This is a genomic window from Modestobacter sp. VKM Ac-2982, from assembly GCF_026967935.1.
Taxonomy (GTDB): domain Bacteria; phylum Actinomycetota; class Actinomycetes; order Mycobacteriales; family Geodermatophilaceae; genus Modestobacter.
Genome location: NZ_JAPVBL010000001.1, coordinates 672,902 through 725,981 on the forward strand (window position 1 = coordinate 672,902; position 53,080 = coordinate 725,981).

Below are 53,080 nucleotides of genomic sequence, written 5' to 3' on the forward strand. Positions count from 1 at the left end.
GTGGTGGCCTCGGCGGAGGCGGAGCTGGTCGGGCTGCTGGTCGTCGACGCGGCGTCGGGCTGCTCGTCGTCGCTGCCGCACGCCGACAGGAGGACGACGGCGACGGTGGCGAGACCGGCGCGGAAGGGGGTGGCGAGTGCGCGCATGACCTCGACGGTATCCGCTGCCGGCGACGAGCACCGAGGCCCGCCGGGGCCGGTTACGGTGCTCCGCGTGACCGCCCCCGTCGACCCGCGGACCAGCTGGGCGCTGCCCCCGCCCGGGGAGATGGCCCCGGTCGCGGACCCCGAGCCGCTGGTCACCCGGGTGCTGGCCCCGAACCCCTCGCCGATGACGCTGGACGGCACGAACACCCACCTGGTGGGCGAACCGGGCTCGGGTCAGGCCGTCGTCGTCGACCCCGGCCCGGACGACGCCGCCCACCTGGCCGCCGTCGAGGCCGCGCTGGCCGCCCGCGGCGCCCGGGTGGTGGCCGTGCTGGTCACCCACCACCACGCTGACCACGCCGAGGCGGCGCTGCCCTGGGGCCGGCACTTCGGTGCACCGGTCGCCGCCGCCACCGGTGAGGTCGCCGGACCGGGTGGCCGGCTGCTCCGGGCAGGGGAGCGGCTGGAGCTGGCGGGGACGACGCTGGACGTCGTCCCCACGCCCGGGCACACCGCCGACCACCTGGCCTTCCGGCTGGCCTCCGGGGCGGTTCTGGTCGGCGACCACGTGCTCGGCCGGGGCACCTCCGTGGTCACCCATCCCGAGGGCGACGTGCTGGCCTACCTCGAGTCGCTGCGCCGAGTGCACGACCTGGGGCCCTCGGCGCTGTACTGCGGCCACGGGCCCGAGCTGACCACCGACCCCGGGGCGGTGCTGCGGTTCTACCTGGCCCACCGGGCGTACCGGGAGCAGCAGCTGCTCGACGCCCTCGCGGCCGGCGCCCGGACGGTCGAGGAGCTGGTCGCCGTGGTCTACGCGGGCGTGCCGCAGGCGGTCTGGCCGGCCGCCGCCCAGTCGACCCGGGCCACGCTGGCCAAGCTGGCCGCCGAGGGCCGGGTGGAGCCCGCCGGGGACCGGGTGCGGCTGGCCTGACCGGCCACCGTCCTACTGTTCCGGGGGTGGAGCCGGCCGGGGAGTGGGACGTCGTGGTCGTCGGCGCCGGTTCCGCCGGCTGCGCGCTGGCCGCCCGCCTGGTCGACGCCGGCCGGCGGGTGCTGGTCCTGGAGGCCGGCGCCGACCACCCGCGGCCGGAGGACTTCCCCGCGACGATCCGGGACGCCGCGACGATGGGGGCCGCGACCCCCGGCCACCCGGCGAACTGGGAGCTCACCGGAGAGCTCACCGACGACCTGCGCTGGCCGGTGCCCCGGGGGAAGGTGCTGGGCGGCTCCAGCGCGCTGAACGGCACGTACTTCATCCGGGCCACCCGCGCCGACCTCGAGGGCTGGGCCGCCGCCGGCAACGACCTGTGGTCGGCCGACGCGCTGCGCCCGGCCTTCGCCCGGTGCGAGAGCGACGCCGACTACGGCGACCGCCCCGGGCACGGCTCGACCGGCCCGCTGCCGGTCACCCGGGTGCACGAGCCGCATCCCGTCACCGATGCCTTCGCCGGCGCCTGCGACGCGCTGGGCTTCCCGGCCGAGCCGGACAAGAACGCCGACGGCCCGCCCGGGCACGGCCCGGTGCCGTTCACCGTCGCCGACGGCGTGCGGGTCAACACCGCGATGGCCTACCTCTCCCCGCGCCGGGGGCGGCCCGGGCTGACCGTGCGGGGCGGGGTGCGGGTGACCCGGGTGCTGGTGGAGCACGGCCGGGCGGTGGGCGTGCAGACCGACCGCGGCCCGGTGCGCGCCGCGGAGGTCGTGTTGTCGGCCGGCGCCGTCGGTTCCCCGCACCTGCTCCTGCTGTCCGGGATCGGCCCCGCCGACCACCTGCGGGCCACCGGCGTCGCCGTCGTCGCCGACGTCCCGGGAGTGGGGCAGGGGTTCAGCGACCACCCCGACGTCTACGTGACCTACCGGCCGTCCCGGCGCACCCCGATGCCCCGCGGGCTGCTCCCGCTGGCCACCGCCCTCAACACCGCCGACCACCTCGAGGTCATGCCCTGGCTCAAGCCGTTCCGGCAGGTGATGCTGTCGCGGTCCTCGGGGTCGGCGCTTTCCGGCGTGGCCGAGGTGCTGCGCCGGCCCGCGGCGACGCTGCGGGCGTTGCGGGGGGCCTCCGTGCCGCGGCTGCTGGACTCCGCGCGCCGGCGGGACGACCTCTACCTCGCCGTGGCCCTGCAGCAGGAGGAGAGCCGCGGGCGCATCAGCCTGACCACCGCCGAACCGCTGGTGCAGCCACGGATCCAGTACCGCTACCTGACGCAGGACGCCGACCGGCGCCGGCTGCGGGCCGGCGTCCGGCTGGCCGCCGAGCTGCTGCGGACCCCGGCCTTCGTCCCGCTGGTCGCCGAGCGCACCGGCCTGCCCGACGACGTCCTGGCCGACGACCGGGAACTGGACAGGTGGACCCGGGCGCACCTGGCGACCGCCGTGCACCTGGCCGGCAGCGCCCGGATGGGGCCGGCCACCGACCCCGGGGCGGTGGTCGACCAGCACCTGCGCGTGCGGGGGGTGGCGGGCCTGCGGGTGGTGGACACCTCGGTGATGCCGGTGGTGCCGTCCCGCGGGCCGGCGGCGACGGCCGTGGCGATCGGGGAGCGGGCCGCCGAGCTGATGACCGGCGGCGGCTGACGGACCACCCCGCCGGACGGTGGGTTCAGCCGCCGGCGTCGCGGGCCGCGTCGGCCACGGCGAGGGACCGGTCCAGGTAGACGGCGTTGCCGGACAGCAGCCGGTGCAGCTCCCGGAACGACCGGTCCAGCACCGCGGCGGGGTCGGTGTCGGCCGGGTCCGGGTCCGGCGCCTGGCCGGCCATCTCGGCCAGCCCGACGGCCGCGTCGGCCAGCGTCGGCCACAGGTGGGCCCACTGCCAGAACTCGTAGGTGGCCGGCCCCACCAGGGCCGACGCCGGGGTGCCCAGCAGGCCGATCCCGTCGACACCCGGCCGGCCGGGCGGCTCGCCCAGCCCGAGCAGCAGCGACTGGACCCGGTGCGTGCGGGCGAACTCGGCGGCCGGCTCGGAGCCGGGGAGGAGCTCGGCCACCAGCCCCCGCTCGATGAGCGCGTCGAGCACGAGGTCACAGTCGGGGACCCCGGCCTCCTCGGCTGCCTGGCGCACCGCGGTCCGGGTCCACGGCATGCCGTCCTGCACCCGGCTGGGCACCCCGTGCGTCAGCGTCCACACGTCGGCGGTGGTCTGGTCGCCCAGCAGCGGGCTGTCCCAGCCCAGCCGCACCACCCAGTAGCTCGGTGGCTCCCCGCGGTGCTGGTGGAAGGCGCCCATGGGATGGCCGACGGGGAAGACGAGCGCCTCCTCCGCCGGGTGCACCGGGTCGGCGGTGGCCATCAGCTCACCGCCCAGGTGTCCAGGTGGACGGCGTTGGGGGTGAGGAGCCGGTGCAGGTCCTCCAGCAGCGAGGTCAACAGCGCGTCCGGGTCGGTGGCGAGGGGGTCGGTGATGCCGACCCGTTCCGCGGTGGCCGCGGCGCCCTCGCAGGCCCGCCACAGGCTGGTCTCCATGTGCGCCCACTCGAACAGGTCGTAGGCGGCGGCCGACAGCACGGCGAGCGGGCGGCCGGGCAGCCCGACCGCGTAGGCGTCCGGCGCGGCCCCGCTGTTCCCCAGCCCCAGCACCAGGGGCACCATCCGGACCCGGCGGGCCAGGTCGCGGGCCGAGTCGGTGCCCGGCGCGGCGAGGGCGACCAGACCCTGCTCCTGCAGCCGGGCCAGTCGCTGCGCGCAGTCCGGGAGGCCGACCGCCTCGGCCTGCGCGGCCAGCGCGTCCGGGGTCCACGGGCGCGGCTGGTGGTCCGCCGGCCCGTGCGCCATCGCCCAGACCCCGAACTCCGCCGAGGTGAGGCTGTGCAGGGCCGCACCGACCCGGACGTCGAACTGGTCCACGACCGCGCGGACGCCGATCAGCTGACCGATCGGGTAGACCTGCAGCGCGGGCGAGTCGCTGGTCATCGCGGCGAGCCTAGCCGGGGCCGGAACTCCCGCGCCGGACCACCGCCGGGTCGCGGGTCAGCTCAGCGGACGGTGCGGATCTGGGTGCTCGTGGTCGACAGCGGCGCCCACGGGTCGGGGTGCGGCTGCCCGGCGTCGCTCACCCAGCCCGGTGCACGGCTGCCCGTCGTGCTGCCCCGGGTGGCCGGGCGGGCACTGAGGTGCACGATCAGGGAGAGCAGGACGAACAGCCCCACGAGGACGCCGGCGATGGTCAGGAGCGTCGAGAGCATGGTGGAGAAGTTAGTGGTGCGGACTGGTCCGTGTCCGGTGTCGCACTGGGCAGAAGTAGCCGAAGTCGATCATCTGATGCGCGAAGTCTGACAGTTGACGTCGACTTGTCGACCGCAATTGGACGATCCGCCCCGTCAGAGTCTGCCAGTGCACGCGGTTCCGCGACAGCCCGGACCGAGCGCCGTCCCGACCCTCAGCCACCAAGATGGCCATTTTGGTGGTCGAGGGGTCAGGCGTCGAGGGGGAGGCCGGTGTAGTTCTCAGCGAGTTCGCGGGCGGCGGCCTCGGACGAACAGACCCGGCGGAGCTGGGACAGCTGCAGCTCGGCGTCGAAGTCGTCGCCGGCGCGGTGCAGCATCGAGGTCATCCACCAGGAGAAGTGGGTGCACCGCCAGACCCGCGCGAGCGCCCGGTCGGAGTAGCTGTCGACCAGGTCGGTCTGCTTCTCGGCCAGCAGCCGGACCAGTGCGGTGGCGAGCAGGGTGACGTCGGCGACGGCGAGGTTGAGGCCCTTGGCGCCGGTCGGCGGGACGATGTGCGCGGCGTCGCCGGCCAGGAAGAGCCGGCCGCGGCGCATCGGCGCGCTGACGAACGAGCGCATCGGCAGGATCGACTTCTCGGTGACCGGGCCGGTCTCCAGCTCCCAGCCGTCGAGGGCGAACCGGGTGGACAGCCCGTCCCAGATCCGGTCGTCCGACCAGTCCTCGATCTTCTCGTCCGGGTCGACCTGCAGGTACAGCCGCGACACCGACGGCGAGCGCATCGACAGCAGCGCGAAGCCGTCGGGGTGCCAGGCGTAGACGAGCTCGTCCTCCGACGGGGCGACGTCGGCCAGGATGCCCAGCCAGGCGTAGGGGTAGGTGCGCTCCCACAGCCGGCCGGAGGTGCCGGCGGTGACCACCGGGCGGGAGACGCCGTGGAAGCCGTCGGTGCCGGCGATGGCGTCGCACTCGAGCACCTGGGGCACGCCGTCGGCGTCGGTGAACCGGATCCGCGGGTGGTCGGTGTCGACGTCCTCGGGGGTGACGTCGGAGACCTCGAACAGCAGCGGCGGGCCGCCGTCGAGCTGGGCGGAGATGAGGTCCTTGGTCACCTCGGTCTGGCCGTAGACCCACACCTTGCGCCCGCAGAGCTCGGGGAAGTCCAGGTGGTGCCGGGTGCCGGGGTACTGCAGGAAGATGCCGTCGTGCGGCAGGCCCTCGCGCTGCAGCCGGTCGCCCATGCCGGCGTCGATCAGCGTGGAGACGGTGTGCTGCTCCAGGATCCCGGCGCGGATCCGGGCCTCGACGTAGGCGCGGGAGCGGTTCTCCAGGACGACGGTGTCGATGCCCTGCAGCTGCAGGAGCCGGGACAGCAGCAGTCCCGCCGGGCCGGCTCCGATGATCCCCACCTGGGTGCGCATCGCCCGAGTGTGACCCCCGCCGCCGACGTCGGGCGACCTCCTCCTCCCGCTGGGCGGAAGGATCAGCGGAACTGCTCGGTGCGCGCCAGGGCCCGGCCGATGCCCCGGGCCGCCACCTGCAGCACCGGGGCCAGTCGGGCGACGTCGCGGCGGTGGGCCGGGACGACGATGCCGAGCGCGGCGACGACGATCGGCCCGGACAGCCGCTCCACGGTCACCGGGACGGCGACCGAGGCCGCGCCCAGGCTCATCTCCTCCGCGGTGCGGGCCCAGCCGCGGCGGCGCACCTCGGCGAGCTCCCGGCTCAGCAGCCCGGCGTCGACGACGGTGTGCCGGGTCTCCCGGGTCGGCTGCCGGAGCACCTGCTCCAGGACGTCGTCCGGCGCGGAGGCCAGCAGCACCTTGCCCACCCCGGTGGCGTGCAGCGGCAGCCGGCTGCCGACCTGGCTGACCACGGGCACCGACTCGCGGCCGGAGATCCGCTCGACGTAGAGCGCCTTGGTGCCCTCGCGGACCGCCAGGTGCACGGTGTCGCGGGTGGCGGTGTGCACGTCGAGCAGGAACGGCGAGGCGACCTGGCGCAGCTCCAGGTCGACCGGGGCGAGCAGCCCGAGGTCCCAGAGCTTGCGGCCGATCTCGTACCGTCCGTCGCTGCGGCGGACCAGGGCGCCCCAGGCGGCGAGTTCGGCGAGCAGCCGGTGGGTCGTGGTCAGCGGGGTGCCCGACCGCTCGGCGATCTCGGAGAGGCTGAGCCGGGGGTGGGCGGCGTCGAAGGCGTCCAGGACGCCGAGCGCCCGCGAGGTGACCGATCGACCGGTCGCGGCGGCACCACCGGCCACGTCGCCCCACCTTCTGCTCAGCGGAAGAAGTTGCTTCCGGCAGCGTACTGCCGGGCCGTACGGTCCGGGCATGACCGGGACCACATCTCGCGAGCCGCGACCGGCGTCGGACAGTGCCCTGGTGCTGCCCCGCTACCTCCGGGAGCCCGCCGACGGGCGCACCCCGGTGGCCTACCCCGGCTACAGGAGCACGGCGTCCCGGGCCCCGCTGCGCACCCCGGTCGACCTGCCGCACCGGCTGACCGAGGTCACCGGCCCGGTGCTCGGCGAGGACATGGTCGCCGCCGCCGACGCCGACCTGACCCTGCGCCAGGGCGGCGAGGCCCAGGGCCAGCGGATCATCGTCTACGGCCGGGTGCTCGACAGCGACGGCCGCCCGGTGCCGCACGCCCTCGTCGAGATCTGGCAGGCCAACGCCGCCGGCCGCTACCGGCACGTGGTCGACAACTGGCCCGCCCCGCTGGACCCGCACTTCGACGGGCTGGGCCGGGTGGTGACCGACGACCTGGGGCGCTACGAGTTCACCACCGTCAAGCCCGGGGCCTACCCGTGGGGCAACCACCACAACGCCTGGCGGCCGGCGCACATCCACTTCAGCCTCTTCGGCCAGGCGTTCACCCAGCGGCTGGTCACCCAGATGTACTTCCCGGACGACCCGCTGTTCGGGCAGGACCCGATCTTCAACTCCATGCCGACCACGGCGCGGCACCGGGCGATCAGCCGGTTCGACCTGGAGCGGACCCAGCCCAACTGGGCGCTGGCGTTCCAGTGGGACATCGTGCTGCGCGGCCGCGAACAGACCCCCTTCGAGACCGATGACGACGGAGATGTCGCGTGAGCGCCGACCGACTGTCCCCCCTGGTGCTGGCCGCCGACGAGACCAACGACCGCCGGCAGGGGACGCCGCGGCGCGGCACCGGCTTCCTGACCGAGCCCTTCCGGCTGGGCACGACCCCCAGCTCGACGGTCGGGCCGTACCTGGCGATCGGCCTGACCTGGCCCGACGGCCCGGACGTCGTCGCCGAGGGCACCCCGGGTGCCGTCTGGTTGCGCGGCCGGGTCTTCGACGGCAACGGCGACCTGGTGCCCGACGGCATGATCGAGACCTGGCAGGCCGACCCGGACGGCCGCTTCGCGCACCCGGACGACCCCCGCGGCGCCGTCGCCACCCCCGGCTTCCGGGGCGTGGGGCGGTCGCACACGGTCGACGGCGGTGCCTACGCCGTCCGCACGCTCAAGCCCGGCCGGGTGCCGGACGGGGAGGGCGGCCTGCAGGCGCCGCACGTCGACGTCTCGGTCTTCGCCCGCGGCCTGCTCGACCGGCTCGTCACCCGCATCTACTTCGCCGACGAGGCCGCCGCCAACGCGGAGGACGCCGTGCTGCGCAGCCTCCCGGACGACGCCGCGCGGGCCACGCTGATCGCCCAGCCCAGCGAGGACGGCTACGTGCTGGACATCCACCTGCAGGGCTGCACGGCCCAGGGCATGGACGAGACCGTCTTCTTCGCAGTGTGAGCACCGGCCACGGGGGAGCACCCGCCAGGATGGGCGCGTGATCCTCGACGCGACCTTCGCCCGCGGCCCCGTCTCGGCCGGCACCGCCGGGGACGCGTGGCTGGTGGCCCTGCTGGAGGTGGAGGGTGCGCTGGCCCGCGCCGCCGCCCGGGTCGGCCTGGTGGCCGGCACGGCCGCGGACGAGGTGAGCCGGGTGTGCGCCGACCCGACCGTGCTGGACCTGCCGGCGGTGTACGCCCGGGCCGGGGACGCCGGCAACCCGGTGCCCCCGCTGGTCCGGGCGCTCCAGGACGCCGTGGGCCCGCACGCGGCCCGCGCGGTGCACGTCGGCGCCACCAGCCAGGACGTCGTGGACACCGCGGCGGTGCTGCTGGCCCGGCGCGGCCTGCACCTGATCGACACCGACCTGGCCGCGGCCGCGGAGACCTGCGCCCGGCTGGCGGGCACGCACCGGGACGACGTGCTGATGGGCCGCACGCTGCTGCAGCAGGCGCTGCCGATCACCGCCGGCCTCAAGGCCGCCACCTGGCTCGCCGGGCTGGACGGCGTGCGCGCTCGGATCGCCGCGGTGACGGCGGCGCTGCCGGTCCAGTACGGCGGGGCGGTCGGCACGCTGGCCGCCAGCTCGGGCTCCGGGGTCGACCTGCGCCGGGAGCTGGCCGCCGAGCTCGGGCTGGCCACCACCGAGGTGCCCTGGTTCACCGTGCGGCTGCCGATCGCCGACGTCGCCGGCGTGCTCGGCGCAGCGGCCGGGGTGGTGGCCACGATCGCCCTGGACGTCGTCCTGCTGGCCCAGACCGAGGTCGCCGAGGTGGCCGAGGTGGCCGAGGGGCGCGGCGGCTCCTCGGCGATGCCGCACAAGGCCAACCCGGTGGCCGCGGTCTCCGCCCGGGCCTGCGCCCGCCGCGCCCCCGGCCTGGTGGCCACCCTGTTCGCCGCGATGGAGCAGGAGCACGAGCGCGGCGCGGGCACCTGGCACGCGGAGTGGCCGACCCTGACCGACCTGCTGGGCACGGTCGGCTCCGCGGCGTCCTGGCTGGCCGAGTGCCTGTCCTCGCTGCGGCTGGACACCGAGCGGATGGCGCGGACCGTGGCCGCGGCCGGTGACCCGCAGCTGGCCGGGGCGCTGGCCGAGGCGCTCACCCCGGCGCTCGGCGGGGGTGCGGCGCACGACGCCGCCGCCGCCGCGGTGCGGGAGGCGGCCGCGGCCGGTCGCCCGCTGGCCGACCTCGTGGCCGAGCGCACCGACGTCGACGGCGCCGCACTGGTCGCCGACGGCACCCCGGACGTCGGTGAGGCCGGTGCCCAGGTGGACGCCGCCCTCGCCGCCCACACCATCGCGATGCAGGGAGGACACCCGTGACCGCCGTCGAGGTGCACGCCGTCGTCGAGGGCCCGGCCGAGGCGCCGGTGCTGCTGCTGTCCAACTCACTCGGCTCGGACCTGTCCATGTGGGACCCGCAGGTGCCGGCGCTGACCGAGCGGTTCCGGGTGGTCCGCTACGACACCCGCGGCCACGGCCGCTCGCCGTCGGGGCCCGGCGACGCCACGATCGACGACCTGGCCGACGACGTCGTCGCGCTGCTGGACCGACTGGGGGTCGCCCGGGCGCACGTCGCCGGGGTGTCGATCGGCGGGATGACCGGGCTGCGGCTGGCCGTGCGCGAGCCGCAGCGGGTGCTCACCCTGGCGGTGCTGTGCAGCTCGGCGCACACCGGCAACGCGGCCAGCTGGGCGGACCGGGCGCGCACCGTGCGCGCCGAGGGCACCGGCGCGATCGCCGAGCCGGTGGTCAGCCGGTGGCTCACCCCGCCGTACGCCGCTGCGCACCCCGACCTGGTGGCCCGGCTGCAGGCGATGGTGGCCGCCGCGGACGACGAGGGGTACGCCGGCTGCTGCGCGGCCATCGAACGGATGGACCAGCGCGCCGACCTGCACCGGATCACCGCGCCGACGCTGGTCGTCTCCGGCGCGGAGGACCAGGCGGTGCCGCCGGAGCACCAGCAGCTGATCGCCGACGGCGTCCCCGGCGCCCGGCTGCTGAGCCTCAGCCCGGCCGCGCACCTGGCCAACCTGGAACAGCCCGAGCAGGTCAGCCGGGCCCTGATCGCGCACGCCACCGGAGGCACGCCGTGACCGAACCGCAGCAGACCGGACCGCTGGAGACCGGACCGCTGGAGACCGACGATCAGCGCCGGGCGGCCGGGATGCGGGTGCGCCGCGAGGTGCTCGGCGACGCCCACGTGGACCGGGCGGTCGCCAACGTCACCCCGTTCACCGCCGACTTCCAGGACTTCATCACCCGCGTCGCGTGGGGCGACCTGTGGCAGCGGCCGGGCCTGGGACGCCGGGAGCGCAGCATGCTGACCCTCGCCATCACCGCGGCGCTGCGGCACTGGGACGAGTTCGCGCTGCACGTGAAGGCGGCGGTGCACAACGGGCTCACCGACGAGGAGATCGCCGAGGTGTGCCTGCACACCGCGGTCTACGCCGGGGTGCCGGCGGCCAACCACGCGCTGGCCGTCGCCAGGCCGATCCTGGCCGAGCTGCGCACCCAGGATCGAGACGCCCAGGATCGAGGCACCCAGGATCGAGGCACCCAGGACTGAGGCGCCCGGGGGGCGGTCAGCCGGCGGGGACGGTGACCGGCACGGTCGCCCGGCCGGTGCCCAGGTCGACCGAGGCGCCGTCGGGGAAGGTCGCGGAGCCGGCGACGACGAGGTCCCCCTCGGTGAACCCGGCCGGCACGTCGAACGCGGTGATCACCCGCGTCGGGGAGTCGTCCAGGTCCAGCGCCCGCAGCGTGGTCCCGTCCGGCAGGCGCAGCGACAGCAGCCCCGGCGGCACCGCGCCGGGTGCGGCGTCCGGCAGGGCCATCGTCACGTCGAGCAGCAGCAGGGCGCGGCTCGGGTCGGCCGGCCGCTCGTCCTGGACGAACCACTCGAGCCGGCCGCCGCCGACCGCGATCGTGACGGGCAGGGAGGCGGAGACCCGGCCCGGTGCGCTCAGCGTCGCCGACAGCTGCCGGACGGCGTCCACGTCGGCCTCCCGGGAGGTGCGGGCCAGCACCTGCAGGTTGCCCGGGCCGGGGGCGCCGGTGAGCAGCGACAGCCGTTGCTCGACCCCGGCGTCGACGACCACGAGGTCGGCGGCGGTGGTGTCCGCGGGCACCGACAGCAGCGCCTCGACGGTGGTGCCCGGGGCGGTCAGCGCCGGGGTGACGACGACCGGATCCCGGCCGGGGACCTGGTAGCTGATCGCCGGTGGGGTGGGGGAGCGGCCCTCGCCCTGCTCCACCAGGTACCGCACGGCGAGGAACTCCTCACCCTCGGCGGGGCGCCGGGCGGCGTCCCCGGTGCCCACCCGGTCGGGCCGGGCCAGGCCGGTCACCGTCACCGCGGCGGCGGGACCGGAGAGCCGGGCCGGGCCGGCCGGCTCGGACCAGGTGACGTCGGGGAACGGCCCGACCACGCTGTGGCCGGCAGGCGCCTGCGGCACGGCCGGCGCGGTCAGCCCGCCGGTGCCCCGCGGTGGCTCCTCCCGGTCCGGCCGGCGGAGCAGTCCACGGTCGGTCAGCGGCTGGGGGGTGGGGTCGGCCGGCAGCGCGGCGACCGACAGCCGCACGTCGCCGCCCGCCGGGGTGCCGGTCAAGGGGAACCGGAGCCAGCTGGCGTCGTCCTGTCCGTCGACGAACAGCGCGGGGCCGCACAGCAGCTCCGCGCGCAGCTCGGAGCCGGCGGCGTCCTCGAGCTGGAACCAGCAGCGGCTGTCCTCGCTCCGGACCCCCTGCCGCATCGCGACGTGGTCGCTGAAGGCACGATCGGCGGCGGCGAGGACGACGGCGGGATCGGTGACGTAGCGGCCACCGAAGGTGAGCGGGTCCTCGCGCAGCAGTGCGAACAGCCCGGCGCCGGCCAGCAGCACGACCAGCAGCGCGGCGCTGAGGATCGACCCGATCGGCCGGCGACGGCGGCGTCCGGGCAGCGGCGGTACGGGCGCGTCCTGGTCGGGCGCGGCCGGGTCGGGCGATGGGGCGGCGGGGCGCTCCTCGCCGGCTCCGCCCACTGGTCCTCCGGCCTCTCGCTGCTCCACGGCGGCCTGGCGGCGGCCGACCGGGAACGCTAACCGACCAGGCAGGTCGACCGCACGCACCGCCACCGGAACGGGGAACGGGTCGTCGCCCTGCGGTCACCCGGAGGGAGGAGTGGCTCCTTGTCTCTCGGTTCGGCAGCGGCTACACCGGGTAGGGGCGATCCGCTGGACCCACCCACTCGTCGAGGAGGACCGCCCCTGCCGCGTCGGAGTGATCGACCGCAGGAGGCGTTCCACCGCGTGACCGCAGTGCCCGAGGAGACGGCCCGCCCGCTGCGGGTGGCGACCGTGCCGTACGCCGGCGCCTACGCCGCGGCGGTGCTGCCGGCCGGCGTCGTCCGGGTGGGCCCGGACCTCTCACCCAGCCCGTGGCTGGACCCCGAGCACCTCACCGCCCATGCCGCGGAGCTGGACGTGCTGCACCTGCACGGCGGGTACGAGCACCTGACAGCCCCGGAGCTGGACGCCTGGACGGCGGCGGTGCGCCGCTGCGGGGTGCCGCTGGTGGTCACGGTCCACGACCTCACCCCCCGGGAGGCGCCCGACGGCACCCTCCGGCGCACCCGGCACCGGGCCCACCTGCGTGCCCTGCTGGCCACCGCGGAGGTGGTGCTCACCCTGACCCGGGGCGCCGCCGACGAGATCGCCGACCGCTTCGGCCGGACGGCGATCGTCGTCGCCCACCCCTCGCTGGCCGAGCCCACCCCCGACGTCGGGCGGGAGACCCGGCTGGTCGGCCTGCACCTGGGACGGCTGGGTCCGGAGGTGGCCGAGCCGGAGACGCTCGTCCGGGCTGCGCTGTCGGGCGCGGTGTCCGGTGGCGGCCGGCTGCGGGTCGACGTGCACCCCGACGTCGACCTCGCCGCACGGCTGCCGGAGCTGCTGGAGCTCGCCGGCGCCGGTCAGCTGGAACTGGCCCGCAGCTGGCCGCAGGGCCCGGCCGCCTGGGTCCGCCACCTCCAGGGGCTGCACGTGTCCGTGCTGCCGCGCCGCACCAGCACCCACTCGGGCTGGGTGGAGCTGTGCCGCGACGCCGGCACCCGGCTCCTCGTCCCCCGCGGTGGCCGGCACTCCGAGCAGTGGGCCGACGTCGTCCTGTACGGCAACGACCCCGAGCAGGGGCTGGACGCCGCATCGCTGACCTCCGCGGTGGTCGCCGCCCTCACCCGGCCGGCGCCGGACCGGGTGGACCGTGCCTGGCGGGCCGCCCAGCGTGCCGCCGTGCAGCGGGTGCACGCCCAGGTCTACGAGCAGGTGGCCGCCGACGCCGCGGTGGTCTGAGCGGCAGCTGGTCAGTCGCCCTCGGGACCGGACTGCGTGGCGTGCGGCAGCCGCACGGTGAAGGCGGTGTGCCCCGGGGCGCTGGACAGCTGCACGCTGCCGCCGTGTGCGGTGACGACGGCGTGCACGATCGCCAGCCCCAGCCCGGTGCTCCCGGCCGACCGGGACCGGGAGGCGTCACCGCGGGCGAACCGCTCGAAGACGTGCCCCTGTAGCCCGGCGGGCACCCCCGGGCCGTCGTCGGTGACCTGCAGGACCGCCCAGTCGGACTCTGTCCGCAGCCGGGTGGTCACGGTCGTGCCCTCGGGGGTGTGGGTGCAGGCGTTGCCCAGCAGGTTGACCAGCACCTGGTGCAGCCGGGCGGCGTCGCCCCGGACCAGGACCGGGGTGTCGGGGAGGTCGAGCTGCCAGTGGTGGCCCGGGCCGGCGACGTGCGCGTCGCTGACCGCGTCGACGGCCAGGGCGGTGAGGTCGACCTCCTCGGCGGCGAGCTCGCGGCCGGCGTCCAGCCGGGCCAGCAGCAGCAGCTCCTCGACCAGGGCCGACATGCGCAGCGCCTCGGACTCCACCCGGCTCATCGCGCGGCCGACGTCCCCGGCGACCTCGGTGTGCTGCCGCCGGACCAGTTCGGCGTAGCCGCGGATGGAGGCCAGCGGGGTGCGCAGCTCGTGGCTGGCGTCGGCGACGAACTGGCGCACCCGGGTCTCCGACTCCTGCCGGGCGGCCAGCGAGCCCTCGACGTGGTCGAGCATCCGGTTGAGCGCCATCCCCACCTGGCCGACCTCGGTGCCCGGGTCGGTGTCCTGCGGGGCCACCCGCTCGGCCAGCTGCACCTCGCCGCTGGCCAGCGGCAGCTCGGAGACGCGGGTGGCGGTGGCCGCCACCCGGTCCAGCGGCGCCAGGGTGCGGCGGATGACGAGCACGGCGGCGCCGGCGGCGGCGAACAACGCGGCCAGCCCGGCCAGCAGCTCCACCGCGATCAGGTTGCGGACGGCGTCGGCGGCGCCCCCCAACGGCAGCCCGTCCACCAGCACCCCGTTCGGGATGGTGTTGGCCACCAGCCGGTACTCGCCGAGGTCGCCGCCGAGGTCCCGGGTCGCCGGGGCCGCGTCGGTGGGCAGCTCGGCGAGGACGGCCTCCTGGGCGTCGGTCAGCGGCAGCGGCTGGCCGCGCTGGTCCAGCACCGCGGAGTCGACGACGGCCCCGTCCATGATCATGGCGCCGAGCGTGCTCTCGCCCTGGCCGCGGGCGCCGAGACCGCCCGGCCCGCCACGCCCGTCGTCCCCGCGGTCGAACCACCCGCCGCCCCGCCCGGTGGCGTAGTCCTGGGAACGCTCGGCGGCCGCCTCCAGCCGGCTGTCGACCTGGCTGACCAGCTCCGAGCGCAGCGCGGTGACCGAGACGACGCCGACCAGGGCCAGCACCAGGACCAGCGGGACGACGAAGGCGATGAGCAACCGGGTGCGCAACGAACGGCGGGACCGGGTGGGGCCGCCCGTCACCGGTGGTGGTCAGACGTCATGCGGCGGGCTTGATCACGTATCCGGCGCCCCGGAGGGTGTGGATCATCGGCGGGCGGCCCGCGTCGATCTTGCGCCGCAGGTAGGAGATGTAGAGCTCGACGATGTTGCCCTGGCCGCCGAAGTCGTACTGCCAGACCCGGTCGAGGATCTGCGCCTTGGACAGCACCCGCTTGGGGTTGCGCATCAGGTAGCGCAGCAGCTCGAACTCGGTGGCGGTCAGCCGGATGTCCTCCCCGGCCCGGGTGACCTCGTGGCTCTCCTCGTCCAGGGTCAGGTCGCCGACCACCAGGAGGCCGTCGTCGGCCACCACCCGGCTGGTGCGGCGCAGCAGGCCGCGCAGCCGGGCGGCGACCTCCTCCAGGCTGAAGGGCTTGGTGACGTAGTCGTCGCCGCCGGCGGTGAGCCCGGCGATCCGGTCCTCCAACGCGTCCTTCGCGGTCAGGAAGACCACCGGGACCAGCGGGGTCTCCGCGCGCAGCCGGCGCAGCACCTCCAGGCCGTCCATGTCGGGGAGCATGACGTCGAGGACGACGGCGTCGGGACGGAACTCGCGGGCTGCGCGCACCGCGTCGGCTCCGTCGTGGGCGGTGCGGACGTCCCAGCCCTCGTAGCGCAACGCCATGGACAGCAGCTCACAGATCGAGGGCTCGTCGTCGACGACCAGCACCCGCAGGGCAGTGCCGTCGGGCCGCGTGAGCTGGGCGCGGGAGCTGGCTGCCGGGGAGGTCGTCGTCATGATCTGACTGTGCGTCCTGGACCTGAGATCTTCCTGTGTGCCACGCAGGAAGTGGCTGGACGTCTGCCTGGCGGCTGGAGCACGGCTGGGCAGACGGGGATGAGGTGAGGTGGGCAGGGGCGGGGTCGAACCGCCGACCTCTCACTTTTCAGGCGAGCGCTCGTACCAACTGAGCTACCTGCCCCTTCCCGGTGTACTGGACACCGGGCGGCGACCCTGACGGGACTCGAACCCGCGACCTCCGCCGTGACAGGGCGGCGCGCTAACCAACTGCGCTACAGGGCCTTGCTGTGGAGCTGTGCTGCTGTTGTGCATGGTGCGTGCCCCCAACGGGGTTCGAACCCGTGCTACCGCCTTGAAAGGGCGGCGTCCTGGACCGCTAGACGATGGGGGCTCGTGGTCGCTGGAGGCAGGGAGAACCATACATGCCCTGTCGGAGGTCCTCCCACAGGGGGGTCGCCGGTGCGCGTGGCGACCGGGCCGGCGGTGTCCACCGTGCCAGCATCCACCTCGTGCTGATCCGCCGTCCCGCCCGGGTGACCCGTTCCGCCGGCCTCGCCGTCGCCCTCCTGCTGGTGGCCGGCTGCGCCGCGCAGCCCGACACCGACAGCGCGGGGTCGACCGGAGAGGCCTCGTCCAGCAGCGCCGCGCCCGAGGCGACCACCGAGACGACCGCGGAGACGACCGCAGCAGCGTCGGAGAGCCCGGCCGCGGAGTTCCCCGCGGACACCTCGGCCGACACCGCCGACCCGGTCGACCCCGAGGGGCTCACGGTGACCGCCGTCCGCGCCGCCGAGCACGAGGGGTACGACCGGGTGGTCTTCGAGCTCGCCGGCAGCGGCACCCCCGGCTGGCGGGTGGAGTACGTCGACGCGCCGTCGTCCCAGGGGTCCGGTTCCCCGGTCGACGTCCCCGGGACGGCGTTCCTGCAGGTGACGCTGCAGGGCACGAGCTATCCGTACGAGACCGGTGCCGAGGAGGTCGCCCGGGGGCCGGTGTCGGTCTCGGGCACCGGCACCGTGCAGGGGGTCGTCTACGACGCCACCTTCGAGGGCACCTCGGTCGCCTGGATCGGCACCAGCGCCGAGGTGCCGTTCCGGGTCTCCGCGCTGAGCGACCCCACCCGGCTGGTGGTCGAGGTCGCCGACGCCGGCTGAGCTCAGCCCAGGGAGGCGCTGAGCTCCACCGACCCGGGCTCCACCGTCGTGCAGGTCAGCGACAGCGGTCCGGCGGAGACGCTCTCGCCCTCGGCGCAGGAGACGCTCGTGTCGCCGACCGTGAGGCTGGCCCGGCCGTCCTCGGTCCCGCCGAAGGAGAGGTCGGTGCCGAGGATCGTGGCCGCCGCGCCGTCGCCGCTGAGCGTCGCGGTGCACTCGTTGCCCGAACAGGCGACGCTGGGTGAGCTGCAGGCCGTCAGCGGCAGGAACAGCAGCAGCCCGGTGGCTGCGCCGGCCGCCAGGCGGGCAGGGCGGTCCATGATCGACATGCGGGCAGCCTAGGACCGGGACGCCGGGCTCCCGGGCAGTCACCGCGGCGAGCCGTCGCGCCAGGTCGTGAGGCGATCCCTCTCGGCGAGCTCGGTCGCTGGTGCCTCAGTCGCGGGCAGCCGGGGAGAACACCCAGCTGCGCAGGGCGACGAACCGGATCAGGCCGATCGCACCGGTGACCGCGGCGATCAGGCCGAGCTGGCCGACGGCGCCCACGTCACCGGTCACGGTGTGCAGCCCGGCCAGGGCAAGCGAGGTGGCGACCAGCCCGATGCCGGCCAGGCCGCCGCCCTCCCACTGGGCGGTGAACCAGGAGACCCGGCCACCGGCGTGGAAGGTCGACCGGCGGTGCATCTCGTTGGCCAGCAGCGTGGACGCGATCGCGCCGGACAGGTTCGCGACCTGGGCGCCGAAGCCCTGCAGGCTGATGAACACCACGGCGTAGAGGGCGCTGGAGACCCCGCCGACGACGACGAAGCGGACGAACTGTGCGCGGGCGTCGTCCTGCTGCAGTCGCTCCCGCGCCGCACTGGACCGCTCCCGCACCGCGCTGGACCGCTCGCGCACCCACGTCGGCTCGATGCAGCCGTCGAGACGTCCCTGGCGCACGCCGTCCACGGCGGTGCGACGGAGCAGGGACGGGCAGGTCACGGGTCCTCCTCAGGACGCGAGCACGGGTCCATGCTCGATCAGCAGGGTCATCTTCCGACAGCAACCCGTGGGATGCATGTGCATTCCCGGTGCGTTCCCGCAACACTCCGTGACCTCCCTCACGGAGCGTGGTCACGCGCCGGTCGTGGGCGGCCTGGCCGCGGCGGCACCGACCCTGCGGACGGCGGGTTCCGGACGGCCGTACCGGGTAAGGGGCGCTGCATGAGCCTGTTCGGTGTGCTGGACCGCCTGTCCGAGGTGTCGTCGTTCGACACGAAGCTGGAGTCCGCCCGGACGGCGGTGAACAAGGTGCTGCAGCCGCAGGCGTTCCGCGACCTGCTCCACGGCACCTGGCTCGGCCATCCGCTGCACCCGATCCTGGCGATGGTGCCGGTGGGCACGTGGCTGTCGGCCGGGATCCTGGACCTCCTGCCGCCGGCCCGCCCGGCGGCCACCGCGCTGATCGGCACCGGCGTGGCGGCGAGCGTGCCCGCGGCGATGGCCGGCGCGGCCGACTGGTCGGAGCAGGACGACGCCGTCCGCCGGCTGGGTGCCCTCCACGCCGTCGCGAACGTCGCCGCGCTGGGCCTCTACGTCGGCTCGCTGGTGGCCCGCGGCAAGGGCAACGGCACGCTCGGGCGGGCACTGGCCTACAGCGGCCTCGGGCTGGCCAGCGGCTCGGCGGCGATCGGGGGCCACATGTCCTACGCGCAGTCCTCGGGTGCCAACCACGCCGTCACCGACGCCCGGCAGCTCACCACCGACTGGATCGACCTGGGCCCGCTCGACGACCTGCCCGAGGGGCGGCCCGCGCTGCGCACCGGCGAGGGGCAGGGCACGCCCGTGGCGCTGGCGGTGGTGCGCCGGGGGGCGCGGGTCGACGCGTTCATCAACTCCTGCGCCCACGTGGGCGGGCCGCTGGCCGAGGGCACCGTGGAGCAGGTGCGCGGGGCGGACTGCCTGGTGTGCCCGTGGCACGGCTCGGCCTTCGACCTGGACAGCGGCGAGCCGCGGCGGGGCCCGACGGCGTCGGCCCAGGAGCGGCTCGAGGTCAAGTACGAGGCCGGCCGGGTGCTCGGGAAGCTGCCCAACCGGCACGTCACGAAGTGACGCCCGGCGGCTGACCCTGCCTGCGCTCGGCGGCGTGCGGACGCTGGCTCTCGCGCTGCTGATCACCGGATGTGCGGCGGGTGGTCCGCCGCCCGTCGCGCCGCCGGGATCGCCGGACGTCCCTGGCATCGAGGGCGAGGTGCTGCGCTTCCGCTCCGACGAGGCGATCGGCGGGCAGGTCCAGCTGCACCTCACCAACACCGGGACGGCGCCGCTCACCGTCATCGAGGTGGGGTTGGACTCCCCGGGGTTCACACCGCCGCCCGCCCGTCCGGTCGAGGCGGAGTACGCGCCGGGGCGGACGATCGACCTGCCGACCCCCTACGGGCGGGTGGACTGTGCCTTGGCGCCGGACCCGGCAGCGGCCCGGCTCACCGTCGTCCGGCCCGACGGGGTCGTCGACGAGGTGCAGGTGCCGCTGGCCGACGAGACGCTCGCGCAGGTGCACGCCGACGAGTGCGTGGCCGTCGCGGTGGCCGAGGGCGCACCGGCGACGAGCCGGTGCAGGTCGCCGCGCTCGGACGCAGCGTGGTCCTGGAACCGACGCTGGGCGCCGACCTCCCGGCCACTCTCGCCCGGGGCGGGACCGGCTGCGGCTGCCGGTGACCTTCCGGCCGGCCACCTGCGAGCCGCACGTGCTGGCCGAGACCAGGCAGCCGTTCGCCTTCCCGCTCCGGCTGGCCGTCGGCGACGGCGAGGAGGTGGCGGCCGACCTGCCGCTGGACGAGGCGCAGGAGGGGCTGTTGCAGGAGCTGCTCGGCCGGGTCTGCATCGGCTGACCGTGGTTGACGGGCGGGTGCGGCGGGCATCGGAGGGCGGTGTTCCTCTTCTTCACCAGCCGGCTCGGGTGCTTGGGGTCGCTGCTGGTCAGCCTGGTGCTCACCGCGCTGCTCTTCCTGATCTTCACCATGCTCTGAGCAGCCAGTCGCTGGCGGCCGGTCAGGATCCCGACGGGTCGTCGGGCACCGTGAGGACCACCTTGCCGCGGGCGCGGCCGTCGACGAGGTGCCGGATGCCGGCCGCGACCTGGTCGAGCGGGAGCGTCCGGTCGACGACGGGCGTGAGCGCGGCGGACTCGATCAGCTCGCGCAGGGTCTGCAGGTCCTGGGCGTTCTCCGAGGAGAGGAAGGTCCGCAGCGTCTGCCCGACGAAGGGGGACAGCAGCTGTGCGCGCACCAGGCGGTCGGTGCCACCGAGCCACCGGCCGCCCGTCTCGCCGCCGACGATGACCAGTCGGCCGCGCGGGCTCAGCACCCGGCGCAGCCGACCGAGCGGGCGGTTCCCGCCGATGTCGAGGACGACGTCGTAACGGTGGCCGCCGGCGGTGACGTCCTCGCGGGTGTGGTCGATGACGTGGTGGGCCCCGAGGGCCCGGACGAGGTCCGCCTTCGAGCCGCTGCAGACCCCGGTCACCTCCGCTCCCCAGTGCACGGCGAGCTGGACGGCGAAGGTGCCCACGCCGCCGGAGGCGCCGATGACCAGGACCCGCTGCCCGGCGGCGACCCGGCCCTGGTCGCGGACCGCCTGGAGGGCGGTGAGCCCGGAGATCGGCACCGCGGCCGCCTGCTCGAAGGACAGGTTCCCGGGCTTGGGCGCGAGCTTGTCGGCCCGGGCACGGGAGTACTCGGCGAAGGAGCTGCGGCCGACGCCGAACACCTCGTCCCCGGGCGCGAAGCCCTTCACGTCCGCGCCGACGGCGGTGACGACCCCCGCCAGGCTCCGGCCGGGGTTGGTGTCCCTCGGTCGCCGCAGACCGAATCCGGCGCGGACGGGGTACGGCAGCCCGGCCATGACGTGCCAGGTGCCGCGGTCGATGCTCGCGGCGCGCACCCGCACCAGCACCTCGTCGGCGTCGATGGCCGGCCGATCGACCTCCGCGACCCGGAGGACCTCCTCCGGTTCGGTGCCGTAGCGGTCGTGGACGACCGCCGTCATCCGGTCGGCGGCGAGGTGTGGGGAGCGTGCGTCGGTTCGCTGCGTGCGGCTCATCGGATCGCTTCCGTCAGTGGGTTCCTTACGGCGTAAGGCTGTTCCTTACAGCGTAAGGTTGTCAAGGACGAGGGGAGTGGCATGAGCCCGACGGACGCCGCACGTGCGCCGCTGGACCGGGAGCGGGTGCTGCGGGCGGCCGTGGCGCTGGCCGGGGATACCGGCATCGAGTCGCTGAGCATGCGGAAGCTGGGCCAGGCGCTCGGGGTGGAGGCGATGTCGCTGTACCACCACGTGGCGAACAAGGTCGACCTGCTCGACGGCATGGTCGACCTGGTCTTCGGCGAGGTCGACCTGCCCGCCAGCGGGGTCGGCTGGAAGCCGGCGATGCGACGCCGGGCGGTGTCGATGCGCGAGGCCCTGTCCCGGCACCGCTGGGCGATCGGCCTCATGGACTCTCGCACGACGCCCGGGCAGGCGACCCTGGCTCACCACGACGCGGTCATCGGCTGCCTGCGGGGAGCAGGCTTCTCGGTCGGGTTGACCGCGCACGCCTTCTCGGCCATCGACAGCTACGTCTACGGGTTCGCGCTGCAGGAGCGCTCGTTGCCGTTCGAGACGGCCGAACAGACCGCCGAGCTGGCGGAGGAGATGCTGGCCCAGTTCCCGCCCGGGGCGTACCCGCACCTCGTCGAGCTGGCGACCGCGCACGTGCTGCAGCCCGGCTACGACTACGGCGAGGAGTTCGAGTTCGGTCTGGACCTGGTGCTGGACGGGCTGGAGCAGGCAGCTGCGCAAGAGGGTCGGTAGTCGGCGCGGGGACGGTGCCGCTCCCAGCGGTAACCTCGCACCGGGCCGCGGGGCCACCGAGGTCCACGCCGGTTCGTGGATCGCCTGGGAGCTCCCGCACCCGCCGGGCCTCTAGCTCAACTGGCAGAGCAGCGGACTTTTAATCCGCGGGTTGTGGGTTCGATCCCCACGGGGCCCACCCCTCTTGACCTGGGCTTCAGAGGTCCGCATGTGGACCGTCTGACCTGCGCCGACGGGGGCTGTGGTCGCGCTGTCCGGCCGCGTGTTAGCGACCCTCGGGGATCTGACAGTGGGTGATCCTGCGATCCGTCACGTACCGGGCTGCGGCAGGGCTCCCATACAACAACCGGAGCGAGCCACGGCCGGCCTCCGCGGACAGCTCCGCATCGGGGCGCTCACCGACAGCGCGACGCCGGACTGGTCGACGATGGTCCCTGAGGGCCCTGCGGAGGCAGTGGGGCGGCACGGTGTCGTGTGGTTTAAGTGGTGGGCTCGCGCAGAGGCTCGGCGCCCGACGACGCAGCCGCCGACCGTGGCGCCACGTTGACGTCTCGCTGCTCCCACACAGCTCTGGTCTCGTCTCGACCATGCGCCGGCCAATGCGCCGGCCAATGCGCCGACCTCGCCCAGAAGCGCATCTACTGCGGCATGATGCGGCCTCATGGGGGATTCAAGGCATGAGTGGACAAAGCCTGTAGCCGTAGGTGTCTCACTCCTCGCCCTAGTAGCCACGGGGACATCCGCTTTTGCGGCTTGCCAGTCATGGAGGACCGCCGAGGCGACGCTTGAGGTGGCGAAGACGAACTTGCTGGAGAGCGGGGCGCTTCTTCAAGCCGACAACGAAATCACACTCCGCGGCGACTGTGATGAGGGCGGCATCATCGTCGTGGAGCTGACGGTCCGCAATGGAGGGAGGCTGTCAACAGACCTCAGGTATGCGTCGATTACGTTCTCTCGGCCTGCGCCTGTGGTGGTCGCTGTCCCGGGTGGCGGGTCATCTGCTCCATCACCCCAAGCAGGGCCATCCCCATTCCGCCAGTCCTGGACATGGAGCGGGGATACCCCGGTTCCTCCCGAGGGTGCGGCGGTTGTCCCGGTGAACGTTCCTTGCGCCGATCTCGAGTACGGCTTATTGCCAACTGAAGTTGAGGCGTTGGCTGTAGTAATGCGGGAGTTGTCCAATGCGCGCGGGGAGGTCTCTGCCGAGAATGGCGAGACGGTTTTCGTGCCATTTGACAACATTGGCGTGGGCTAAGAGGCCAAGCTTGCCTTGATGTGCCCGGAAGTAGTAAAGCAGCGCATGGCTCCTGCTGTGCGACCGAGAAGCTCGGGGCGGGCAGGCTCGAGTGGTTGGCGACCTTCAAAGGAAGGATCAAGGGCGCATCGTGGTGGGTGGTGCGCACTGCTCCGCCTCGTCACCGTGGGCATTTGTCGCATCGACCGCTGGACCGGTCTCGTCCGTCACGGGCCAGTAGAGGACATGCACCAGCGCCTCCTGCTGGTGCCATTGCCTGACGGCCAAGAGCACGCGCCACCTGCGCCTCAACATGACGGGCACCCTGACGGGCGGGTACGGCAGGACCGCTTGTGGTCGCATCGTGGTCGCGAACTGCGCGTCGACAGGGGAGTGACGGGCGGCATGGGCCGACACTCGATGCGGACCTGAGCGAGCAGCACGTAATGCGACGTCACCGCTGACACACCCGCTCCGGCACTTTCAATCCGCGGGTTGAGGATTCGATCCCCACCCACTCGTGCGGACCGGCGATCTCGCATCACGCGCGGAGGTCACTGTCTCTTCTTGCTCCCTTGAGGTGCTGGCCGCCTCAGCAGGTGGCCACACCGACCGGTCGGACCCCATGCTGAGGTGCGTGGGCACCCGGAGACGTCTCCCGCTGGCCGTGGGCGGACTGGCCCTGCTGCCCGCCCTGGTCGTGGCCCTGCTGCCGGGCGACGGTCCGGCTGCTGCCGAGCACGACGCGGTAGTTGCGATCCCGGACCGGATGGCCGGGTACTCCTACCTGACCGGCGACGTGTCCGACTCTCCTCCCGGTCGTGCGGTGGCCCTGTTCCAGCACGGCTGGGGCCTGGAGTTCATGGACTTCCCCCAGGCGGTCGCGGTCGGCGCCCACGACGACGTCTACCGGCGGGTCGACCTCGCCGAGGACCGGGCCGGCCCGGAGACCCAGGGCGACCCGGCGCCGATGGTGCTGTCGCCCGAGGGCACCCGGGTCGCCGTGGGAGACCACGACAGCGACCGACTCGACCTGGCGGTGCTGGACCTCGGGAACGGTGAGGTCACCACGCACCCCCTGCCCGAGGGGCGCAGCGCCGTCCCCGTGGCCTGGTCCCCGGACGGGCGGCTCGTCGCCTACCTGGCCAGCGCCGCGCCCACCAACCCCTACAGCGGGACGCCGATCGAGGGGGACGTCGGCCTGCTCGACGTGTCCAGCGGTGAGGTGCGCACGCTGGCGGGGGCCACACAGGTGTCGACGGCGGCGTTCTCCCCGGACGGCAGCGAGCTCGCCGTGCAGCGATCCCCGACCGCCGGCGGGACCCTGGATGTGTTCGACCTCGAGGGCGGCGGACGGCGGGGTCTCGACCTGCCCGTCGGGCACGAGCTCGGCGGCGCGGACGCCTGGTCCCCGGACGGCGCGCTGCTGGCCACCGCGCGCGTGCCGTCCCCGTGCCTGGACGCGGTCGACGAAGCCGAGTGGACGGCGTGCCAGGGGGAGTGGGAGTCGATCCCCGACGTCATCGCCTTCGTCGCTGCGACCGGCCGGCCCACAGAGGTCCCCGAGCCCCTGGACGGGGAGATCGCCGAGTCGCGCAGGGTGCTGGGTTGGGCGTCGGCGCGCGAGGTGGTCGTCCTCAGCGGGCGCGCCGACGACGGCAGCGACCCGGACGAGTTCTGGGTGACCCGGGTGTCCTTGGACGACGGCGCCACCGAGCGGCTCAGCGCTGTCCCCACCGGGGGCGGCAACTACGGGGTCGGGCGCTTCCAACTGGCGACGTCGCTGGTGCCCGACCTGCAGGTGCGGTCCGCCGGGGAGCTCGACCGCGGACGATGGCCGGTGTGGCTGCGGGTGACCCTGGCCCTCGGCGCGGCGGCAGCCGCGGGGCTCCTGGCCCCCACCGTGGTGCGGGCGGCGCGTCGCCGCTGACCGCCAGGACCGAGGACCCTCGCCGTTGAGTTCCCCGATCCCCCTGGATGGCGCAGCTGCCACGACAGGGAACTGCGAAACGCGCCTTTCACCGTCCGCGAGTCGTGCCACCGATGCGTGCGGGGCCGCCTGCGGAATGGCGGGCGCAACATGCCGATGGAACCGTCCAGATCTTGATGACCGTCCCGTGATCTGGGAAAAGCCCAGCTCAGCGCCGTACAGATGTCGACAAGGCGGCTGCTGAGAGGTCGGTCATCGACCGTTCGGATGGCTTGCACAACGATTCGGTGACGGGACCGTGATGACGGTGTGAAAGCGCGTCGTCCGGCGCGGCCGGAGCCCTAGCTTTTGGCATGTCCGCGGCACTTCCCCAGCCGCGACGGACTGCACCGAGGAGCCCTCTGTGAACACCGCGCTCGACCTCGCACCCCGCCCGTCGTCCACCGCGATCCCGGCGGAGGAGGAGCTGGACCTGGCCGCCCTGCTCCAGCTGTTCGAGCCCGGCGAGGAAGAGACGACGTCGGTGCGCACCTCCCTGCGGTCGTCCGGGTCCTCGCTCCTGCGGTGGGCCCAGGGTTCCTCGCGTCGGGCCGCCAGCTGGGGCGCCGTCTCCGTCGGGTGGCAGTGATGCTGCTCTGGCCGGTGGTCGCGGTGGTCGGTTTCGTGGTGCTGGCTGCGCTGGTCGTGGCCCTTGCGCAGAGCTCGACCGCGCGGTACGAGTTCGAGCGCAACCAGGTGCAGGGCCAGCGGGCCACGGCCGAGGCCGCAGCCCCGGTCGCGGCCCCGGTGGCGGTGGGGGCGGCAGCGGTCTCCGGTGGTGTGGCAGCCCCGTTGCGGGCCGCTGAGCCGGCCAACGTCGTGGCGCCGGTGGCCACCCCGGGCATGGCGGCGCACCCGGCGGGCCGGCAGGGCGGCGCGCAGGGCACCCCGCCGGCCTGGTGGCTGGTCGAGGAGTCGGGGGACGGCGCACGGGAGCAGGTGCTGGCGGGCCCCTTCGCCGACCCGATCGAGGCGGACTGGTTGGCGATGTCCGCGGCACCGGCGGGTGCCGGCCGAGCCGTCTACGGCGTGCTCCGCTCCGACGGCCGGCTGGTCCGCCGGCAGCTGCCGGCCGAGCGGGAGTGGCTCAGCGACCTCGGTGACCAGCTCGACCGGCTGCCCGAGGAGTGGGACGGGCCGCTGGCGGAGGAGGACGACCTCGTCTCGCTGGGGGTCGAGGTGGCCGCGGCACTGGTCGAGGCGGGGCTGCAGCTGCACGACTGCGCGGGGGAGGGGCCGGCCGGCGGCGTCTGCCTCACGCCCGAGCCCGGGCACCCGGGTGTGCTGGTCAGCTGGCACCAGCACGACCGGATGAGCCGCCACCAGATGCGCGGCGCCGACGCGCACGAGGCGGTGCAGCGCACGATGAACGCCGCGATCGCCGAGTGCCTGCTGCAGCTGGGCTTCGACGTCCAGCCGTTCGGCACCACCGGCTGCTCGCTGGTGGCGGTCGACCCGCACTGAACCGGCCGTCGGCTCAGTGCGCGTCGGCCCAGGAGTCGACGACGGAGACGTCGAGCGGGAAGTCGACCGGGAAGCCGCCGAACAGCAGCCGGCCGGCCTGCGCCGCGGCCTGGTGCACCGCCGCGGTCACCTCCTCGGCGAGGGCGGCGGGGGTGTGCACCACGACCTCGTCGTGCAGGAAGAACACCAGGTGCGGGCGGTCGGTCAACTCACCGGCGTCACCGAGTCGCCAGAGCCGGTTGCGCAGGTCGGCCAGCCAGCACAGCGCCCACTCGGCACCGGTGCCCTGGACGACGAAGTTCCGGGTGAACCGGCCCCAGGCGCGGCGGTCGCGGGCGTGCTCCTCGGCTGGCACCCCGTCGTCCGCGGGCTCGAGGGAGCGCACGGCCCACGCGCCGGTCGGCGGCGGGGACCCGCGGCCGAGCAGGGTGTGCACCACCTCGCCCCGCTCGCCGGCCCGGGCGGCCTCCTCGACCAGCCCGATGGCCCGCGGGTAGCGGCGCGCCAGCCGGGGGAGCATCCGCCCGCTCTCGCCCCGGGTGCCGCCGTACATCGCGCCGAGCATCCCGAGCTTGGCGTCGCTGCGGCTCGGCACGGCGCCACTGTCGACCATCGCCTGGTACAGGTCCGCCGCGCGCGCCGCCTCGGCCATGGCGGTGTCGCCGCTCATCCCGGCGAGCACCCGGGGCTCCAGCTGGGCGACGTCGGCGACGACGAACCGCCACCCCGGGTCGGCGACGGCCGCCGGGCGGATCTGGGTCGGCACCGACAGCGCCCCGCCGCCGGACGACGCCCACCGGCCGGTCACCACCCCGCCGGGCAGGTACGTGGGGCGGAACCGGCCGTCGCGCACCCAGCTGTCCAGCCAGGCCCAGCCGTTCGCCGCGAGCAGCCGGGCCAGCTTCTTGTACTCCAGCAGCGGCGGGACGCCGGGGTGGTCCAGCTGCTCCAGCGTCCAGGACCGGGTGTCGCTCACCGGCAGCCCGGCGTTCTGCAGGGCCCGCAGCAGCTCGCCGGGGGAGTCCGGGTTCAGCTGCGGCGCGCCCAGGGCGGTGCGGATCTCCGGAACCAGCCGTTCCAGCTGCGCCGGCCGCTGCCCCCGCGGCGGGCGCGGGCCCATCAGCTCGGTCAGCAGCCGGTCGTGGACGTCGGCGCGCCAGGGGAGCCCGGCGTGCGTCAGCTCAGCGGCCACCAGGGCGCCGGAGGACTCCGCGGCCAGCAGCAGGGCCAGCCGCCCACGTTCGGGCGCGGCGGCCAGGGCCGCCTGCTGCCGGCTGTGCTCGGCCACCGGGTCAAGCCGCTGGGCCAGGTCGTCGAGGGCGAAGAGGGTGTGCTCCTCGGCGGCGACCGGGGCCAGCGCGTCCCAGGCCGCGGCGTCGTCCCCGGCGAGGGACGTCTGGTCGACGAGGGGGGAGTGGCGCAGCAGTGCCCGGCTCAGCCGCAGGTCGCTGCAGCGCTCCACCCGCACCCCGGCCGCCAGCAGTGCCGGGTACCAGCGGGTGGTGTCGTCCCAGACCCACCGGGTTCCCGCCCGCTGCCGCACGAACCCCGGCAGCTCATCCTCCGGCAGCCGCACCGGCGGGCCGGCGACGCCGCCGGAGAGCTCCCGCGCCTCGACCTGACCGGGCGCCGAGCGGACCAGGAGCACCCGGTCAGGGACGCCGTCCTCCGGCGCCGGCCCGGCCGTGGTCACCGCGGCAGTGTCCTGGACGGGTACGACGGGACGGGCTCCGGCCCGGATGGGCTGGTCAGGCGCCGTACTGGCAGGCCGGGCAGAGCCCGGTGTCGTCCGGCACGTCCTCCACCGGCACCACCTGCACGTGGGCGCCGCACAACGCCGGCACGTCCTCGTGCGACTCCAGCGCCGGGCGTCCGACGGCCGCGTCGACCGCGTGCAGCGGGCCGGCCAGCTTCTCGCCCACCGGGTCCTGTGCCGTCCGCCGGGCCCGACCGATCAGGTTCGCCATGGCACCCACTGTCCCTCACCGGCGGCCGCTGGGCCCGGCCGGCGCATGGGACCGGGCGGCCTGGGGCAGGAGCCGGGTCCGTCCCAGCCCCGGACGTCGCGCTGTCGCACGCCAGGAGCCACCGATGTCCCGATCGATCGCCGACCAGACCGTCGAGGAGCTCGGCGGGCCCGGCAGCGTCCTCGCCCGTCAGCGCGCGGACCATGCGGAGCTGGACCGGCTGCTGCACGAGCTCGACGGCACCACCGGCACCGACCAGGAGCGGGTGCTGCGCCGGGTCGACCGGCTGGTCTTCAGCCACGCCTTCGCCGAGGAGACGGTGCTCTGGCCGGTGATCCGGCGGGTGCTGCCCGACGGCGACGCGCTGACCCGCCAGGTCGAGGAGGAGCACCAGGAGGTCAACGAGCTGGTCAGCGAGCTGGAGGCGCTCGGGCACGACGACCCGCGCCGAGCAGTGGCGCTGTCCCGCCTGGTGGAGGTGCTGCGCGAGGACGTCCGGGACGAGGAGGACGTGCTGTTCCCCCGCCTGCAGGCAGCCGTGGACGACGAGGCGCTGCGCCGGCTCGGCCGCCAGTGGCAGCTGGCCCGGCGGGTCTCGCCGACCCGGCCGCACCCGACCGTCTCCCGCCGTCCGCCGGGGAACGCCCTCTCCGGGCTGCCGCTGTCGGTGCTCGACCGCACCCGCGACCTGGTCGACGCGGGGGTGCAGCACGCCCCGGACCGGATCGCCCCCGCCGGCCAGGCGGTCAGCCGAGGACTGGCCACGGTCGCCGGCTGGGTGGAACGGGTGCCGCTGGCCCGCCGCGGTGACGACGGGCAGTCGACCAGCCGCTGAGTGGCGGTGCCGGCCGCGTGGTCTGATCGCAGGGACACGGTCGGCACCGTCGCCGGCCGACGACGCGAGGGAGTCGCATGTCCGGCAGTCCAGGCCAGAGCTCAGGCGAGGTCCAGCTCGAGGTGTCCGACGGCGTCGCCGTCGTGACGCTCAACGCACCGCAGCGGCGCAACGCGCTCACCCCCGCGATGGCCGCCGAGCTGATCGCCACCTTCGACGAGGTCGACGCCCGCGAGGACGTGGGCGCGCTCGTCGTACAGGCGGTCGGGAAGTCGTTCTGCGCCGGTGGCGACGTGCAGACCCTGACCGACGCCGGCCGCGACCCGGCGGCGCCCGAGGCGTACGCCGGGATGGGCGCGATCTACGACTCGTTCTACCGGCTCGGCCAGGTCCGGGTGCCGACGATCGCCGCCGTCCGGGGTTCGGCGGTCGGCGCCGGGATGAACATGCTGCTCGCCGCCGACCTGCGGATCGTCGCCCGCGACGCCCGGCTGATCTGCGGCTTCCTCAAGCGCGGCATCCACCCCGGCGGTGGACACTTCGTGCTGCTCTCCCGGCTGATCGGGCGGGAGGCCGCCGCGGCGATGGCGCTGTTCGGCGAGGAGGTCGACGGCGAGGCCGCCGTCCGCCTGGGCCTGGCGTGGGAGACCCACGACGAGGACGCCGTCGAGGGGCGCGCCCGGGAGCTCGCCGCCCGGGTGGCCCGAGACCCGGCGCTGGCCCGGCTGGCGGTCGGGAACTTCCGCAAGGAGACCGGGCCGCCCGGGGTCAGCTGGGAGATCGCCACCCAGTTCGAGCGCCCCGCCCAGATGTGGTCGATGCGCCGGCCGACCGACTGAGGACGCACGGCGGCCCCCGGTCCAGCAGGACCGGGGGCCGCCGTGTCGTACGGGGTGGATCAGGTGGTCTGCTGACGCTTGGGGTCGTCCCGGGCGTCGAGCTGGATCTCCTTGTCCGCACGCGGCACGCCGTCCTTGAGCTCCTTCGTCCGCTCCATCTCGGAGTCGAGCTCGATGCCGAACAGCAGGGCGAGGTTGATCAGCCAGAACCAGATCAGGAAGATCACCACGCCGGCCAGCGCCCCGTAGGTGGCGTTGTAGCTGCCGAAGTTCGCCACGTAGAAGGCGAAGAGCGCGGAGGCGACGACCGCCACCAGGATGGCGACCCCGGCGCCGGGGCTGACCCACTTGAACCCGCGCAGCTTGGCGTTGGGGGTGGCGTAGTACAGGACGGCGATCATCAGCGCCAGCACCACCAGGATGACCGGCCACTTCACCCAGGTCCAGACGGTGAGCACGGTGCTGCCCAGGCCGATCGCCTGGCCGACGGCGTCGACCACCGGGCCGCTGAGCACCAGCATGGCCAGGATCAGTGCGGCGAACAGGATGCCGATCAGCGTCACCAGCAGCTGCAGCGGCTTGAGCTTCCAGATCTTGCGGCCCTCGCGGGTCTCGTAGACCACGTTGGCCGCTCGGGTGAAGGCGCCGACGTAGCCCGAGGCCGACCAGATGGCACCGAACAGACCGAGGACCAGACCGAAGCCGGCGGCGCTCGGGCTGCCGGCGATCTGCTCGATCACCGGGTTCAGCGTGGTGGCCGCCTGCTCCGGCACGACCTCGGTGAGCGCGGTGGTGAGCTCCTCCGGGTCGGTGAGCAGTCCGACGATCGAGGCGATCGCCGCCAGCGCGGGGAACAGCGCGAGCACGCCGTAGTAGGTGAGCGTGGCCGCCCAGTCGGTCAGCCCGTCCTCGCTGAACTCCTTGGCGGCGCGCTTGAGCGTCCCGCCGGTGCTGGTGTCGGTGTCCACGCCGGTGGGCGCGAAGTCGGCCCGCTCGTGCGTGATGTTGTCGTCGCCGGGGGCGATGTCCCCGCCGTCGCGGGCGGTGGTCGGATCGCGGTCGTCCGTCGTGTTGCGGCCCTCGTGGGGGGGTCGTGCACTTGCTCCGGCCATCGGGGCCTCCGGTGATCGACGCGGGCTGGGTCGGTCCGTGGGTGCCCCGGCGGCAGCTGTCGCACGCCTGGCGGCCAGGAATTCCGGCTCCGGTGGGTCTCGGCAGGGCCCCCACCCGCCCACGCGCCGCGCCGTCACCAGATCGTGACCTGCCGATTCCGCCCCGGAGGGTTCGAACGCGGCAGGGCGGGAAGAGGAGCATCGGACCTGAGTCGCCGGGAGGTCTCCGGCGGGCCCCGAGAGAAACGTGGAGTGACAGATGGTGTTGTGGCCGACGCTGAGCCTGATCGGGTTCTTGGCCCTGACGGCCCTGGTGATCGCGATGGGCACGCAGTCCACCGCACGGTACGAGGCAGAGAAGCGCGCGGCATCTGGGCCGCTCGGACGGGCCGCGACGTCGGACTCCCGCTCCCCGCGCCCTGCGAACGCCGTCTCCTGACGCACCCGGGGAGGCCGGCCGGCCTCCCCGAACTGCCGCACCACGGCGGTCCTCCTCCCGGAGGGCTGCCGTCGTCGTGCCCGCACGTGGGTGTCGCCACGCGCGGGCGGACGCTCAGCTGAACCAGTCGCCGCGCATCTGGAGCACCGTGGTGTCCAGCGAGGCCAGCAGGGCCAGCTGTGGGCCGACCTTCGGCAGCTCCCAGCGCTGGAAGTACCGCGCTGCCTGGTGCTTCCCGGCGTAGAAGTCGCCCTCCCGGCCCTCGGCGGCCAGGGCCTGCTCCAGCCACAGCCAGCCGACGACGAGGTGGCCGGCCGCCTCGAGGTAGACGCTCGCGTTGGCCAGCGCCACCTGCGGGTCGCCCTGCCCCCACAGCGTCGCGGTGACCGCCCCGAGCTGCTGCACCAGGTCGTCGAGTTGCTCGCCCAGGTCGGCCCACTGCGTGCCGGCCGCCCGCGCGGTGGTCGCCGCGATCGTCTCGCCGAGCAGCGCCAGGCCGGCCCCGCCGGACATGACGACCTTGCGACCGAGCAGGTCCAGCGCCTGGACCCCGTGGGTGCCCTCGTGGATGGGGTTGAGCCGGTTGTCCCGGTAGAACTGCTCGACCGGGTAGTCGCGGGTGTAGCCGTAGCCCCCGTGCACCTGGATCGCCAGGTCGTTCGCGGCCAGACACCACTGCGAGGGCCAGCTCTTGGCGATCGGGGTCAGCATCTCCAGCAGCAGGTGCGCCCGGGCGCGTTCCTCCTCGGTCTCCGCCGTCCGCTCCTCGTCGACCAGCCGGGCGCAGTAGAGCCCCAGCGCCAGCCCGCCCTCGACGTAGGACTTGCCGGCCAGCAGCATCCGCCGGACGTCGGGGTGCTCGATGATCGGCACCGGCGGCGCGGCGGGGTCCTTGCCCGACAGCGGCCGGCCCTGGGTGCGGTCGCGGGCGTAGTCGACGGCGTGCAGCCAGCCGGTGTAGCCCAGCCCGGTGGCGCCCATCCCGACGCCGATCCGCGCCTCGTTCATCATGTGGAACATGTAGGTCAGGCCCCGGTGCTGCTCGCCGACCAGGAAGCCGACGGCGCCGGGTCGCCCGCCGGGGGTGTGCACGCCCTCGCCGAAGTTCAGCAGGGTGTTCGTCGTCCCGCGGTAGCCCATCTTGTGGTTGAGGCCGGCCAGCACGACGTCGTTCCGCTCGCCGAGCGACCCGTCCTCCTCGACGAGGAACTTCGGCACGATGAACAGCGAGATGCCCTTCACGCCCGCCGGGCCCCCGGGCACCTTGGCCAGCACCAGGTGGACGATGTTCTCGGTCAGCTCATGGTCACCGGCCGAGATCCACATCTTGTTGCCGGTCAGCCGGTAGCTGCCGTCGTCCTGCGGGACGGCGCGGGTGGTGATGTCGGCCAGCGACGACCCGGCCTGCGGCTCCGACAGCGCCATCGTGCCGAACCAGCGGCCCTCGGCCATCGGCGGCACGTAGGTCTGCACCTGCTCCGGGGTGGCGTGGGCGACCAGCAGGTTCGCGTTGGCCATCGTCAGGAACGGATAGGCCGAGGTGCCGATGTTGGCCGCCTGGAACCACACGTGCACCGCCTGGTTCACCACCGCCGGCAGCTGCAGCCCGCCGAGCTCCTCGGGCAGTGCGGCGGCGTTCATCCCCGCCTCGGCGAAGACCTTGAGCGCGGCCGCCACCTCCGGGATCAGCACCACCTTGCCGTCGACCACGTGCGGCTCGTTCTCGTCGGCCTTGCGGTTGTGCGGGGCGAACTGCTCGGTGGCGATCTGCTCGGCCAGCTCCAGGACGGCGTCGAACGTCTCCCGCGAGTGCTCGGCGTACCGCTCCCGCTTGGTCAGCGTCTCGACCTGCAGCCACTCGTGCAGCAGGAACTCGAGGTCGCGGGGGGACAGGACGAGCGACGAGCGCACGGGAGCTCCTTGACGACGGCGGTGTCGGCGGGGCGGAGGACGGCCCCTGCCCAGGTTAAGCGCACGCAGCTGGACGCCGACGGTGCTCGGTGACCAGCCTTCGGTGACCCGCGTGCAGCGTGTCGCCCTGTCGGGGGGTTGGGCTCGCGGCAGCGCCGGGTACCTGGGCGGCCATGCCCCTTTCAGACATCCTGGCCCGGGCGGCCGGGCTGGCCTCCGAGGCCGGCAGCGGCGCGCTCAAACAGCTCCAGCACGTCCGGCTCCCCGGTGTCGGTCAGGCCTCGGCCACCGACGACCCGGAGACCGCCGCCCGTCGCTGGAGAGCGGTCACCGTGCTCACCGACCCCGAGCAGTTGCAGGCCGGGACCCCGGAGCCGCTGACCCGGTTCGGTGACCGCCTGGAGATCCGGGTGACCCCCGCCCCGGGCGAGCGCGGCGCCGAGCTGGCCGCCCGCTTCCGGGACCGGGTGGGGGAGGACCAGCTGGGCGAGCTCCGCTCGGCGCTGCGGGAGGCCAAGCAGCGGATCGAGACCGGCGAGGTGCTGCGGAACGAGCCGCAGCCGCACGGCCACCGCGCGCAGACCCCCCAGGGGAAGGTCCTCGACGGCATGGACGAGCGTGCATCGAAGGAGGGCGTGCTGTGAAGGCGGCAACGTGGACCGGCGTGAACGAGGTCTCCGTCGAGGAGGTGCCCGAGCCGACGCTGCTCAACGACCACGACGTGATCCTGAAGGTCGCGCAGTCGGTGACCTGCGGGTCGGACCTGCACCTGCTGGGCGGGTACATCCCGTTCATGCGCGCCGGCGACGTGCTGGGCCACGAGTTCATCGGCGAGATCGTGGAGGCCGGGTCCGCGGTGCGGCACCGCAAGGTCGGCGACCGCGTCGTCGGCGCACCGTTCGCCGCCTGCGGGAACTGCTGGTACTGCAAGCAGGAGGAGTACTCCCTCTGCGACAACGGCAACGCGAACCCCGGCATCACCGAAGGGCTGTGGGGGCAGAGCCCCGGCGGCTGCCTCGGGTACTCCCACGCCATGGGCGGCTACGCCGGCAGCCACGCGGAGTACATCCGGGTGCCCTACGCCGACGTCGGCACCTTCGTCGTCCCCGAGGGCATCTCCGACACCCGGGCGCTGTTCGCCTCGGACGCGGCGTCCACCGGCTGGATGGGCGCCGACCTGGCCGGGACCAAGCCCGGTGACGTCGTGGCCGTCTGGGGCGCCGGCGGGGTGGGCCAGATGGCAGCGCGGGCGGCGATGCTGCTGGGGGCCGAGCAGGTCTTCGTCGTCGACCGCGTCCCTGAGCGGCTGCAGCAGGTGCGCGAGCACGTGGGTGCCGAGGCCATCGACTACTCGAGCACCGACGTCCTCGCCGAGCTGCGCGAGCGGACCGGTGGCCGCGGGCCCGACGTCTGCATCGAGGCGGTCGGCATGGAGGCGCACAGCTCCGGCGCCGCGGGGGTCTACGACCAGGTCAAGCAGCAGTTGCGGCTGCAGACCGACCGGCCCACCGCCCTCCGTGAGGCGGTCATGGCCTGCCGCAAGGGCGGGAGCATCTTCACCCTCGGGGTCTTCGCCGCGATGGTGGACAAGTTCCCGCTGGGTGCGTTGATGAACAAGGGCATCACCATGCGGGGGGCGCAGGTGCACGCCCAGCGCTACATCCCCGAACTGCTCGAGCGGATGGAGCAGGGGGAGCTCACCACCGAGCACCTGGCCACCCACGTCATGCCGTTGAGCGAGGCGCCCCGCGGCTACCAGATGTTCAAGGACAAGGAGGACGGCTGCGTGCGCGCCGTCTTCACCCCCGGCAGCTGACGCGGCCCGTCCCCGGCCGTGCGAGGCTGGGGACGGGCCCGGCACCGGGCTCCCGGACGAGCACGCCGTACCCGGACAGCGACAAGACGGTGTACCTGGAGGCCCGGTGTACTGGCTCGTCCTCGTCCTCTCCGGCGTGCTGGAGGCCGTCTGGGCCACCGCCCTCGGCCGGTCGGACGGTTTCACCCGGCTGACGCCGACCGTGGTCTTCGCGGTCGGCCTCGCCGGGAGCATGGCCGGGCTGGCCTACGCGATGCGGGGGCTGCCGATCGGCACGGCTTACGCCGTCTGGGTCGGCATCGGCGCGACGCTGACCGCAGGCTGGGCGATGTGGTCGGGGGACGAGCCGGTCACCGTCGTCCGGGTGCTGCTGCTGGCCGGGATCGTCGGCTGCGTCGTGGGGCTCAAGCTCACCCACTGACCGCCCTGCGCGCACGCCGGGCGCTGTGCACGTGCCGCAGCACGTGCACAGCGCCCGGAGCGCGTGCGAGGAGGGGTCAGCGCGGGTCGCGCGCCCCCTCCGGCAGGTGGTCGGCCGGGACGCTGTCCAGCCCGGTCGGCTGGTCCGGCGCCGCCTCGTGCCGGCCCCCGCCGGACGTCGGTGCACCGACCCGGTCGTCGTCCAGGCGCCGGTCGGTGCGGTCGGCGTCGTCGACCGGCGGCTCCACCGACGTCGGCGCCGCGGCACCGGCCGCGTGCGCCGCCGCCGTGTTCGGGTCGTCGGTGACCTCCCGGGCGCCGGCCTGCTGGGCCTGGATGCCGGACTGCGTCCGCAGCGCCAGCTGGGGGAGCAGGAGCAGGACGAAGAAGCCCAGCGCGACCACGCCGGCGGCGATCAGGAACACCATGTCGATCGAGTCGGCGAAACCGGTCTTGAACGGCAGGGCCACGGCGCTCGGCAGCTCCTGGATGAAGGAGGTGTCCGACAGGTCGGCCGCGTTGCCCGCCGCCGCCTGCAGCTGCGGGGCCAGCGCCGGGTCGGCCGCGGCGGCGTCGGAGACCGCGCTGCCGATGTCGGTGGGCAGCCGGGTGAACAGCACGGAGAGGAAGACCGCCGTCCCCAGGGTGCCGCCCATCTGGCGGAAGAACGTCACCGACGAGGTGGCGACGCCGATCTCCCGCGGGCTCACCGCGTTCTGCACCGCCAGGATGACCGGCTGGAAGTTGAAGCCCAGGCCCAGCCCCATCAGCGTCATGAAGGGGAACATCAGCGGCACCGGGGTGTCCGCGCCGACGATGAAGGACAGGGACACCAGTGCGGTGACGATGAAGACCACGCCGACCAGCGGGAACGCCTTGTACTTCCCGGTCCGCGCGATGACCTGGCCGGCGATGATCGACCCGGCCATGATCCCCATGACCAGCGGGATCATCTGCAGCCCGGCCTCGGTCGGGCTGGAGCCCTGCACGATCTGCAGGTACTGGGGCAGCAGCAGGATGCCGCCGAACATGCCCGCGCCCAGCACGATGCTGCTCAGGCTGGTCACCGCGAAGGTGCGGTTGGCGAACATCCGCAGCGGCAGCAGCGCGTCGTCCTTGTAGACCCGCTCGGCGAGCACGAAGAGCGCGAAGCCGAGCGCGGAGAGGGCGTAGCAGATCAGTGCGCCGGTGCTGCTCCAGCCCCAGGTGCGGCCCTGCTCCGCGACGATCAGCAGCGGCACCAGGAAGGTGATCAGCGCCAGCGCGCCGGGGAAGTCGATCCGGTGCTCACGCTTGGTGTGCGGCAGGTGCAGCACCTTGAAGACGACGGCGAACGCCAGGATGCCCAGCGGCACGTTGACGTAGAAGATCCACCGCCAGCCGGTGATGCCCAGGATCGTGGACTGACCGGCGAGGAACCCGCCGATGACCGGGCCCAGCACGCTGGAGGTGCCGAAGACGGCCATGAAGTACCCCTGGTACTTCGAGCGCTCCCGCGGCGGCACGATGTCGGCGATGATCGCCAGCGCCAGCGACATCAGGCCACCGGCACCGATGCCCTGGATCGCCCGGTAGACGGCCAGCTGGTACATCGTGTCGGCCAGGCCGCACAGCATCGAGCCGAGCACGAAGACGGCGATCGCGAACAGGTAGAACGGCCGGCGGCCGTACATGTCGCTCAGCTTGCCGTAGAGCGGCGTGGTGATCGTCGAGGTGATCAGGAAGGCCGTGGTCGCCCACGCCTGCAGGTCGTAGCCGTTCAGGTCGTCGGCGATCGTGCGGATCGCCGTGGACACCACGGTCTGGTCCAGCGCGGCGAGGAACATGCCGAGCAGGAGGCCGCCCAGGATCGTCATGATCTGGCGGTGGGTGAACGCCCCGGAGGCGTCGGGCGCCGCTGCGGCGGCCCGGGCGGTGCGGCGTTCGGCGCCCGTCGTGCGGTCGCTGGTCTGGGTCATCGGTCCTTCTTCTTCTGCTCGCTGTCGTCTCCGGCGCTGCCAGCGGGGGCGCCCGGGGTCGGGAGGTGGTCGGTGAGGTCCTGCACGAACCGCTGCAGCGCCGCGGTGAAGGAGTCCAGCTCGGCAGGGGTCCACCCCGCGGTGGCCGTGGCCAGGTGGGCGTTGCGCTCCTCGCGCAGCCGCTCCATGGCGGCCTCGCCGGCCGGGGTCACGATGAGCCGGCTGGCCCGGCCGTCCCGCTCGTCGGCCACCCGGCGGACGAGCCCCTGGTCGACGAGGAGCGTGACGTGCCGGCTGACCGTCGAGGGGTCGGCGTGCACCACCTCGGCGAGCGCGCCCTGGCGGAGCGGGCCGAGGCGGGTCAGCGGGAACAGCAGCACGTGCGCCGCCCGCTCCCGGGCGTCGGGGCCGGACTCGTCGGTGGCCAGGGACTTGAGCGCGTGCATCACCCGCATCAGGCGGGCGAGCTCGTCACCCAGGACCGCCTGTTGGTCTGGATGTGGGGCGAGGTCGGTCACGAGCGCTCCGGGGGACGCGGTGGGCTGAGCAGCGCGACGATGCGCCGGAGGAGCAGTTGCACGGTACAAGCCGTTGCGCGGTACATGCAACCAGTTGTGGTCTGCACTGGATCTGCTGCCTGCGGTCGCGGCCGCGGAGGTGAGACCCTGGGGAGTCGTCCCCCTCTTCAAGGAACTGCGAGCACCCCGTGACCACCCCGCACGACGACCTCCGGTCCCGGCTGTCCGCACTCACCCTCGCCGATGAGCACCGGCTCCGCCGACGGCTCGACGGCACCCGGCGCACCAAGGACCCGGCGGCCCGCGCCCGGCAGCACGAGCAGGTCGCCACGGACGTCGCCGCCGCCGAGGAGCGGATCGCCCGCCGTCGCGCCGCCGTCCCGGTGGTCAGCTACCCGGAGGAGCTGCCGGTCAGCCAGCGCCGCGAGGAGATCGCGGCCGCGCTGCGCGACTCCCAGGTGGTCGTGGTGGCCGGGGAGACGGGCTCGGGGAAGACCACCCAGCTGCCGAAGATCCTGCTGGAGCTGGGCCGCGGGGTGCGCGGCCGGATCGGGCACACCCAGCCGCGGCGGCTGGCCGCCCGCACGGTGGCCGAGCGGATCGCCGAGGAGATCGGCACCCCGCTGGGCGACGTCGTCGGGTGGAAGGTCCGGTTCACCGACGAGGTCGGCGACCGCACGCTGGTCAAGCTGATGACCGACGGCGTCCTGCTGGCCGAGGTGCAGCGCGACCGGATGCTGCGCCAGTACGACACGATCATCATCGACGAGGCCCACGAGCGGAGCCTCAACATCGACTTCCTGCTGGGCTATCTCGCCCGGCTGCTGCCCCGCCGCCCGGACCTGAAGCTGGTCATCACCTCGGCGACCATCGACGTCGACCGGATCGCCAAGCACTTCTCGACCGACGGCGCGCAGGTCCCCGTCGTCGAGGTCAGCGGGCGGACCTACCCGGTCGAGGTCCGCTACCGCCCCGTCATCGACCCCGACGACCCGGACGCGGACCCCGACCGGGACCAGACCTCCGCGATCGTCGACGCCTGCGCCGAGCTGGTCGCCGAGGGGCCGGGCGACGTCCTGGTGTTCCTTGCCGGTGAGCGCGAGATCCGGGACACCGCCGAGGCGCTGGCCGGGACGACGGAGCGCAACGGCACGCCCATCGACGTCCTGCCGCTCTACTCCCGGCTGTCGGCCGCCGACCAGCACAAGGTCTTCCAGGCGCACACCGGCCGCCGGATCGTGCTGGCCACCAACGTCGCCGAGACGTCGCTGACCGTGCCCGGCATCAAGTACGTCGTCGACCCCGGCACCGCGCGGATCTCCCGGTACAGCCATCGCACCAAGGTGCAGCGGCTGCCGATCGAGCCGGTCAGCCAGGCCTCGGCCCGGCAGCGCTCCGGCCGGTGCGGGCGCACCAGCGAGGGCATCGCGATCCGGCTGTACACGGAGGACGACTACGACGCCCGACCGGAGTACACCGACCCGGAGATCCTGCGCACCAACCTCGCCTCGGTGCTGCTGCAGATGGCCTCGCTCGACCTCGGCGACGTCGCCGACTTCCCGTTCATCGACCCGCCGGACCGCCGGGCGGTCGCCGACGGCCTCGCGCTGTTGGAGGAGCTGGCCGCGCTGGACGGCGAGGGCAAGCTCACCGAGACCGGGCGGGCGCTGGCCGCGCTGCCGCTGGACCCGCGGATCGCCCGGATGGTCGTGGAGGCCGACCGGCGCGGGGTGCTGGAGGAGGTGCTGGTCATCGCCGCCGGGCTCACCGTGCAGGACGTGCGGGAGCGCCCGGCCGAGCACCAGCAGGCCGCCGACGAGCTGCACAAGCGCTTCGCCGACGAGAACTCCGACTTCCTCGCCCTGCTCAACCTCTGGCAGTACCTGGCGGAGCGGGCCGAGGAGCTGTCGGGCAACCAGTTCCGGCGCACCGTCAAGAAGGAGTTCCTGCACTACCTGCGCATCCGCGAGTGGCAGGACCTGCACGGCCAGCTGCGCAGCACGGCCCGCCGGCTGGGCATGACCACCGGCTCGCTGGCCCCCGCCCCCGACGAGCGGGGCGTCACCGCGTCACTGCTCGCCGGGCTGCTCTCCCAGGTCGGGATGCAGGCCGAGCCGGTCAAGGACCGCAGCGGCAAGCCCGGCCGGCCCGGCCGGGAGTACCTGGGCACCCGGAACACCCGGTTCGTGATCGCCCCGGGCACCCCGCTGGCCAAGAAGCCGCCACGTTGGGTGGTCGCCGCCGAGCTGGTCGAGACCAGCAGGCTCTTCGCCCGCACCGTCGCCCGGATCGACCCGGAGGTGGTCGAGCGGCTGGCCGACCACCTGGTGAACCGGCAGTACAGCGAGCCGCGGTGGGACGCCAAGCGCGGCTCGGTCGTCGCCACCGAGCGGGTCACCCTCTACGGCCTGCCGCTGGTGGTGGGCCGGCGCGTGCAGTACGGCTCGATCGACCCGGTGGTCTCCCGCGAGCTGTTCATCCGGCACGCCCTGGTGCAGGGCGAGTGGACGACGCACCACCGGTTCTGGGCGGAGAACCAGGCCGCCGTCGAGCGGGTCGCCGAACTCGAGGAGCGGGCCCGCCGGCGCGACATCCGGGTGGACGACGAGACGGTGTTCGAGCTCTACGAGGCCCGCCTCCCGGCCGACGTCGTCTCCACCCGGCACTTCGACCGCTGGTGGAAGGAGGCCCGCCGGACCCGGCCGGACCTGCTCACCTTCACCCCGGAGATGCTCACCAACGCCGCGGCGGCCGGCCAGGTGCAGGCCGAGGACTACCCGGACGAGGTGCGGCTGACGCAGGGCCTGACCCTGCCGCTGTCCTACGCGTTCGCCCCCGGCGCGGCCGAGGACGGCGTCACCGTCGACGTCCCGCTGGGCGTGCTGGACACCCTCGCCAGGACCTCGGGGGAGTCGCTGGCGTTCACCGTGCCCGGGCAGCGGGCCGAGCTGGTCACCGAGCTGCTCCGGTCGCTGCCCAAGCAGCTGCGGCGCGGTCTGGTGCCGATCCCCGACCGGGTGCGCGAGGTGCTGCCGCACATCGACCCGACCGAACCGCTGCTGCCGGCGCTGGAGCGCGAGCTGCGCCGGGCGACCTCGGTGGTCATCCCGCCCGATGCCTGGCAGCCCGCCGAGGTGCCCGCGCACCTCCGGGCGACCTTCCGGGTGCTCGACGACCAGCAGCGCCCGCTCGCCCAGGGCAAGGACCTGGCCGAGCTCCGGGCGCGGGTGGCGCCGCAGGCGCGGGCCAGCCTGGCCCGGGCGGCCTCCACCTACGAGCGCACCGGCCAGACGAGCTGGACCTTCGGGGACCTGCCCGAGACCGTGGAGGTGCAGCGCGGCGGGCACGTCGTCACCGCCTACCCCGCGCTGGTCGACGAGGGCGAGACGGTCGGTGTCCGGGTGGTGGCGACCCCCGCGGAGGCGACCCGGCTGGGCTGGCGCGGCGCGCGGCGGCTGCTGGAGCTCGTGGCCGGCTCGCCGGTCCGGCAGGTGGTCAAGGGGCTGGGCCCGCGCACCCGGCTGGCGCTGCAGTTCAACCCGGACGGCGAGATCCCCGACCTGGTGGCCGATTGCGTGGACGCCGCCGCCGACGAGCTCATCGCCGCGGCCGGTGGCCCGCCGCGCACCGAGGCCGCTTTCACCGCCCTGCTGGCCACGGCGCGGGAGCAGCTGCTGCCGCTGACCTCCGACGCCGTCCGCCGGGTGGAGGCGGTGCTGACCCAGGCCCGCGAGGTCGCGATCGCCATCGGTGCCGCACCCGGACGCCGGGTGCCGGAGGCGGCGATCGCCGACCTGCGCGCCCAGATGGGCGGGCTGCTGCACCGCGGGTTCGTCGCCGACGCCGGGCGTCGCCGGCTGCCGGACCTGGTGCGGTACCTGACCGCGATGGCCCACCGGCTGGAGAAGCTGCCGGCCAACGCCGCCCGGGACCAGCTGTGGACGGCGCAGGTCGCCGCGGTGACGGCGGAGTACGCGCAGCTGCGTGCCGCCGCGCCGCCGACCGGGGCGCCGGACGACCCGGTCACCCGGGTGCGCTGGATGATCGAGGAGCTGCGGGTGGGCCTGTTCGCCCAGACCGTCGGCACCCCGCGGCCGATCTCCGAGCAGCGGGTCTACAAGGCGATCGACGCGATCAGCGCCTGAACCCGGCCCCGGGTCAGCTCCGGCGGCGTCAGATCGGGTCGGTCGTCTCCCGGAGCAGGGCGGAGATCCGTTGCCGGGTCACGCCGAACAGCGCGGCGATCCGGTTGATGCTCACGTCCTCGGCCTGGAGTGCGGCCGCCTGCTCGCGCCGCCAGGCGTGCCCGGCGGTGGACAGCACGCCCAGCACGGTGCTGATCCGCTCGACGATGAGGGGGTGCGCCTCCGAGCCGACGACGTCCAGCCACGGCAGGCCGGATGCGCGTGCGGCGAGCAGTGCCTCGGCCCGGGCCTTCGCCTGCTCGAGCTGGACGGTGCAGGAGTCGAGCTCGGTCAGCAGGGTGCGCAGGGCGCGGGTGGCGTCGTCCTCGGACGGCTCGCCGGCCTCGGTCACGCGGTCGCGCTCCGGGTCCGTGCACCCGGGTCCGTCGGCCCGGGTGAATCGGTTGGACACTACCGGATTGAACACGTGTTGCCCGCAACGGCCGTTGCAGGTGCCGACTCCCGACGGGATGGTGGTGCGCCGGCAAGCGCGTGTGGTTCGAGCTGTCACCCGCCGGGGTGGGGGAGCCCACCGAGCGCTGACCGCCGCTGGTTTGCCGTCCCCGCGTCACGGGGACGGTCGAGGGGACCGCGATCGTCAGACGAAGGAGTCGTCGCATGAGTGAGCCCACCAGCCACACCGAGCCCGCCGGGCAGGGTCTGTCCGACGAGGAGATGGTGGAGACCGTCGCCGGGCAGACCGACAGCGCCTCCGAGAACGCCGACACGGCCGGCAAGGACTGGAACGGCGAGGCCGCGGACGCCCCGCAGCCGGACGCCGCGACCGACCCGTCGGCCTGACCCGGTAGGGCTACCCCGTCTGCGACGCCGTCCTCGCCTCGCCAGGATCCAGGACGGCGTCGCGCGCGGCACCCCAGCCGGCCCGGAGCATCGGCGCCAGGAGCGCGATGAGCAGCAGCAGGGGCCAGGTCCACCCGCTCGTGAGGTCGTGCAGGGCGCCGAGCACCACCGGGCCGGTGGAGGCGACCAGGTAGCCCAGGCACTGGGCGACGCCCCCCAGCCGGGCGGCCACCAACGGGGTCGGGCTGCGCAGCACGATGAGGGTCAGCGCCAGGGCGAACCCGCCGCCCTGGGCCACGCCGAAGACGGCCACCCAGACCAGCGTGCCGCTGGCCGGGGCGAGCAGCAACCCGCCCAGCCCGACGGCGTACGCGGTCAGCACGCCGGCCACCAGTGGCCGCTGGTCGGCCATCCGTCCGGCGGCGGCCGGCACGAGCAGCGCCCCGACCGCACCGGTCACGTTCGAGGCGGCCAGCAGCAGCCCGCCCTCGCGGACCGGGACACCGGCGTCGGCGAGCAGGGTGGGCAGCCAGGCGGCGAAGGAGTAGAACTGCACGCTCTGCAGGCCGAGGTAGGCGGTCACCTGCCGGGCCAGCGGCTGCCGCAGCAGCGACCACGCCCCGGCGCCGGTCTCCGCCGTCCTCGCCGGGGTGCCACGCACCCCGGCCACCGGCAGCCAGAGCGCCAGGCCGGCGACGGCCAGCACCAGCCAGGAGGCGAGCGCCACCCGCCACTCCACGCCCAGCGCCACGCCCAGCGGCACGGTGAGCCCCGCGGCGGCAGCCGCCCCGATGTTGAGCGACGCGGTGTAGGCGCCCATCACGGCGCCCGGGCGGGTGAACTCCCGTTTGACGTAGGCCGGCATCAGCACGTTCGCGATGGCGATCGCCGCGCCGGCCACCAGGCTGCCGGCGTAGAGGAGCGCGACCGGGGACAGCAGCCGCAGGGCGATGCCGACGGCCAGCAGTGCGAGCGAGGCGGCCACCGCCGTCTCCAGCCCGATCCGGCGGGCCAGACGTGGGGCGAGCGGGGCGAACGCGCCGAAGCAGAGCACCGGCAGCGCGGTCAGCAGACCGGCCAGCGCACTGCTCAGGCCCGTGTCGGCCCGCAGCTGGCCCAGCAGGGGGGCCACCGCCACGATGGCCGGCCGCTGGCTCAGCGCGACGACGATGATCGCGGTGACCAGCAGCAACGCCGCGCCCCGCGAGCGAACGGCCCGCGGGGCCGACTGGTTCACCCGGCGGGGGTGAGCATCCCGGCGCCGACGGTGGCGTTGGTCGCCTCGTCGATCAGGATGAAACGGCCGGTGACCCGGTTGCGGTGGTAGTCGTCGACGAACAGCGGCTGGGTGGTGCGCAGCCGCACCCGGCCGATGTCGTTGAGACCCAGCTCGGTCGCGTCGGTCTCCCGGTGCAGGGTGTTGACGTCCAGCCGGTACTGCAGGTCCTTGACCATCGCGCGCACCGTGCGGGTGGTGTGCTTGACGGCCAGCCGCATCCGCGGGGTCAGCGGGGTGTCGGCCATCCAGCAGACCAGCGCGTCCAGGTCCTGGGTGACGTGCGGGGCGTTGTGCGGGCGGCAGATCATGTCGCCGCGGGAGACGTCCAGGTCGTCGGCCAGCCGCACGGTCACCGACATCGGGGGGAACGCCGCCTCCACCGGGCCGTCGGGCCCGTCGATCGCGGTGATCGTGGTGGTCAGCCCGCTGGGCAGCACCTGCACCTCGTCACCGGGGCGCAGCACGCCGGCACCGACCCGGCCGGCGTAGCCGCGGTAGTCGTGGAAGGCGTCGGACTGCGGCCGGACCACGTACTGGACCGGGAACCGGGTGTCGACCAGGTTCCGGTCACTGGCCACGTGCACGTGCTCGAGGTGGTGCAGCAACGAGGTGCCCTCGTACCAGGGGGTGTTCGCCGACCGGGTCACCACGTTGTCGCCCTGCAGGGCCGAGATCGGGACGACGGTGAGGTCGGGGACCTCCAGCTTGGTGGCGAAGGCGGTGAACTCGTCGCGGATGCCCTCGAACACCTCCTCCGACCAGTCGACCAGGTCCATCTTGTTCACCGCGACCACCAGGTGCGGCACCCGCAGCAGGGAGGCGAGGAAGGCGTGCCGGCGGCTCTGCTCGACCATGCCCTTGCGTGCGTCGACCAGCACGATCGCCAGGTCCGCGGTCGAGGCGCCGGTGACCATGTTCCGGGTGTACTGCACGTGCCCGGGGGTGTCGGCGAGGATGAACGTGCGCCGCGGGGTGCTGAAGTAGCGGTAGGCGACGTCGATGGTGATGCCCTGCTCGCGCTCGGCGCGCAGCCCGTCGGTGAGCAGCGCCAGGTCGACGTAGTCGCCGCGGCTGGCCCGCGCGATCGCCGCGTACTGGTCCTCGAACACGGCCTTGCTGTCGTACAGCAGCCGGCCGATCAGCGTGCTCTTGCCGTCGTCGACCGAGCCGGCGGTGGCGATCCGCAGGATGTCCTTGCGGGCGTGCGCGATCTCCGCGGCCGCCTCGGCGGCGGCGGAGTGGACGTCGATGGGTGCGTCGGCGGAGGTCATCGGGCGGCCTCTCCCCTGTCTCGTCGGAGGTCTCGCTGGCGGGTGGCGCGGCGGTGGCGGACGCTGGGGGTCACGTCCACGGAGGGGGGACGGTGTTCCTCTTCGCTGCCGCGGTGCCCGCGCTGATGGTCGTGGTGCTCGGCTACGTCGTCGGCTACGTCGTCACCGAGTGGGCCAGCGGTCTGCTCGACTCGGCGTTCGGTGCGCCGCTGGACCCGGGCGTGCCCGAGGTGGTGGGCTGGCTGACCGGGCTGGTGCTCCTGGGCGTCGTCGTCCGGGTGCTGGTCGACCGCCGTCGGCGACTGCGGCGCGCGCTGCGCAGGGCTCGCCTGCAGGGGCAGCAGGGCGAGGTCGAGCGGCTGGAGGCCGCGTTGGCCGCGCGTGCCCGGCGCCGTCCGGATCGGCGCCATCAGAAGTAGCCCTCCTTCTTCCGGTCCTCCATGGCGGCGTCGCTGACCTTGTCGTCGCCGCGGGTGGCGCCGCGCTCGGTCAGCCGGGTCACCGCGATCTCGGCGATGACCTCCTCGACGTTGGTGGCCGTGGAGCGGACGGCGGCGGTCAGGTTGGCGTCGCCGACGGTGCGGTACCGCACGCTCTCGCGCAGCACCTGCTCGCCGTCCCGGGGCGTGATGAAGTCGTTGACCGCGTAGAGCATCCCCTGGCGGTCCACGACGTCCCGCTCGCGGGCCAGGTAGAGCTGCGGGATCGCGATCTCCTCCTGGGCGATGTAGCCCCAGATGTCCAGCTCCGTCCAGTTGGACAGCGGGAACACCCGGATCGACTCACCGAGGTGCGTGCGGCCGTTGTAGAGGTCCCAGAGCTCGGGGCGCTGGTTCTTCGGGTCCCACTGGCCGAACTCGTCGCGGAAGGAGAACATCCGCTCCTTGGCCCGGGCCTTGTCCTCGTCGCGCCGTGCGCCGCCGAACAGGGCGGTGAAGCCGTGCTGCTCGACGGCGTCCAGCAGCACCGGGGTCTGGATCCGGTTGCGCGACCCGTTCGGCTCCTCGCGCACCGTGCCGGCGGCGATGGCATCGGGGACCGAGGCGATCACCAGCTCCACCCCGAGCTCGGCGACGCGCTTGTCCCGGAACTCCAGGACCTCGGGGAAGTTCAGCCCGGTGTCGATGTGCATCACCGGGAAGGGGATGCGGGCCGGTGCGAACGCCTTGCGGGCGAGCTCGAGCATGACGATCGAGTCCTTGCCGCCGGAGAACAGCAGCACCGGCCGCTCGGACTCGGCGGCCACCTCGCGGAGCACGTGGACGGACTCGGCCTCCAGCGTCTGCAGCTGGGTGAGCCGGTGGTCGGCGATGGACACGCTGTCGAGCTCCCGAGGACGGCGGCACGCATCGCCGGCCGGCGACACGATCAGTGGGGCAACCGCATCGACGTGATGGGGATTCCCGGACCCCAGTGTCCGTCATGGCCCACGGGGACCGGTCGGGCGGTGGGCTCAGCGGGGTCGGTCGACCACCCCGGTCGCGTCCCCGGGCCGGCCGGGCGGGGTCGGGCGGCCGGTCGCGTCGGTGATGGTGGAGAAGTAGGCGGCGACCTGCTCCGGCCGTGGTGTCACGAAGACGCCGTGGGCCTGGACGAGTGGCTGGTCCGGGGCCGTGGCCAGGGCGATCGTCCCGGTGATGACGGTCTTGCGGCCGGTGTTCCCGCTGACCGCCGCGCGGAGCACCAGCGCCGTCTCCAGGGGGACCGGACGGCGGTAGTCGAGCTCGAGCCGTGCGGTCATGCCCCAGAGCCCGGCCGCGATCGCCGCCGACCCCAGCAGCTGGTCCATCAGCAGCGCGCTCATCCCGCCGTGCACGTAGCTGGGCGGTCCCTCGTAGGCCAGCCCCAGCGTCACCTCGCTGACGACACCGCCGTCCTCGCGCCGGATGACCAGCGGTGGGGCCAACGGACTGCCGACCCCGCTGACCGGGTTGAACACCCGCCGCGCCTGCGCCGGGTCGTCCAGTGCGGGCAGCTGGTCACGGCTGCGGCGGGCCGCCGACAGCCGGGCGGTCACCTGCCGGACGGCGACGGCGGCGGCGTGCAGCTCCGCGGCCGGGACCGTCGTCGTCACCGTGGCGCCGACCAGCTCGCGCAGGGCGCTGCCCAGGTCGGTGACGGCGGCCAGCAGCTCGGCCTCGGTGGCGGTTCCCTCGATCGTCACCCGTGGATTGGACCAGCCGGCCCGTCGGGCGGGTCAGGTGGGGCCGGACGGCTGCGGACCGGAGCGGGGCAGGTGGACGGCGAAGGTGGCGCCCTCGCCTGGGGCGGTGTGCAGCTCGACCCGACCGCCGTGCGCCTCGACCAGTGCGGCGACGATGGACAGCCCGAGCCCGGTGCCCCCGGCGGCCCGGGTGCGGGAGGAGTCGGCCCGGTAGAACCGCTCGAACACCCGGTCGGCGTCGGCCGGCGCCAGGCCGGGGCCCTCGTCGCTGACCGCGACGACGAGCCCGTCGGGCTCGGTCTCGTCCTCGGCGACGCGCAGGGTCACCCGGGTGCCGGCGGGGGTGTGGGTGAGCGCGTTGGCGACCAGGTTCCCGATCACCTGACGCAGCCGGGCCTCGTCGCCGCGCACGACGGGCACGTCGGTCAGCGAGGGGTCCAGCTGCAGGCTGACCGGGCGGTCGGGGGCGACGGCGCGGGCGTCGTGCACGGCGTCCCCGGCCAGTTCGGCCAGGTCGACGGGGGCCAGGGCCAGCGGCCGCTGCTGGTCCAGCCGGGCCAGCTGCAGCAGGTCCTCGACGAGCAACCCCATCCGGGTCGCCTCGGACTCGATCCGCTGCATCAGCCGGCCGGTGTCCTCCGGGCCGTCGACCGCACCCTGGCGGTGCAGCTCGGCGAAGCCGCGGATGGACGTCAACGGGGTGCGCAGCTCGTGGCTGGCGTCGGCGACGAACCGGCGCATCCGCGCCTCGGAGGCGACGGCGTGCTCCTCGGAGGCCTGCTGGGCGCGGAAGGAGCTCTCGATCCGACCGAGCATCCCGTTCAGCGCGGCCGACAGCCGGCCGACCTCGGTCCGGTCGTCGCCCACCGGCACGCGCCGGGACAGGTCGCCGGCGGCGATCGCCCGGGCGGTGTCCTCGACCTCTGTCAGGGGGCGCAGGCTGTTGCGCACGACGAGGTGGCCGGCGACGCCCAGCACCGCCAGGACCAGCAGCCCGACGATGAGCTCGATCCGCACCAGCCGGCCCAGGGCGTCTTCGTCGGCGCTCAGGTCGAGTCCGAGGACGACGACGTACTCCTCGCTGACCGGGGTGCTGGGCACCCGGATCGCGCCCACCCGCCAGGTGGTCCGTCCGTCCTGCGATGCGGTGGAGATGGCGTCGGTGCCGTCGACGCCGACTTCCGTCGCGTCCAGACGGCTGACGTCGGGCAGGTCGTCGTCGTCCGGGCCCTGCACGACCGAGACGGAGTCCTCCTCGGCGTCGAGGCCCAGGCAGGCGATGTACTGGTTGCTCGGGATGCGCGGCCAGTCGCCGGCGCAGGCCTGCAGGATCCGGACCGGCTGCCCCGCCAGCTGGTCCAGGCCGGCGTCCAGCTGCTCGTCCTGCTGCTCGACGAGGTAGTCGCGCAGCAGGGAGGTGGCGGCGAAGCCGGTGGCGGCCAGCGCGGCTGCGACCAGGGCCACCATCAGGGCCACCAGGGTGACCCGCAGCGGGACCCGGGGCGTGGGGCCCTGGGCCGGGTGTTCCACCGGGTCACCCGGGGGTGGCGCAGCCGGCGCGGTGTCCACCGCCCTGCTCCGGGCGGTCGCGGTCACGAGCCGCGGGGGAGGCGGAGGGAGTAGCCGACGCCGCGCAGCGTGTGCAGCAGTCGAGGTTCGGTGGTGTCGATCTTGCGGCGGAGGTAGGAGATGTAGGACTCCACGACGTTGGCCTCGCCGTTGAAGTCGTAGTTCCACACGTGGTCCAGGATCTGCGCCTTCGACAGCACCCGGCCGGCGTTGGTCATCAGGTAGCGGAGCAGCTTGAACTCCGTCGGCGACAGGCTGACCAGCTTGCCGGCCTTGAGGACCTCGTGCGACTCCTCGTCGAGCTCGATGTCGGCGAAGGTCAGCCGCGGGGCCTCGGCGGCCTGCTGCACGCTCTGGGTGCGGCGCAGCACCGCCCGGATCCGGGCGAGGACCTCGTCGAGGCTGAACGGCTTGGTGACGTAGTCGTCCCCGCCCAGGGTCAGGCCGGTCACCTTGTCCTCGGCGGCGTCCCGGGCGGTCAGGAAGAGCACCGGGGTGTTGCTCCCGTTCTGACGCAGCCGCCGGACGACGCCGAAGCCGTCCAGTCCGGGCATCATCACGTCCAGCACCAGCAGGTCCGGCTGGAACTGGTCGGCGATCGACAGGGCCTGCTGCCCGTCCGGGGCGGTGGCGACCTCGAAGCCGGCGTACCGGAGGCTGGCCGACAGCAGCTCACGGATGTTCGGCTCGTCGTCGACGACGAGGAGCCGGGCCTCGGGCCGCCGGGCGCCGGGCGCGGGTGAGCCGGAGCTCATGGTGGACACGTCCCCTCCCGATGGACCCTGCGGCGACGTCGTCATCGCTCCAGGGTCCCGCTGGCGGCTGCGGCTGTCCTGGACGGTACCTGTGAGGAGCCTGGGGATCAGGCCGCGGGGACCGTCGCCCAGGCGGTCAACCGGCCGGGGACATCGCGCGGCCGGCGCGCCAGTACCCGATGGCGTGGTGCTGGCCCCGGCGGAGCCCCCAGCGGCCCCGCAGGTCGGCGCGCACGGCGCGGACGACGGCCGACTCGGCGCCCACCCAGGCGAACAGGTCCTCACCGGGCGGGCGGAACAGGGCGGCCACCGCGTCGACCAGCAGGGTGCTGCTCCCCGGCGCCACGCCGGCCCGGTGCAGCCAGCGCACCTCGACGCCGGCCGGCGCGGTCAGCGGCTGTTCCTCCTGGGGGCCGGCCACCTCGAGCAGGGCCACCCCACGGGTGTCGGGGTCGGCCGCCGCCAGGATCCGGCTGATCGCCGGGAGCGCGGTCTCGTCGCCGGCCAGCAGCAGCCAGCCGGCAGGAGAGGCGCCCAGGGGAGCGGCGCTGGCCAGGCCCAGCACGGCACCGGGCGCGGCGGCCGCGGCCCAGGAGGCGGCCGGGCCGTCGCCGTGCAGGACGAAGTCGACGTCGACCTCGCCGGCGTCCGGGTCCTGCCGACGCGCGGTGTAGCTCCGCAGGGCGACGCCGTGGCTGCCCTGGGGCCAGACGATGCGGCCGTCCCGCGCCACCTCCGGCCACCGCGGGGAGCGGTCCTCGGCGCGGGGGACGAGCAGGGACATCGTGGGCCCGCACGCGGCGACCACGGTGGCGGGCGCGGTGAGGGTCACCCGGCGGACCGCGGGCGTCACGTGACGCACGGACGTCACGGTGAGCACGTCGACCGGGCGGACGGCGGGATCGGCTGCCCCGGCGCCTGGTGCGGCTGCCGTGGGGGCGGGTTCCTCGGTCGGTGGCACGAGGGACGACCCTAGCGGGGCCGACCCGGCCGGCCCCGGGGGAATGGGGCCAGCCGAGCCGGCGATCGTGGACGAGGACCTCACCCAACGTGACCAGTTCATCGCACTGATCAGGGAAGACGCTGTGTGCGTCCCGTCGAGTCAGCACGCTACGTGACGATCTCGCCGTCGTCACCACCGTCCCCCCGGACACCCCCCGAACGGGTGACCGCCGTCGGGTGGCAGCCGGTCGCCCGGCGTGCACCGTCGCCCGATGTGTGCGCGGCTGCCGCCACGGGCAGGCACAGCGGACCGATGGTGCGAGAGGGAGGCCGGGATGGCGGAGGAGTTCTCGAAGGGCGACCACGTGAGCTGGAAGAGCCACGGCGGCACGGCCGAGGGCACGGTGCAGCGGGAGATCACCGAGGACACGGAGGCTGCCGGGCGCACCGTGCGCGCCAGCCCGGACGACCCGCAGTACGAGGTGGAGAGCGAGAAGAGCGGGGGCACCGCCGTGCACAAGCCCAGCGCACTGGAGAAGGACTGAGCGGCGCGGCGACGCCCGCACGGAGGAGGACATCGTGAGCGAGACCGACGGCGGCTTCACTGGGAGCCGGAGCACCAAGCACAACCCGCGCCTGGACGAGGAGCTCGAGCACGAGGTGCAGGGGATGATGAAGGCCGAGCGGGCCACCCGCTCCGAGGAGTGGCGCGAGGTGGAGCCGGTCGGCGAGGACCAGCCCGACATCGACGCCGACCCGGCCGGCACCTTGGTCGGCGGGGTCCCGGTGGGCATGGACGCCGACGCCGTCGTGGCCCGGGCCGAGCTGGCCCGCTGGCTGGACCGCGCGGACTTCCCCAGTACCGGCCCGGAGCTGGTCGAGGCCGCCCGGGACCACCGGGCCCCGGACGTGGTGGCCAGCGAGCTGTCCCGACTGCCCGACGGGCAGGTCTACGAGCGGATCGGGGACGTCGTCCGGGCGCTGGGCTACCCGACGGAGACCTGAGCACCGACCTGACCAGCGACCGGCGCCGTCCCCTCGGGGGCGGCGCCGGTCGCTGCGTTCAGGAGGAGGAGCTCTCCGCCTCGGCCTCTTCCTCGGCGATCTCCTCGGCACCGCGGCGCCGGAACAGCCGCGAGCCCGGGAAGCCCTTCACCACCTGTCGCATGTCCTGCACGGTCTCCACCAGGGTGTGCAGGTCCGGTGCAACGTCGCTCAGGGTCAGCAGCACCGGCAGGACGTCCTCGTCGAGGTGCACGACCAGGTCGGGGAGCCGGTCGACGAGGGTGATGATCGCGGTGACCTCGTCGGTGTGCAGCTCTTCGGCGAACCGGGTCAGCGACGGGGCCAGCGCGGTCAACGCCGGGCGGTAGTCGTCCAGCAGCGGGGAGATCGCGGCGAGCAGCGCCTCGGCGCGGGCCAGCGTGCCGTCGGCGGCGCCGGCCGTGCCGCCGACCGCCTCGAGGAGCGCCTCGGCGGCGTCGGTCGACCGGCCGATCCGGGCGACGGACTGGTCCGCCGCGTCGTTGGTGACGCCGATCCGGGCCACGGACCGGTCGGCGGCGTCGTTGGTGACGCCGATCCGGGCGACGGCGGCATCGGCAGCGTCGTTCGTGACGCCGATCCTGCCCACCGCAGCGTCAGCAGCGTCGTTGGTGACCCCGATCCTGCCCACCGCAGCGTCAGCAGCGTCGTTGGTGACGCCGATCCGGGCGACGGCGGCGTCGGCGGCGTCGTTGGTGACGCCGATCCGGCCCACCGCAGCGTCAGCGGCGTCGTTGGTGACGCCGATCCGGCCCACCGCAGCGTCAGCGGCGTCGTTGGTGACGCCGATCCGGGCGACGGCGGCGTCGGCCGCGTCGTTGGTGACGCCGATTCTGCCCACCGCAGCGTCAGCAGCGTCGTTGGTGACCCCGATCCTGCCCAC

General features: G+C 74.3%; 53 protein-coding genes, 4 tRNA genes and 1 riboswitch (1 of these 58 only partly in view). Of the genes, 26 read left to right on the plus strand and 31 right to left on the minus strand.

What is annotated here, in order from left to right; all coding sequences use genetic code 11:
• Positions 1 to 146: the 5' end (the start) of a hypothetical protein gene (locus O2W20_RS03335; RefSeq protein ID WP_269170333.1), read on the minus strand. 325 nt of this gene lie to the left of the window's left edge; only the first 146 of its 471 coding nucleotides appear in the window; its start codon is at positions 144 to 146; its stop codon lies off the left edge, out of view.
• 67 nt (positions 147 to 213) lie between these two features.
• Between O2W20_RS03335 and O2W20_RS03340 the strand changes: the two genes are divergently transcribed.
• Positions 214 to 1,080, plus strand: a complete 867-nt coding sequence (locus O2W20_RS03340; RefSeq protein WP_269170334.1) for an MBL fold metallo-hydrolase — start codon at positions 214 to 216, stop codon at positions 1,078 to 1,080.
• A 26-nt stretch (positions 1,081 to 1,106) separates the two neighbouring features.
• The gene (locus tag O2W20_RS03345) at positions 1,107 to 2,723 is read left to right on the plus strand and encodes a GMC family oxidoreductase (protein ID WP_269170335.1); all 1,617 of its coding nucleotides are present in this window, start codon (positions 1,107 to 1,109) and stop codon (positions 2,721 to 2,723) included.
• 25 nt (positions 2,724 to 2,748) lie between these two features.
• Here the strand turns inward: O2W20_RS03345 and O2W20_RS03350 are convergent, their stop codons facing one another.
• The 5 genes from O2W20_RS03350 to O2W20_RS03370 all read right to left on the minus strand — a co-directional run bounded on the left by O2W20_RS03350 (position 2,749) and on the right by O2W20_RS03370 (position 6,572).
• Positions 2,749 to 3,438 carry a hypothetical protein gene (locus tag O2W20_RS03350; protein WP_269170336.1) on the minus strand — a complete coding sequence of 230 codons (690 nt, stop codon included), beginning with the start codon at positions 3,436 to 3,438 and terminating at the stop codon, positions 2,749 to 2,751.
• Positions 3,438 to 4,058: a hypothetical protein gene (locus O2W20_RS03355; RefSeq protein ID WP_269170337.1), complete on the minus strand. Its 621-nt coding sequence runs from the start codon at positions 4,056 to 4,058 to the stop codon at positions 3,438 to 3,440. The genes O2W20_RS03350 and O2W20_RS03355 overlap by 1 nt, the downstream gene beginning before the upstream one ends.
• A gap of 62 nt (positions 4,059 to 4,120) precedes the next feature.
• Entirely contained in the window at positions 4,121 to 4,330 is a 210-nt protein-coding gene (locus O2W20_RS03360) for a hypothetical protein (protein ID WP_269170338.1), read from the minus strand.
• Between the two features lie 230 nt (positions 4,331 to 4,560).
• Positions 4,561 to 5,733 carry a 4-hydroxybenzoate 3-monooxygenase gene (locus tag O2W20_RS03365; protein ID WP_269170339.1) on the minus strand — a complete coding sequence of 391 codons (1,173 nt, stop codon included), beginning with the start codon at positions 5,731 to 5,733 and terminating at the stop codon, positions 4,561 to 4,563.
• A 62-nt stretch (positions 5,734 to 5,795) separates the two neighbouring features.
• Complete coding sequence (locus tag O2W20_RS03370; RefSeq protein ID WP_269170340.1) at positions 5,796 to 6,572, minus strand: IclR family transcriptional regulator; 777 nt, start codon at positions 6,570 to 6,572, stop codon at positions 5,796 to 5,798.
• A gap of 70 nt (positions 6,573 to 6,642) precedes the next feature.
• Between O2W20_RS03370 and pcaH the strand changes: the two genes are divergently transcribed.
• Genes pcaH through pcaC form a run of 5 tightly spaced genes read left to right on the plus strand, consistent with a single transcriptional unit; the run spans position 6,643 to position 10,696 of the window.
• A complete protein-coding gene (gene pcaH, locus O2W20_RS03375) occupies positions 6,643 to 7,410 on the plus strand; it encodes a protocatechuate 3,4-dioxygenase subunit beta (protein WP_269170341.1) in 768 nt (255 codons plus the stop codon).
• A complete protein-coding gene (gene pcaG, locus O2W20_RS03380; RefSeq protein ID WP_269170342.1) occupies positions 7,407 to 8,087 on the plus strand; it encodes a protocatechuate 3,4-dioxygenase subunit alpha in 681 nt (226 codons plus the stop codon). Before pcaH ends, pcaG begins: the two co-directional genes overlap by 4 nt.
• Before the next feature lie 37 nt (positions 8,088 to 8,124).
• Positions 8,125 to 9,450 (plus strand): lyase family protein, encoded by a 1,326-nt coding sequence (locus O2W20_RS03385; protein WP_269170343.1) that lies wholly within the window; start codon positions 8,125 to 8,127, stop codon positions 9,448 to 9,450.
• Positions 9,447 to 10,223: a 3-oxoadipate enol-lactonase gene (pcaD, locus tag O2W20_RS03390; RefSeq protein ID WP_269170344.1), complete on the plus strand. Its 777-nt coding sequence runs from the start codon at positions 9,447 to 9,449 to the stop codon at positions 10,221 to 10,223. The genes O2W20_RS03385 and pcaD overlap by 4 nt, the downstream gene beginning before the upstream one ends.
• Complete coding sequence (gene pcaC, locus O2W20_RS03395; RefSeq protein WP_269170345.1) at positions 10,220 to 10,696, plus strand: 4-carboxymuconolactone decarboxylase; 477 nt, start codon at positions 10,220 to 10,222, stop codon at positions 10,694 to 10,696. The genes pcaD and pcaC overlap by 4 nt, the downstream gene beginning before the upstream one ends.
• A 16-nt stretch (positions 10,697 to 10,712) precedes the next feature.
• Here pcaC and O2W20_RS03400 read toward each other — a convergent pair whose 3' ends face one another.
• Positions 10,713 to 12,152, minus strand: a complete 1,440-nt coding sequence (locus tag O2W20_RS03400) for a hypothetical protein (RefSeq protein WP_269170346.1) — start codon at positions 12,150 to 12,152, stop codon at positions 10,713 to 10,715.
• Between the two features lie 267 nt (positions 12,153 to 12,419).
• Between O2W20_RS03400 and O2W20_RS03405 the strand changes: the two genes are divergently transcribed.
• Entirely contained in the window at positions 12,420 to 13,460 is a 1,041-nt protein-coding gene (locus O2W20_RS03405) for a glycosyltransferase (RefSeq protein WP_269170347.1), read from the plus strand.
• A gap of 11 nt (positions 13,461 to 13,471) precedes the next feature.
• Here the strand turns inward: O2W20_RS03405 and O2W20_RS03410 are convergent, their stop codons facing one another.
• From O2W20_RS03410 to O2W20_RS03430, 5 genes are all read right to left on the minus strand, one after another.
• The gene (locus O2W20_RS03410; RefSeq protein WP_269170348.1) at positions 13,472 to 14,962 is read right to left on the minus strand and encodes a sensor histidine kinase; all 1,491 of its coding nucleotides are present in this window, start codon (positions 14,960 to 14,962) and stop codon (positions 13,472 to 13,474) included.
• Between the two features lie 16 nt (positions 14,963 to 14,978).
• On the minus strand, positions 14,979 to 15,719 hold the full coding sequence (locus O2W20_RS03415) for a response regulator transcription factor (protein ID WP_269170349.1): 741 nt from the start codon (positions 15,717 to 15,719) through the stop codon (positions 14,979 to 14,981).
• 110 nt (positions 15,720 to 15,829) lie between these two features.
• A tRNA-Phe gene (locus O2W20_RS03420) sits at positions 15,830 to 15,903 on the minus strand.
• A 27-nt stretch (positions 15,904 to 15,930) separates the two neighbouring features.
• Positions 15,931 to 16,004: transfer RNA gene (locus O2W20_RS03425), tRNA-Asp, on the minus strand.
• A 36-nt stretch (positions 16,005 to 16,040) separates the two neighbouring features.
• Positions 16,041 to 16,113: transfer RNA gene (locus tag O2W20_RS03430), tRNA-Glu, on the minus strand.
• Positions 16,114 to 16,231: 118 nt separating this feature from the next.
• Here O2W20_RS03430 and O2W20_RS03435 point away from each other — a divergent pair.
• The gene (locus O2W20_RS03435; RefSeq protein WP_269170350.1) at positions 16,232 to 16,876 is read left to right on the plus strand and encodes an AMIN-like domain-containing (lipo)protein; all 645 of its coding nucleotides are present in this window, start codon (positions 16,232 to 16,234) and stop codon (positions 16,874 to 16,876) included.
• Between the two features lie 2 nt (positions 16,877 to 16,878).
• Here the strand turns inward: O2W20_RS03435 and O2W20_RS03440 are convergent, their stop codons facing one another.
• Together O2W20_RS03440 and O2W20_RS03445 are read right to left on the minus strand one after the other, a co-directional pair.
• The gene (locus tag O2W20_RS03440; protein WP_269170351.1) at positions 16,879 to 17,205 is read right to left on the minus strand and encodes a hypothetical protein; all 327 of its coding nucleotides are present in this window, start codon (positions 17,203 to 17,205) and stop codon (positions 16,879 to 16,881) included.
• A 106-nt stretch (positions 17,206 to 17,311) separates the two neighbouring features.
• Positions 17,312 to 17,857, minus strand: a complete 546-nt coding sequence (locus O2W20_RS03445) for a GtrA family protein (RefSeq protein ID WP_269170352.1) — start codon at positions 17,855 to 17,857, stop codon at positions 17,312 to 17,314.
• A 222-nt stretch (positions 17,858 to 18,079) separates the two neighbouring features.
• Between O2W20_RS03445 and O2W20_RS03450 the strand changes: the two genes are divergently transcribed.
• Positions 18,080 to 18,967: a Rieske (2Fe-2S) protein gene (locus O2W20_RS03450; RefSeq protein WP_269170353.1), complete on the plus strand. Its 888-nt coding sequence runs from the start codon at positions 18,080 to 18,082 to the stop codon at positions 18,965 to 18,967.
• On the opposite strand, the gene O2W20_RS03455 is transcribed toward O2W20_RS03450, so the two are convergent.
• Positions 18,957 to 19,157 (minus strand): hypothetical protein, encoded by a 201-nt coding sequence (locus O2W20_RS03455; RefSeq protein ID WP_269170354.1) that lies wholly within the window; start codon positions 19,155 to 19,157, stop codon positions 18,957 to 18,959. The two genes, O2W20_RS03450 and O2W20_RS03455, sit on opposite strands and share 11 nt — an antisense overlap.
• Before the next feature lie 412 nt (positions 19,158 to 19,569).
• On the opposite strand from O2W20_RS03455, the gene O2W20_RS03460 reads away from it, so the two are divergent.
• A complete protein-coding gene (locus O2W20_RS03460) occupies positions 19,570 to 19,746 on the plus strand; it encodes a hypothetical protein (protein WP_269170355.1) in 177 nt (58 codons plus the stop codon).
• Positions 19,747 to 19,906: 160 nt separating this feature from the next.
• On the opposite strand, the gene O2W20_RS03465 is transcribed toward O2W20_RS03460, so the two are convergent.
• Complete coding sequence (locus O2W20_RS03465; protein ID WP_269170356.1) at positions 19,907 to 20,956, minus strand: NAD(P)-dependent alcohol dehydrogenase; 1,050 nt, start codon at positions 20,954 to 20,956, stop codon at positions 19,907 to 19,909.
• Between the two features lie 81 nt (positions 20,957 to 21,037).
• Here O2W20_RS03465 and O2W20_RS03470 point away from each other — a divergent pair, with 81 nt between their 5' ends.
• From O2W20_RS03470 to O2W20_RS03490, 5 genes are all read left to right on the plus strand, one after another.
• The gene (locus tag O2W20_RS03470; protein ID WP_269170357.1) at positions 21,038 to 21,706 is read left to right on the plus strand and encodes a TetR/AcrR family transcriptional regulator C-terminal domain-containing protein; all 669 of its coding nucleotides are present in this window, start codon (positions 21,038 to 21,040) and stop codon (positions 21,704 to 21,706) included.
• 105 nt (positions 21,707 to 21,811) lie between these two features.
• Positions 21,812 to 21,884: transfer RNA gene (locus O2W20_RS03475), tRNA-Lys, on the plus strand.
• Positions 21,885 to 23,577: 1,693 nt separating this feature from the next.
• Positions 23,578 to 24,870, plus strand: a complete 1,293-nt coding sequence (locus tag O2W20_RS03480) for a WD40 repeat domain-containing protein (protein WP_269170358.1) — start codon at positions 23,578 to 23,580, stop codon at positions 24,868 to 24,870.
• 403 nt (positions 24,871 to 25,273) lie between these two features.
• A complete protein-coding gene (locus O2W20_RS03485) occupies positions 25,274 to 25,498 on the plus strand; it encodes a hypothetical protein (protein ID WP_269170359.1) in 225 nt (74 codons plus the stop codon).
• Entirely contained in the window at positions 25,498 to 26,373 is an 876-nt protein-coding gene (locus O2W20_RS03490; protein WP_269170360.1) for a hypothetical protein, read from the plus strand. Before O2W20_RS03485 ends, O2W20_RS03490 begins: the two co-directional genes overlap by 1 nt.
• Positions 26,374 to 26,386: 13 nt before the next feature.
• On the opposite strand, the gene O2W20_RS03495 is transcribed toward O2W20_RS03490, so the two are convergent.
• Both O2W20_RS03495 and O2W20_RS03500 read right to left on the minus strand, forming a co-directional pair.
• Positions 26,387 to 28,066 (minus strand): bifunctional 3'-5' exonuclease/DNA polymerase, encoded by a 1,680-nt coding sequence (locus O2W20_RS03495; protein WP_269170361.1) that lies wholly within the window; start codon positions 28,064 to 28,066, stop codon positions 26,387 to 26,389.
• A gap of 55 nt (positions 28,067 to 28,121) precedes the next feature.
• Positions 28,122 to 28,340: a hypothetical protein gene (locus O2W20_RS03500; protein WP_269170362.1), complete on the minus strand. Its 219-nt coding sequence runs from the start codon at positions 28,338 to 28,340 to the stop codon at positions 28,122 to 28,124.
• 124 nt (positions 28,341 to 28,464) lie between these two features.
• Between O2W20_RS03500 and O2W20_RS03505 the strand changes: the two genes are divergently transcribed.
• Together O2W20_RS03505 and O2W20_RS03510 are read left to right on the plus strand one after the other, a co-directional pair.
• Complete coding sequence (locus tag O2W20_RS03505) at positions 28,465 to 29,175, plus strand: hemerythrin domain-containing protein (protein WP_269170363.1); 711 nt, start codon at positions 28,465 to 28,467, stop codon at positions 29,173 to 29,175.
• Between the two features lie 77 nt (positions 29,176 to 29,252).
• Positions 29,253 to 30,014: an enoyl-CoA hydratase/isomerase family protein gene (locus tag O2W20_RS03510; RefSeq protein WP_269170364.1), complete on the plus strand. Its 762-nt coding sequence runs from the start codon at positions 29,253 to 29,255 to the stop codon at positions 30,012 to 30,014.
• Between the two features lie 59 nt (positions 30,015 to 30,073).
• On the opposite strand, the gene O2W20_RS03515 is transcribed toward O2W20_RS03510, so the two are convergent.
• Entirely contained in the window at positions 30,074 to 31,126 is a 1,053-nt protein-coding gene (locus tag O2W20_RS03515; RefSeq protein ID WP_269170365.1) for a YihY/virulence factor BrkB family protein, read from the minus strand.
• Between the two features lie 553 nt (positions 31,127 to 31,679).
• Positions 31,680 to 33,476 (minus strand): acyl-CoA dehydrogenase, encoded by a 1,797-nt coding sequence (locus tag O2W20_RS03520; RefSeq protein ID WP_269170366.1) that lies wholly within the window; start codon positions 33,474 to 33,476, stop codon positions 31,680 to 31,682.
• A gap of 173 nt (positions 33,477 to 33,649) precedes the next feature.
• On the opposite strand from O2W20_RS03520, the gene O2W20_RS03525 reads away from it, so the two are divergent.
• From O2W20_RS03525 to O2W20_RS03535, 3 genes are all read left to right on the plus strand, one after another.
• A complete protein-coding gene (locus O2W20_RS03525) occupies positions 33,650 to 34,120 on the plus strand; it encodes a hypothetical protein (RefSeq protein WP_269170367.1) in 471 nt (156 codons plus the stop codon).
• 20 nt (positions 34,121 to 34,140) lie between these two features.
• Complete coding sequence (locus O2W20_RS03530) at positions 34,141 to 35,292, plus strand: zinc-dependent alcohol dehydrogenase (RefSeq protein ID WP_269170368.1); 1,152 nt, start codon at positions 34,141 to 34,143, stop codon at positions 35,290 to 35,292.
• 31 nt (positions 35,293 to 35,323) lie between these two features.
• Positions 35,324 to 35,388, plus strand: a riboswitch (guanidine-III (ykkC-III) riboswitch).
• A gap of 10 nt (positions 35,389 to 35,398) precedes the next feature.
• Entirely contained in the window at positions 35,399 to 35,713 is a 315-nt protein-coding gene (locus O2W20_RS03535; RefSeq protein WP_269170369.1) for a DMT family transporter, read from the plus strand.
• Positions 35,714 to 35,789: 76 nt separating this feature from the next.
• On the opposite strand, the gene O2W20_RS03540 is transcribed toward O2W20_RS03535, so the two are convergent.
• Together O2W20_RS03540 and O2W20_RS03545 are read right to left on the minus strand one after the other, a co-directional pair.
• Positions 35,790 to 37,670 (minus strand): MDR family MFS transporter, encoded by a 1,881-nt coding sequence (locus tag O2W20_RS03540; RefSeq protein WP_269170370.1) that lies wholly within the window; start codon positions 37,668 to 37,670, stop codon positions 35,790 to 35,792.
• Complete coding sequence (locus O2W20_RS03545) at positions 37,667 to 38,188, minus strand: MarR family winged helix-turn-helix transcriptional regulator (protein ID WP_269170371.1); 522 nt, start codon at positions 38,186 to 38,188, stop codon at positions 37,667 to 37,669. Before O2W20_RS03545 ends, O2W20_RS03540 begins: the two co-directional genes overlap by 4 nt.
• A gap of 188 nt (positions 38,189 to 38,376) precedes the next feature.
• On the opposite strand from O2W20_RS03545, the gene hrpA reads away from it, so the two are divergent.
• Positions 38,377 to 42,333, plus strand: a complete 3,957-nt coding sequence (hrpA, locus tag O2W20_RS03550; RefSeq protein ID WP_269170372.1) for an ATP-dependent RNA helicase HrpA — start codon at positions 38,377 to 38,379, stop codon at positions 42,331 to 42,333.
• Between the two features lie 28 nt (positions 42,334 to 42,361).
• Here hrpA and O2W20_RS03555 read toward each other — a convergent pair whose 3' ends face one another.
• Positions 42,362 to 42,724: a hypothetical protein gene (locus O2W20_RS03555; protein ID WP_269170373.1), complete on the minus strand. Its 363-nt coding sequence runs from the start codon at positions 42,722 to 42,724 to the stop codon at positions 42,362 to 42,364.
• Positions 42,725 to 42,990: 266 nt separating this feature from the next.
• Between O2W20_RS03555 and O2W20_RS03560 the strand changes: the two genes are divergently transcribed.
• A complete protein-coding gene (locus O2W20_RS03560; protein WP_269159015.1) occupies positions 42,991 to 43,173 on the plus strand; it encodes a hypothetical protein in 183 nt (60 codons plus the stop codon).
• Positions 43,174 to 43,183: 10 nt separating this feature from the next.
• Here the strand turns inward: O2W20_RS03560 and O2W20_RS03565 are convergent, their stop codons facing one another.
• Positions 43,184 to 44,410, minus strand: coding sequence for a CynX/NimT family MFS transporter (locus O2W20_RS03565; protein WP_269170374.1), 1,227 nt, complete (start codon positions 44,408 to 44,410; stop codon positions 43,184 to 43,186).
• Positions 44,407 to 45,723, minus strand: a complete 1,317-nt coding sequence (locus O2W20_RS03570) for a sulfate adenylyltransferase subunit 1 (RefSeq protein ID WP_269170375.1) — start codon at positions 45,721 to 45,723, stop codon at positions 44,407 to 44,409. Before O2W20_RS03570 ends, O2W20_RS03565 begins: the two co-directional genes overlap by 4 nt.
• 92 nt (positions 45,724 to 45,815) lie before the next feature.
• Between O2W20_RS03570 and O2W20_RS03575 the strand changes: the two genes are divergently transcribed.
• Positions 45,816 to 46,142, plus strand: coding sequence for a hypothetical protein (locus O2W20_RS03575; protein ID WP_269170376.1), 327 nt, complete (start codon positions 45,816 to 45,818; stop codon positions 46,140 to 46,142).
• On the opposite strand, the gene cysD is transcribed toward O2W20_RS03575, so the two are convergent.
• From cysD to O2W20_RS03600, 5 genes are all read right to left on the minus strand, one after another.
• Entirely contained in the window at positions 46,133 to 47,041 is a 909-nt protein-coding gene (cysD, locus tag O2W20_RS03580) for a sulfate adenylyltransferase subunit CysD (protein ID WP_269170377.1), read from the minus strand. The two genes, O2W20_RS03575 and cysD, sit on opposite strands and share 10 nt — an antisense overlap.
• Positions 47,042 to 47,176: 135 nt before the next feature.
• Complete coding sequence (locus tag O2W20_RS03585; protein ID WP_269170378.1) at positions 47,177 to 47,887, minus strand: PaaI family thioesterase; 711 nt, start codon at positions 47,885 to 47,887, stop codon at positions 47,177 to 47,179.
• Positions 47,888 to 47,920: 33 nt separating this feature from the next.
• On the minus strand, positions 47,921 to 49,456 hold the full coding sequence (locus O2W20_RS03590) for a sensor histidine kinase (protein ID WP_269170379.1): 1,536 nt from the start codon (positions 49,454 to 49,456) through the stop codon (positions 47,921 to 47,923).
• 23 nt (positions 49,457 to 49,479) lie between these two features.
• Complete coding sequence (locus O2W20_RS03595) at positions 49,480 to 50,211, minus strand: response regulator transcription factor (RefSeq protein WP_269171001.1); 732 nt, start codon at positions 50,209 to 50,211, stop codon at positions 49,480 to 49,482.
• A gap of 136 nt (positions 50,212 to 50,347) precedes the next feature.
• Complete coding sequence (locus O2W20_RS03600; protein WP_269185487.1) at positions 50,348 to 51,073, minus strand: siderophore-interacting protein; 726 nt, start codon at positions 51,071 to 51,073, stop codon at positions 50,348 to 50,350.
• A gap of 415 nt (positions 51,074 to 51,488) precedes the next feature.
• Here O2W20_RS03600 and O2W20_RS03605 point away from each other — a divergent pair, with 415 nt between their 5' ends.
• Positions 51,489 to 51,698, plus strand: a complete 210-nt coding sequence (locus O2W20_RS03605) for a DUF2945 domain-containing protein (protein ID WP_269170381.1) — start codon at positions 51,489 to 51,491, stop codon at positions 51,696 to 51,698.
• Positions 51,699 to 51,732: 34 nt separating this feature from the next.
• Positions 51,733 to 52,158, plus strand: coding sequence for a DUF2795 domain-containing protein (locus O2W20_RS03610; protein WP_269170382.1), 426 nt, complete (start codon positions 51,733 to 51,735; stop codon positions 52,156 to 52,158).
• Between the two features lie 58 nt (positions 52,159 to 52,216).
• Here O2W20_RS03610 and O2W20_RS03615 read toward each other — a convergent pair.
• Positions 52,217 to 53,080: hypothetical protein (locus tag O2W20_RS03615; protein WP_269170383.1), on the minus strand; the 864-nt coding region annotated here is incomplete at its 5' end.

What these genes read in the sequence shown, in the direction of transcription:
- O2W20_RS03350 (WP_269170336.1), bottom strand. Translation starts at nt 3,438, where the DNA reads ATGGCCACCGCCGACCCGGTGCACCCGGCGGAGGAGGCGCTCGTCTTC.
- O2W20_RS03355 (WP_269170337.1), bottom strand. Translation starts at nt 4,058, where the DNA reads ATGACCAGCGACTCGCCCGCGCTGCAGGTCTACCCGATCGGTCAGCTG.
- O2W20_RS03360 (WP_269170338.1), bottom strand. Translation starts at nt 4,330, where the DNA reads ATGCTCTCGACGCTCCTGACCATCGCCGGCGTCCTCGTGGGGCTGTTC.
- O2W20_RS03365 (WP_269170339.1), bottom strand. Translation starts at nt 5,733, where the DNA reads ATGCGCACCCAGGTGGGGATCATCGGAGCCGGCCCGGCGGGACTGCTG.
- pcaH (WP_269170341.1), top strand. Translation starts at nt 6,643, where the DNA reads ATGACCGGGACCACATCTCGCGAGCCGCGACCGGCGTCGGACAGTGCC.
- O2W20_RS03415 (WP_269170349.1), bottom strand. Translation starts at nt 15,719, where the DNA reads ATGACGACGACCTCCCCGGCAGCCAGCTCCCGCGCCCAGCTCACGCGG.
- O2W20_RS03440 (WP_269170351.1), bottom strand. Translation starts at nt 17,205, where the DNA reads ATGTCGATCATGGACCGCCCTGCCCGCCTGGCGGCCGGCGCAGCCACC.
- O2W20_RS03450 (WP_269170353.1), top strand. Translation starts at nt 18,080, where the DNA reads ATGAGCCTGTTCGGTGTGCTGGACCGCCTGTCCGAGGTGTCGTCGTTC.
- O2W20_RS03465 (WP_269170356.1), bottom strand. Translation starts at nt 20,956, where the DNA reads ATGAGCCGCACGCAGCGAACCGACGCACGCTCCCCACACCTCGCCGCC.
- O2W20_RS03470 (WP_269170357.1), top strand. Translation starts at nt 21,038, where the DNA reads ATGAGCCCGACGGACGCCGCACGTGCGCCGCTGGACCGGGAGCGGGTG.
- O2W20_RS03490 (WP_269170360.1), top strand. Translation starts at nt 25,498, where the DNA reads ATGCTGCTCTGGCCGGTGGTCGCGGTGGTCGGTTTCGTGGTGCTGGCT.
- O2W20_RS03500 (WP_269170362.1), bottom strand. Translation starts at nt 28,340, where the DNA reads ATGGCGAACCTGATCGGTCGGGCCCGGCGGACGGCACAGGACCCGGTG.
- O2W20_RS03505 (WP_269170363.1), top strand. Translation starts at nt 28,465, where the DNA reads ATGTCCCGATCGATCGCCGACCAGACCGTCGAGGAGCTCGGCGGGCCC.
- O2W20_RS03510 (WP_269170364.1), top strand. Translation starts at nt 29,253, where the DNA reads ATGTCCGGCAGTCCAGGCCAGAGCTCAGGCGAGGTCCAGCTCGAGGTG.
- O2W20_RS03515 (WP_269170365.1), bottom strand. Translation starts at nt 31,126, where the DNA reads ATGGCCGGAGCAAGTGCACGACCCCCCCACGAGGGCCGCAACACGACG.
- O2W20_RS03525 (WP_269170367.1), top strand. Translation starts at nt 33,650, where the DNA reads ATGCCCCTTTCAGACATCCTGGCCCGGGCGGCCGGGCTGGCCTCCGAG.
- O2W20_RS03540 (WP_269170370.1), bottom strand. Translation starts at nt 37,670, where the DNA reads ATGACCCAGACCAGCGACCGCACGACGGGCGCCGAACGCCGCACCGCC.
- O2W20_RS03560 (WP_269159015.1), top strand. Translation starts at nt 42,991, where the DNA reads ATGAGTGAGCCCACCAGCCACACCGAGCCCGCCGGGCAGGGTCTGTCC.
- O2W20_RS03570 (WP_269170375.1), bottom strand. Translation starts at nt 45,723, where the DNA reads ATGACCTCCGCCGACGCACCCATCGACGTCCACTCCGCCGCCGCCGAG.
- O2W20_RS03595 (WP_269171001.1), bottom strand. Translation starts at nt 50,211, where the DNA reads ATGAGCTCCGGCTCACCCGCGCCCGGCGCCCGGCGGCCCGAGGCCCGG.
- O2W20_RS03605 (WP_269170381.1), top strand. Translation starts at nt 51,489, where the DNA reads ATGGCGGAGGAGTTCTCGAAGGGCGACCACGTGAGCTGGAAGAGCCAC.